General features: G+C 71.0%; 52 protein-coding genes and 1 riboswitch. Of the genes, 21 read left to right on the top strand and 31 right to left on the bottom strand.

Annotated features, from left to right (window positions below):
* Positions 1–177: 177 nt before the first annotated feature.
* From MKK58_RS13470 to MKK58_RS13455, 4 genes are all read left to right on the top strand, one after another.
* On the top strand, positions 178–798 hold the full coding sequence (locus MKK58_RS13470) for a hypothetical protein (RefSeq protein ID WP_243912539.1): 621 nt from the start codon (positions 178–180) through the stop codon (positions 796–798).
* Between the two features lie 134 nt (positions 799–932).
* Positions 933–2,843, top strand: coding sequence for a glycoside hydrolase family 15 protein (locus tag MKK58_RS13465; RefSeq protein WP_243912538.1), 1,911 nt, complete (start codon positions 933–935; stop codon positions 2,841–2,843).
* A gap of 52 nt (positions 2,844–2,895) precedes the next feature.
* Positions 2,896–4,971, top strand: coding sequence for a transketolase (gene tkt / locus MKK58_RS13460; RefSeq protein WP_243912537.1), 2,076 nt, complete (start codon positions 2,896–2,898; stop codon positions 4,969–4,971).
* A gap of 100 nt (positions 4,972–5,071) precedes the next feature.
* Positions 5,072–7,894, top strand: coding sequence for a bifunctional transaldolase/phosoglucose isomerase (locus tag MKK58_RS13455; RefSeq protein ID WP_243912536.1), 2,823 nt, complete (start codon positions 5,072–5,074; stop codon positions 7,892–7,894).
* 69 nt (positions 7,895–7,963) lie between these two features.
* Here MKK58_RS13455 and MKK58_RS13450 read toward each other — a convergent pair whose 3' ends face one another.
* Entirely contained in the window at positions 7,964–8,146 is a 183-nt protein-coding gene (locus tag MKK58_RS13450) for a CsbD family protein (protein ID WP_243912535.1), read from the bottom strand.
* A 328-nt stretch (positions 8,147–8,474) separates the two neighbouring features.
* On the opposite strand from MKK58_RS13450, the gene MKK58_RS13445 reads away from it, so the two are divergent.
* Positions 8,475–9,410, top strand: coding sequence for a helix-turn-helix transcriptional regulator (locus MKK58_RS13445; protein WP_243912534.1), 936 nt, complete (start codon positions 8,475–8,477; stop codon positions 9,408–9,410).
* A 318-nt stretch (positions 9,411–9,728) separates the two neighbouring features.
* On the top strand, positions 9,729–10,316 hold the full coding sequence (locus MKK58_RS13440) for a helix-turn-helix domain-containing protein (protein ID WP_243912533.1): 588 nt from the start codon (positions 9,729–9,731) through the stop codon (positions 10,314–10,316).
* Positions 10,317–10,329: 13 nt separating this feature from the next.
* On the opposite strand, the gene MKK58_RS13435 is transcribed toward MKK58_RS13440, so the two are convergent.
* On the bottom strand, positions 10,330–11,775 hold the full coding sequence (locus tag MKK58_RS13435) for a helix-turn-helix transcriptional regulator (RefSeq protein WP_243912532.1): 1,446 nt from the start codon (positions 11,773–11,775) through the stop codon (positions 10,330–10,332).
* 221 nt (positions 11,776–11,996) lie between these two features.
* Here MKK58_RS13435 and MKK58_RS13430 point away from each other — a divergent pair, with 221 nt between their 5' ends.
* Positions 11,997–13,445, top strand: coding sequence for an acetamidase/formamidase family protein (locus MKK58_RS13430; RefSeq protein ID WP_243912531.1), 1,449 nt, complete (start codon positions 11,997–11,999; stop codon positions 13,443–13,445).
* Positions 13,446–13,477: 32 nt separating this feature from the next.
* Here MKK58_RS13430 and ppx read toward each other — a convergent pair whose 3' ends face one another.
* From ppx to MKK58_RS13410, 4 genes are all read right to left on the bottom strand, one after another.
* Complete coding sequence (gene ppx, locus MKK58_RS13425) at positions 13,478–15,022, bottom strand: exopolyphosphatase (protein WP_243912530.1); 1,545 nt, start codon at positions 15,020–15,022, stop codon at positions 13,478–13,480.
* A 37-nt stretch (positions 15,023–15,059) separates the two neighbouring features.
* Positions 15,060–17,495, bottom strand: a complete 2,436-nt coding sequence (locus tag MKK58_RS13420; RefSeq protein ID WP_243912563.1) for an RNA degradosome polyphosphate kinase — start codon at positions 17,493–17,495, stop codon at positions 15,060–15,062.
* A 92-nt stretch (positions 17,496–17,587) separates the two neighbouring features.
* Positions 17,588–18,322, bottom strand: a complete 735-nt coding sequence (locus MKK58_RS13415; RefSeq protein WP_243912529.1) for a hypothetical protein — start codon at positions 18,320–18,322, stop codon at positions 17,588–17,590.
* Positions 18,323–19,459 carry an AI-2E family transporter gene (locus MKK58_RS13410; protein ID WP_243912528.1) on the bottom strand — a complete coding sequence of 379 codons (1,137 nt, stop codon included), beginning with the start codon at positions 19,457–19,459 and terminating at the stop codon, positions 18,323–18,325.
* Positions 19,460–19,698: 239 nt separating this feature from the next.
* Between MKK58_RS13410 and purM the strand changes: the two genes are divergently transcribed.
* The 4 genes from purM (at position 19,699) to MKK58_RS13390 (ending at position 22,113) form a co-directional block, all read left to right on the top strand.
* On the top strand, positions 19,699–20,766 hold the full coding sequence (gene purM, locus MKK58_RS13405) for a phosphoribosylformylglycinamidine cyclo-ligase (RefSeq protein ID WP_243912527.1): 1,068 nt from the start codon (positions 19,699–19,701) through the stop codon (positions 20,764–20,766).
* On the top strand, positions 20,766–21,422 hold the full coding sequence (gene purN / locus MKK58_RS13400) for a phosphoribosylglycinamide formyltransferase (protein ID WP_243912526.1): 657 nt from the start codon (positions 20,766–20,768) through the stop codon (positions 21,420–21,422). The genes purM and purN overlap by 1 nt, the downstream gene beginning before the upstream one ends.
* Before the next feature lie 131 nt (positions 21,423–21,553).
* On the top strand, positions 21,554–21,817 hold the full coding sequence (locus MKK58_RS13395) for a type II toxin-antitoxin system ParD family antitoxin (RefSeq protein WP_243912525.1): 264 nt from the start codon (positions 21,554–21,556) through the stop codon (positions 21,815–21,817).
* Positions 21,814–22,113 carry a type II toxin-antitoxin system RelE/ParE family toxin gene (locus MKK58_RS13390; RefSeq protein WP_243912524.1) on the top strand — a complete coding sequence of 100 codons (300 nt, stop codon included), beginning with the start codon at positions 21,814–21,816 and terminating at the stop codon, positions 22,111–22,113. Before MKK58_RS13395 ends, MKK58_RS13390 begins: the two co-directional genes overlap by 4 nt.
* A gap of 16 nt (positions 22,114–22,129) precedes the next feature.
* On the opposite strand, the gene MKK58_RS13385 is transcribed toward MKK58_RS13390, so the two are convergent.
* The 4 genes from MKK58_RS13385 to MKK58_RS13370 all read right to left on the bottom strand — a co-directional run bounded on the left by MKK58_RS13385 (position 22,130) and on the right by MKK58_RS13370 (position 28,466).
* Positions 22,130–23,074: an aspartate carbamoyltransferase catalytic subunit gene (locus MKK58_RS13385; RefSeq protein WP_243912523.1), complete on the bottom strand. Its 945-nt coding sequence runs from the start codon at positions 23,072–23,074 to the stop codon at positions 22,130–22,132.
* 73 nt (positions 23,075–23,147) lie between these two features.
* A complete protein-coding gene (locus MKK58_RS13380) occupies positions 23,148–26,132 on the bottom strand; it encodes a response regulator (protein WP_243912522.1) in 2,985 nt (994 codons plus the stop codon).
* A 178-nt stretch (positions 26,133–26,310) separates the two neighbouring features.
* Positions 26,311–27,081 carry a potassium channel family protein gene (locus MKK58_RS13375; RefSeq protein ID WP_243912521.1) on the bottom strand — a complete coding sequence of 257 codons (771 nt, stop codon included), beginning with the start codon at positions 27,079–27,081 and terminating at the stop codon, positions 26,311–26,313.
* Between the two features lie 14 nt (positions 27,082–27,095).
* Positions 27,096–28,466: a pentapeptide repeat-containing protein gene (locus MKK58_RS13370; protein ID WP_243912520.1), complete on the bottom strand. Its 1,371-nt coding sequence runs from the start codon at positions 28,464–28,466 to the stop codon at positions 27,096–27,098.
* A gap of 158 nt (positions 28,467–28,624) precedes the next feature.
* Here MKK58_RS13370 and MKK58_RS13365 point away from each other — a divergent pair, with 158 nt between their 5' ends.
* Positions 28,625–29,677: an endonuclease/exonuclease/phosphatase family protein gene (locus tag MKK58_RS13365; RefSeq protein ID WP_243912519.1), complete on the top strand. Its 1,053-nt coding sequence runs from the start codon at positions 28,625–28,627 to the stop codon at positions 29,675–29,677.
* 6 nt (positions 29,678–29,683) lie between these two features.
* On the opposite strand, the gene MKK58_RS13360 is transcribed toward MKK58_RS13365, so the two are convergent.
* The 3 genes from MKK58_RS13360 to MKK58_RS13350 all read right to left on the bottom strand — a co-directional run bounded on the left by MKK58_RS13360 (position 29,684) and on the right by MKK58_RS13350 (position 31,324).
* A complete protein-coding gene (locus tag MKK58_RS13360; RefSeq protein ID WP_243912518.1) occupies positions 29,684–30,352 on the bottom strand; it encodes a DUF1345 domain-containing protein in 669 nt (222 codons plus the stop codon).
* Positions 30,353–30,419: 67 nt separating this feature from the next.
* Positions 30,420–30,857, bottom strand: coding sequence for a thiol-disulfide oxidoreductase DCC family protein (locus tag MKK58_RS13355; RefSeq protein WP_243912517.1), 438 nt, complete (start codon positions 30,855–30,857; stop codon positions 30,420–30,422).
* Positions 30,857–31,324, bottom strand: a complete 468-nt coding sequence (locus tag MKK58_RS13350) for a MarR family winged helix-turn-helix transcriptional regulator (RefSeq protein WP_243912516.1) — start codon at positions 31,322–31,324, stop codon at positions 30,857–30,859. Before MKK58_RS13350 ends, MKK58_RS13355 begins: the two co-directional genes overlap by 1 nt.
* 228 nt (positions 31,325–31,552) lie before the next feature.
* Here MKK58_RS13350 and MKK58_RS13345 point away from each other — a divergent pair, with 228 nt between their 5' ends.
* The gene (locus MKK58_RS13345; RefSeq protein ID WP_243912515.1) at positions 31,553–31,825 is read left to right on the top strand and encodes a hypothetical protein; all 273 of its coding nucleotides are present in this window, start codon (positions 31,553–31,555) and stop codon (positions 31,823–31,825) included.
* Between the two features lie 156 nt (positions 31,826–31,981).
* Positions 31,982–32,362, top strand: a complete 381-nt coding sequence (locus MKK58_RS13340; protein ID WP_243912514.1) for a hypothetical protein — start codon at positions 31,982–31,984, stop codon at positions 32,360–32,362.
* 111 nt (positions 32,363–32,473) lie between these two features.
* On the opposite strand, the gene eno is transcribed toward MKK58_RS13340, so the two are convergent.
* Positions 32,474–33,763 (bottom strand): phosphopyruvate hydratase, encoded by a 1,290-nt coding sequence (gene eno / locus MKK58_RS13335; RefSeq protein WP_243912513.1) that lies wholly within the window; start codon positions 33,761–33,763, stop codon positions 32,474–32,476.
* Positions 33,764–33,954: 191 nt separating this feature from the next.
* Complete coding sequence (locus tag MKK58_RS13330; RefSeq protein ID WP_056183260.1) at positions 33,955–34,158, bottom strand: hypothetical protein; 204 nt, start codon at positions 34,156–34,158, stop codon at positions 33,955–33,957.
* Positions 34,159–34,296: 138 nt separating this feature from the next.
* Between MKK58_RS13330 and queF the strand changes: the two genes are divergently transcribed.
* On the top strand, positions 34,297–34,758 hold the full coding sequence (queF, locus tag MKK58_RS13325) for a preQ(1) synthase (RefSeq protein ID WP_243912512.1): 462 nt from the start codon (positions 34,297–34,299) through the stop codon (positions 34,756–34,758).
* A 76-nt stretch (positions 34,759–34,834) separates the two neighbouring features.
* On the opposite strand, the gene MKK58_RS13320 is transcribed toward queF, so the two are convergent.
* The 13 genes from MKK58_RS13320 to otsB form a co-directional block, all read right to left on the bottom strand.
* The gene (locus MKK58_RS13320) at positions 34,835–35,170 is read right to left on the bottom strand and encodes a hypothetical protein (RefSeq protein WP_243912511.1); all 336 of its coding nucleotides are present in this window, start codon (positions 35,168–35,170) and stop codon (positions 34,835–34,837) included.
* Between the two features lie 116 nt (positions 35,171–35,286).
* A complete protein-coding gene (kdsA, locus tag MKK58_RS13315) occupies positions 35,287–36,159 on the bottom strand; it encodes a 3-deoxy-8-phosphooctulonate synthase (RefSeq protein WP_243912510.1) in 873 nt (290 codons plus the stop codon).
* A gap of 9 nt (positions 36,160–36,168) precedes the next feature.
* Entirely contained in the window at positions 36,169–36,681 is a 513-nt protein-coding gene (locus tag MKK58_RS13310; protein WP_243912509.1) for a hypothetical protein, read from the bottom strand.
* Positions 36,682–36,713: 32 nt separating this feature from the next.
* Entirely contained in the window at positions 36,714–37,187 is a 474-nt protein-coding gene (locus tag MKK58_RS13305; RefSeq protein WP_243912508.1) for a hypothetical protein, read from the bottom strand.
* A gap of 64 nt (positions 37,188–37,251) precedes the next feature.
* Complete coding sequence (locus MKK58_RS13300; protein ID WP_243912507.1) at positions 37,252–38,547, bottom strand: aminotransferase class I/II-fold pyridoxal phosphate-dependent enzyme; 1,296 nt, start codon at positions 38,545–38,547, stop codon at positions 37,252–37,254.
* Positions 38,548–38,711: 164 nt separating this feature from the next.
* A complete protein-coding gene (locus tag MKK58_RS13295) occupies positions 38,712–39,254 on the bottom strand; it encodes a YMGG-like glycine zipper-containing protein (RefSeq protein ID WP_243912506.1) in 543 nt (180 codons plus the stop codon).
* A gap of 106 nt (positions 39,255–39,360) precedes the next feature.
* Positions 39,361–40,638: a hypothetical protein gene (locus tag MKK58_RS13290; RefSeq protein ID WP_243912505.1), complete on the bottom strand. Its 1,278-nt coding sequence runs from the start codon at positions 40,636–40,638 to the stop codon at positions 39,361–39,363.
* A 17-nt stretch (positions 40,639–40,655) separates the two neighbouring features.
* Positions 40,656–41,930 carry a hypothetical protein gene (locus MKK58_RS13285; protein ID WP_243912504.1) on the bottom strand — a complete coding sequence of 425 codons (1,275 nt, stop codon included), beginning with the start codon at positions 41,928–41,930 and terminating at the stop codon, positions 40,656–40,658.
* The gene (locus tag MKK58_RS13280; RefSeq protein ID WP_243912503.1) at positions 41,927–42,901 is read right to left on the bottom strand and encodes an OmpA family protein; all 975 of its coding nucleotides are present in this window, start codon (positions 42,899–42,901) and stop codon (positions 41,927–41,929) included. Before MKK58_RS13280 ends, MKK58_RS13285 begins: the two co-directional genes overlap by 4 nt.
* A gap of 240 nt (positions 42,902–43,141) precedes the next feature.
* On the bottom strand, positions 43,142–44,683 hold the full coding sequence (locus MKK58_RS13275) for a Do family serine endopeptidase (protein ID WP_243912502.1): 1,542 nt from the start codon (positions 44,681–44,683) through the stop codon (positions 43,142–43,144).
* Between the two features lie 86 nt (positions 44,684–44,769).
* Positions 44,770–45,462 carry a DUF2459 domain-containing protein gene (locus MKK58_RS13270; protein WP_243912501.1) on the bottom strand — a complete coding sequence of 231 codons (693 nt, stop codon included), beginning with the start codon at positions 45,460–45,462 and terminating at the stop codon, positions 44,770–44,772.
* A 41-nt stretch (positions 45,463–45,503) separates the two neighbouring features.
* Positions 45,504–46,526, bottom strand: a complete 1,023-nt coding sequence (locus MKK58_RS13265) for a glucokinase (RefSeq protein WP_243912500.1) — start codon at positions 46,524–46,526, stop codon at positions 45,504–45,506.
* Positions 46,527–46,594: 68 nt separating this feature from the next.
* Positions 46,595–47,350 (bottom strand): trehalose-phosphatase, encoded by a 756-nt coding sequence (gene otsB / locus MKK58_RS13260; RefSeq protein ID WP_243912499.1) that lies wholly within the window; start codon positions 47,348–47,350, stop codon positions 46,595–46,597.
* Between the two features lie 193 nt (positions 47,351–47,543).
* On the opposite strand from otsB, the gene MKK58_RS13255 reads away from it, so the two are divergent.
* A complete protein-coding gene (locus MKK58_RS13255; protein WP_243912498.1) occupies positions 47,544–48,038 on the top strand; it encodes a DUF427 domain-containing protein in 495 nt (164 codons plus the stop codon).
* A 180-nt stretch (positions 48,039–48,218) separates the two neighbouring features.
* Here MKK58_RS13255 and MKK58_RS13250 read toward each other — a convergent pair whose 3' ends face one another.
* Positions 48,219–49,745, bottom strand: coding sequence for a Hint domain-containing protein (locus MKK58_RS13250; RefSeq protein WP_243912497.1), 1,527 nt, complete (start codon positions 49,743–49,745; stop codon positions 48,219–48,221).
* A gap of 410 nt (positions 49,746–50,155) precedes the next feature.
* Here MKK58_RS13250 and MKK58_RS13245 point away from each other — a divergent pair, with 410 nt between their 5' ends.
* The 3 genes from MKK58_RS13245 to MKK58_RS13235 all read left to right on the top strand — a co-directional run bounded on the left by MKK58_RS13245 (position 50,156) and on the right by MKK58_RS13235 (position 52,495).
* Positions 50,156–50,695, top strand: a complete 540-nt coding sequence (locus MKK58_RS13245; RefSeq protein ID WP_243912496.1) for a phage tail protein — start codon at positions 50,156–50,158, stop codon at positions 50,693–50,695.
* A 10-nt stretch (positions 50,696–50,705) separates the two neighbouring features.
* Positions 50,706–51,191, top strand: a complete 486-nt coding sequence (locus MKK58_RS13240; protein WP_243912495.1) for a GNAT family N-acetyltransferase — start codon at positions 50,706–50,708, stop codon at positions 51,189–51,191.
* A 77-nt stretch (positions 51,192–51,268) separates the two neighbouring features.
* Positions 51,269–52,495 (top strand): serine hydrolase domain-containing protein, encoded by a 1,227-nt coding sequence (locus MKK58_RS13235; RefSeq protein WP_243912494.1) that lies wholly within the window; start codon positions 51,269–51,271, stop codon positions 52,493–52,495.
* A 108-nt stretch (positions 52,496–52,603) separates the two neighbouring features.
* On the opposite strand, the gene MKK58_RS13230 is transcribed toward MKK58_RS13235, so the two are convergent.
* Entirely contained in the window at positions 52,604–53,257 is a 654-nt protein-coding gene (locus MKK58_RS13230) for a DUF2147 domain-containing protein (protein ID WP_243912493.1), read from the bottom strand.
* Positions 53,258–53,555: 298 nt separating this feature from the next.
* A complete protein-coding gene (locus MKK58_RS13225) occupies positions 53,556–53,765 on the bottom strand; it encodes a hypothetical protein (protein ID WP_238281913.1) in 210 nt (69 codons plus the stop codon).
* 210 nt (positions 53,766–53,975) lie between these two features.
* On the opposite strand from MKK58_RS13225, the gene MKK58_RS13220 reads away from it, so the two are divergent.
* The gene (locus MKK58_RS13220; RefSeq protein ID WP_243912492.1) at positions 53,976–54,581 is read left to right on the top strand and encodes a phosphatase PAP2 family protein; all 606 of its coding nucleotides are present in this window, start codon (positions 53,976–53,978) and stop codon (positions 54,579–54,581) included.
* A gap of 43 nt (positions 54,582–54,624) precedes the next feature.
* Positions 54,625–55,500, top strand: coding sequence for an SDR family oxidoreductase (locus MKK58_RS13215; protein WP_243912491.1), 876 nt, complete (start codon positions 54,625–54,627; stop codon positions 55,498–55,500).
* Positions 55,501–55,534: 34 nt separating this feature from the next.
* Positions 55,535–55,751, top strand: a riboswitch (cobalamin riboswitch).
* The last annotated feature ends 49 nt before the right edge of the window (positions 55,752–55,800 follow it).

Raw genomic sequence — 55,800 nt, 5'->3', positions numbered from 1 at the left:
GGCGTGCCCGGCGAAACGTTACCGTTGGGAGAGGAAACAGCCCAGGTTCCGCCGCAAACGGCCCGGCTAATGGCGCCGGCGATCGAACCGGTTGCTGGACCGCACAGCGAGGTGCCCCGGATGTCAGGCTGCACGCCCCCCGATCAAGCGGCGTTCGAATCGGGTACCGCGCGTGGCGTGACCCCGCCCCTCCTGCCGACCCTGGCCATGGCGGTGATCCTCGGCGCCGCCTCCTACCTCTGCCACGAGCCGGCCGCCGTGGCGCCGCCGGCCTCGGTGCCGGCGACGGCCCTGGCCGCCGCCCCCGAGGCGACGGCGGAGGCGCCCTTCATCCCGGCGCCCCTCGCCTTCCAGACCCAGTTCCCCCTGGCGGTCGTCGCCCAGGCCGAGCCCGCGATCCAGGCCCGGAAGGCCGTGCCCCGGCCCGCCCGCATCGCTGCCCCGCGCCGGCCCGAGAATCCCCGCGTCGAGAATCCCCGTCTGGCGACCAAGGCGCCGCTCGCCGCCGAGAAGACACCGCAGGTGTTCGAGAAGGCGCTGCCCTTCGCGCCCGAGGCCGAGGTTTCGCAGGCCGCCGCCGAGACGGACGGAGGCTTGCTCCCCGCCGTCGCCCTGCCGGACGTGACGTTGCCCGACGTGGCCCTGCCCTTCGCGCCGACGATCCGCGCGTTAAGCCGGGCGAGCGCCGCCGCCGGCGCGTTCGTCGTCGACAAGAGCGCCGCTGCGGGCGCGTTCGTCGGCGACAAGGGCGTGACCGTTGGCGCGGCCGTCTCCGGCTGGGTCGGACGCCTGCGCTGAGCGCCCCGGCGGGACCGGCGCGCCAGCAAAAGCGGCCCTGAACCCTGGACCCTGCCGGCTTCGAAGACTACGTGGACGCATCAGCGATGCTGCGCGGCCCCGTGACGGTCGACGTCGCGAGGACGAGGACCCGGATGGCCGGACGGATCGAGGATTATGCGCTCGTCGGCGATGGCCGGACCGCTGCGCTGATCGCCCGCGACGGCAGCGTCGACTGGCTCTGCTGGCCCCGCTTCGATTCCGCCGCCTGCTTCGCCGCCCTGCTCGGCACCGAGGACCACGGCTACTGGAAGCTCGGCCCCGCCGAGCCCGCCACCACCACCCGGCAGTACCGCGAGGGCAGCCTCGTCCTGGAGACCCGGCACGAGACCGCCGGCGGCAGCGTGCGGGTGACCGATTACATGCCCGCCAACGACGGCGCCCACCTCGTGCGCATCGTCGAGGGACTCGAGGGCGCCGTGCCCATGCGGATGCGGATGCGCGTGCGCTTCGATTACGGGCTTGCGGTGCCGTGGGTCTCGCACAACGAACTCGGGGATCTCCGCGCGATCTCGGGGCCGCACAAGGTGGTGCTGCGCACCCTAGTGCCGACCCACGGCGAGGACCAGACCACGGTGGCCGAGTTCACCGTGGAGGCCGGCCGGAGCGTGGCCTTCACGTTGAGCTACGGCGCCTCCCACGAGGACGACCCGGCCCCGATCCAGCCGCGCAAGGTGCTGTTCGAGACCGACCGCTACTGGCGCGACTGGTCGAGCCGGGCCGCTTCCGGCACGCCCTGGGACGCGATCCTGAAGCGCTCGCTCCTCACCCTGAAGGCGCTGATCTACCAGCCCACGGGCGGCATCGTCGCCGCCCCCACCACCTCCCTGCCGGAGGATCTCGGCGGCGTGCGTAACTGGGATTACCGGTTCTGCTGGCTGCGCGATTCCACCTTCACCCTCATCGCCCTGATGGATGGCGGCTACCTCGACGAGGCGCGCGCCTGGCGCGACTGGCTGGTGCGCGCGGTCGCGGGCAATCCGGAGCAGGCCCATATCCTCTACGGCATCGCGGGCGAGCGCATGCTGCCCGAGATCGAGCTCGACTGGCTCCCCGGCTACGAGAACTCGAAGCCCGTGCGCATCGGCAACGCGGCGGTGGAGCAGTTCCAGCTCGACGTCTACGGCGAGATCTTCGACGCGCTCTACCAGGCGCGCCAGCGCGGCCTCCAGGGCGACGTCGACGGCTGGCGCGTGGGCGAGGCCCTGCTGCGCCACCTCGAGAAGGTTTGGAGCACGCCCGACGAGGGCATCTGGGAGGTGCGCGGCGGGCGCCGCCACTTCGTGCATTCCAAGGTGATGGCCTGGGTCGCCTTCGACCGGGCCATCCGCTCCTTCGAGGAGGCGGAAGGGCACGAGCAGGACGCGATCCGCGCCACCGGCGTGAACCACCGGCCGAGCCGTGCCCGCGACGTGCCGGTGGCGCGCTGGCGCGAGATCCGCGACCAGATCCACGCCGAGGTCTGCGCCAAGGGCTTCGATCCGGAGCTGAACAGCTTCGTGCAATCCTACGGCTCGAAGCGCCTCGACGCGAGCCTGCTGCTCATCGCCCATATGGGCTTCCTGCCCCAGGACGATTCCCGCGTGGTCGGCACCGTCGACGCCATCGGCCGCACCCTGATGCGGGACGGTTTCGTGCTGCGCTACGACACCGAGAACCAGACCACCGACGGGCTGCCCGGCGACGAGGGCGCCTTCCTGCCCTGCTCGTTCTGGTACGCCGACAACCTCATCGGTCTCGGTCGCTGCGCGGAGGCGCGTGCGCTGATCGAGAGGCTGATCGGCGTCTGCAACGATGTCGGATTGGTGGCGGAAGAGTATGATGTGAAGGCACAGAGGCTCGTGGGCAATTTCCCGCAGGCCTTCAGCCATGTCACGCTGGTGAACACCATTCTCAACTACAGCCGGGCCAAGGGCCCGGCCAAGGAGCGGAGCAGCGGCTCCGCCCAAGCCGAATCCCCGGGTGCGGCCGACACGGTCTCCGCACCCCAACGGCGCGACGCCTGAGCGTTCCGGACGCCCACGGCGAACAAGCCCAGAGATTGAAGGACGACGAGCAATGAGCGGAGCAGACACCAAGCCGAACGCGGCCTTGAGCGAGATCGACAAGCTCAGCATCGACACGCTCCGGACGCTCGCCATCGACGCGGTGCAGAAGGCCAATTCCGGCCATGCCGGCGCCCCGATGGCGCTGGCGCCGGTGGCCTACACCCTGTGGAACCGGTATCTCCGCTACGATCCGGCGCACCCGCACTGGCCGAACCGCGACCGCTTCGTGCTCTCGGCCGGCCATGCCTCGATGCTGCTCTACGGCCTGATCCATCTGGCCGGCGTCACCGAGAAGGACGGCGGAAACGCCCCCGCGCTGACGATCGACGACCTCAAGAACTTCCGCCAGCTCGACAGCCGCACCCCCGGCCACCCCGAGTACCACTTCACCACCGGCGTCGAGACCACCACCGGGCCCCTCGGCCAGGGGGTCGCGAACTCCGTCGGCATGGCGATGGGCGGCCGCTTCCTCGGGGAGCGCCTGAACCGGCCCGACCTGCCGCTGTTCGACTACAACGTCTACGCGATCTGCTCGGACGGCGACCTCATGGAGGGCGTGGCCGCGGAGGCCGCCTCCATCGCCGGGCACCTGCGCCTGTCGAACCTGTGCTGGATCTACGACAACAACACCATCACCATCGAGGGCCACACCGAGCTCGCCTTCTCGGAGGAGGTCGCGGCCCGCTTCCTCGCCTATGGCTGGCAGGTCCTGCGGGTGGCCGACGCCAACGACGTCCACGCGATTTCCTCGGCGCTCGAGACCTTCCTTCAGTCCGGCGACCGCCCGACGCTGATCGTCGTCAACTCGATCATCGGCTTCGGCGCCCCGAAGAAACAGAACACCGCCAAGGCCCACTCGGACCCGCTGGGCGAGGACGAGGTCAAGGGCGCCAAGCGCGCCTATGGCTGGCCCGAGGACGCGCAGTTCCTGGTGCCGGACGGCGTCTACGACAATTTTCGCGATGGCATCGGCCGGCGCGGCGCCGAGCTCTACGCCACCTGGGAAGGCTTCTTCAACGAAGCCAAGGCTTCCGATCCGGAGCATGCCGAGGAACTCGCCGCCTATCTCGAAGGCCGCCTGCCCGAGGGCTGGGACCGTGACATCCCGGTCTTCGAGGCGGATGCCAAGGGCCTCGCCACCCGCGAATCCTCCGGCAAGGTGCTGAACGCCATCGCCCAGCACGTGCCGTTCATGCTCGGCGGCTCGGCCGATCTCGCGCCGTCGAATAAGACCAACCTTACCTTCGAGGGGGCGGGTTCGCTTACCCCCTTCGAGCCGGGCGGGCGCAACATCCATTTCGGCGTGCGCGAGCACGCCATGGGCTCCATCGTGAACGGCCTCGGCCTCGTGGGCCTGCGGGCCTACGGCGCCACCTTCCTGGTCTTCGCCGACTACATGCGCCCGCCGATCCGCCTGGCGGCGCTGATGGAGGTGCCGGTCTTCCACGTCTTCACGCACGATTCGATCGGCGTCGGCGAGGACGGTCCGACCCACCAGCCGGTGGAGCAGCTGCTGACCCTCAGGGCGATCCCCGGCCTCGTCACCTTACGCCCGGCGGACGCCAACGAGGTCGCGGAATCCTACCGGGTGATCCTGGGCCTGAAGAACCAGCCGGCGGTGCTGGCGCTCTCCCGCCAGCCGCTGCCGACCTTCGACCGCACGAAGTACGCCAGCGCTGCCGGCACGGCACGCGGCGCCTACGTGCTGGCCGATTGCGAGGGTACGCCGGAGGTGATCCTCATCGGCACCGGCTCCGAGGTTCAGCTCTGCGTGCACACCTACGAGCTGCTGAAGGCGGACGGGGTGAGGGCGCGCGTGGTCTCGATGCCGTCCTGGGACCTGTTCGAGCGCCAGGACGAGGCCTACCGCAACAGCGTCCTCATCCCGGAGGTGCTGGCGCGCGTGGCCGTCGAGCAGGGCTCGGTCATCGGCTGGGACCGCTACGCGGGTTCGGCGGGCGCCATCATCGGCATGAGCACCTTCGGCTCCTCGGCCCCGATCAAGGACCTGCAGGCGAAGTTCGGCTTCACCCCGGAGAAGGTGCTGGCCGCTGCCCGCGACCAGATCGCACGGCACAAGAAGTAGGGACCGTTTCCCCTCCCCCTCGTGGGGAGGGGCTCACAGCCGGTGATAGATGTCGGCGACGCGGCTTCGGGCCCGGCGCTCGGACGACGAGGAGTTTTCCATGAACCCGCTCAAGGCGCTCTTCCCCGAACAGGGTCAGGCCGTGTGGCTCGACTTCGTCGCCCGGGGCTTCGTCGCGCAAGGCAAGCTCAAGGCCCTGGTGGATGAGGACGGCCTGCGCGGCGTGACCTCGAACCCCTCGATCTTCGAGAAGGCCATCGGCGGCTCGTCCGAGTACGACGACGCCCTGAAATCGGTGATGGACCAGGGCGATGCCCGCGTCATCGACCTCTACGAAGGCTGCGCCATCGCCGACATCCAGGCGGCGGCCGACGTGCTGCGCCCCGTCTACGAGTCGAGCGACGGCGCCGACGGCTACGTCAGCCTGGAGGTCTCGCCCTACCTTGCGCTGAACACCGAAGACACGCTGGACGAGGCCCGCCGCCTCCACAAGATGGTGGCGCGCGACAACCTGATGGTGAAGGTGCCCGCCACCCGCGAAGGCATTCCGGCGATCCAGGCGCTCACGGCGGACGGCATCAGCATCAACGTCACCCTGCTCTTCGCGGTGGACACCTACGAGGCGGTGGCCCGCGCGTTCATCGCCGGCCTGGAGGCCTTCGCCGCCAAGGGCGGGGACGTCTCGAAGGTCGCCAGCGTGGCGAGCTTCTTCATCAGCCGCATCGATGTGGCAGTCGACAAGGCGCTCGACGAGAAGGGCGGCTTCGACGACCTTAAGGGCAAGGTCGCCATCGCCAACGCCAAGCTCGCCTACCAGCGCTTCAAGGCCATCCACGCCGAGCCGCAATGGCAGGCGCTCGCCGCCAAGGGCGCCAAGGCGCAGCGCCTGCTCTGGGCCTCCACGGGCGTGAAGAACAAGGCCTATTCCGACGTGCTCTATGTCGAGGAGCTGATCGGCCCCGACACCGTCAACACCATGCCCCCCGCGACCATGGACGCGTTCCGCGACCACGGCACCCTGAAAGCCGCCATCGAGGACGATGTGGCGGGAGCGGAAGCCGTGATGGCGCGCCTCGCCGAGGCCGGCATCGACATCGCCAAGGTCGGCGACACCCTGGTGGAGGAGGGCGTGCAGCTCTTCATCGACGCCGCCGACAAGCTGCTCGGCGCGGTGGCGGGCAAGCGCATCGACCTGCTCGGGCCGAAGCTGAACGGCCAGACCCTCGTCCTCGACGAGACCCTGAGCACGGCGGCGAAGAAGGCCGTCGAGGCGTGGCGGGCCAGCGGAAAGATCCGCCGGCTCTGGGCCCACGACAACACCGTCTGGAGCGGGGCCGACGAGCAGAACTGGCTCGGCTGGCTGCGCATCGTCGAGGATGAGCTGGAGCGCGTCACCGAGTACGAGGCCTTCGCCGAGGAAGTTCGGGCCGGCGGCTTCACCGACGTCGTCGTGCTCGGCATGGGCGGGTCGAGCCTCGGCCCGGAGGTGCTGGCCGAGACCTACGGCAGCCGCGAGGGGTTTCCGAAGCTACGAATCCTCGATTCCACCGATCCGGATCAGGTCCGTGAGACCGAGGCCGCGATCGCTCTGCCGACCACGCTCTTCATCGTGGCGAGCAAGTCCGGCTCGACCCTCGAGCCCAACGTGTTTCGCGATTACTTCCTCGGCCGGATGAAGGAGACGGTCGGCGCCGACAAGGCCGGCGCCCACTTCGTCGCCGTCACCGATCCGGGCTCGGCCATGGAGGCGGCGGCCAAGGCCGACAACTTCCGTAAGATCTTCTACGGCGTGAAGCAGATCGGCGGGCGCTACTCCGTGCTCTCGGCCTTCGGCCTCGTGCCGGCGGCGGCCTCGGGCATCGACGTGAAGGCCTTCCTCGACACCGCCCGGACCATGGTTCGCTCCTGCGGCCCGGCCGTGCCGCCGGCCCAGAACCCGGGCGTGCTCCTCGGCACCGCTCTGGGCGCCGCCGCGCTGAATGCCGGCCGCGACAAGGTCACGATCATCGCCTCGCCGGGCATCGACACCTTCGGCGCCTGGGCCGAGCAGCTCATCGCCGAATCGACGGGCAAGGAAGGCAAGGGCCTGATCCCCATCGACGGCGAGCCCGTCGACGTGCCCGCCGTCTACGGCCGCGACCGCTTCTTCGTCTACCTGCGCCTCGACGGCCGCGCCGATCCCCACCAGGACGAGGCCGTCCGCAACCTCGAGCGCGAGGGGCATCCGGTGGCGCACATCACCCTCGCCAACGAGGAGCAGCTGCCGCAGGAATTCTTCCGCTTCGAGATCGCCACGGCGGTGGCGGGCGCGATGCTCGGCATCAACCCCTTCGACCAGCCCGACGTCGAGGCGAGCAAGATCGAGACGAAGAAGCTCTTCGACGCGGCCGAGAAGAGCGGCGCCCTGCCGGGCGAGACCCCGATCTTCGCGGATGACGGGATCGCCCTCTACGCGGATGCGGGCAATGCTGGCGCCCTGCCCCAGGCGGCCGAGGGCCTGGATGCGGCGATCGCCGCGCATCTCGCCCGGGCGAAGGACGGCGACTACGTGGCGCTGCTGGCCTATGTCGCACGCAATCCCGGCCACCACGCGATCCTGCAGGAGGCACGGGTGGCCCTGCGCGACAAGCGCCGCCTCGCGACCTGCCTCGAATTCGGACCGCGCTTCCTGCACTCGACGGGCCAGGCCTACAAGGGTGGCCCCGACACCGGCGTCTTCCTGCAGATCACCGCCGACCCCTCGGCGGACCTGGCGATTCCCGGTCGCAGCCTCGGCTTCGGCACGGTGGTGGCGGCCCAGGCCCGGGGCGACTTCGCGGTGCTGGCCGAGCGCAAGCGGCGGGCGCTCCGCGTTCACATCAAGGGCGGCGGGGTCGAGGCCGGCCTGAAGCGCATCGCGGCCGCGATCCGGGCGGCCCTGTAAGGCGCTCCTCAACGAGGCGACGGTGCGCGCTTGTCGCCGTCGCCTCCGAGCCGTTGCGGCCGATGCGCTTTACTTCTTCAGGGCGTCCCGCGCGGCGTCCCTGGCCTCGCCGAGGGCTCCCTGGGCCCGTCCGGCCACAACCTCGGCCCGGCCCTCGACCTGCGCGCGCGTATTGCCCGTGACCTTTCCGATCGCCTCCTTGAGCGAGCCCCTGGTCCGCTTCATCGCACCCTCGACACGGTCCTTGTCCATGTAGGCCTCCTGGGTGGAGCCACGCAGGAGACGTGGCGCGATCACCACTGCAGTTAGCGGTGATCGGATCGGATTCAACGATGGCTGCGTCCGACGAGAAGCGACGGTCCGACCCGCTGATCACGATCGCGTCACGGGGCCCCCTATCGGTGTCCGACGCGTCCCATGACTGGCATCCCTTCGACCTTATATGATGCACATGCGGGTTCGCGTTCGCGCCGGAGCCCGGATCGTTCCGCGAAAGCGAGGACAAGGTCGACGGATGACAGGACAGGCAGGGCTCGATTCGACGATCTGGCGCCCACGGAGTCAGTTCGCCGCCACCATCGTGTCGCTGCGCCAACTCCAGATGTTCAACGATACGGGCGGCGTCGCGGTCAATTTCGATGTTCGGCGCGCGCGCGAACCCGAGATCACTCTCGTCGGCAGCCAGAGTGAGGCGCTGAGTCTGTGGGAGACCCGCTCAAGCAGCGGGTTCATCACGCACCCGAAGTTCAATGCCGATCTCGTCACGATCCGCTTCGTCACGAGCGGGAGCATCGTCTATCGCCATCGCGTCGGCGACATCGTCGGTTCGCCGACGCACGCGACCCTGGTGGGGTTCGAGGATCTGCGCGAGGTCGAGGCGTCGGGCGCGTTCGGTGCCATCAGCGCGACGCTCAGGACCGCGGACCTGGCCACCGCCCACGCGGCGCTGACCGGCGGGGATCCGCTCGTCCTGCCCCGGCTCGCGCCCGTCGCCGAGATCGCCGGCCCCGGGATGCGGGCCCTGCTCTGCACGGTGAGTGAAGTTCGACGTCAGGTCCAGGAAGCGCCCCGCTCCGGTGATTTTCTGGTGCCGCTGATCCAGGAGATCATGGCCTATCAGCTGCTCTCGGTCTGGCCGAGGCAGACGCCTGCCTCTGTCGCAGTCGGGCGGGAGGGGCCGTCTCGGAGCCTCCAGACCGCGTTGGACTTCATCATGGCGAACCTCGGCGTCCCGCTGATGCTGGCGGACATCGCGGCCGCCGCCGGGATCAGCGTCCGCTCTCTTCAGGACCGCTTCCGGCGCGACCTCGGACAGACGCCGGTCCAGTTCATCATCGATCAACGCCTCGAACACGCCCATCGCGACCTGCTCTCGCCCGGCAACGACGCGCTGTCGGTTGCCGCGATCGCGCGGCGCTGGGGCTTCGCGCATCTCAGCGATTTCGGGCAGCGCTACCGCAAACGGTACGGTTGCACGCCATCCGCGACGCGTCATGAGTCCGGGCGCACCCTCTGATCCGGGATGTCGCGTGATCGAAGCGGGACTCCGTCCAGTTCGCGCGGCGCCCGAGGTGGGCACCCTTTGCGCCAGCGCGATGGGATCCCGCCGAAGCCCGAATCCGCCATCCCGAAGCGATCCCGCGGATTCGGCGCAAGTCCGACCCGTCCGCCGAACGAATCAGTCCCCGACGTGGTATCGGCTGGTACCGTAGTGAGATCGATCGGCGCTATCGGATTTGCGCAGAGTATTATGAATATTGCGAAAATTTGACAAAACCTGAATTCCATGAAAGTATTTAATTTAAATCTGACGTTGTATCGGAATAGTTACTTGGTGACGAACCTGCTCATTGCTCTGGACTTTGCGACGGAGGCCGATCGATCATTTCTCTCCCTCGCGGGTGGCCTGACGCTGCCGGCGTCGTTGCACGCTGAATGCCAGGCGATTTCCTCCGCATGGCCCAGCCAGGCGCACCCAATTCCCACCCATCCCATCCCTGTGTCCCCGGACGTCGTGTGTCCGACATCCGCCGTCCCGACGAAACGGGTGGACGGGCCGAACCCGTGCCGGGTTCGCCCTGAGGCGCAGGCGCAGGCGCTCGGCCCCGCGCACCGGAGGCCGACGCCGCCGAACGCCCTGACGGCCTTCGAGGTTGTAACCGCCGTCAATGGCCCTCATCTGCGCGGCGCACGCGCGCTCCTCGGCTGGGCGATGTCGGATCTGGCAGAGGTCAGCGGATTGTCCCTGTCGACGATCCGGCGTCTCGAGCAGAACGTTCAGGCCGTCGGCCTTCGCAGTCGCCGCGTCGCCGTCGAGGCCCTGGAAGACGGTGGTGTCCGTTTCCTGAGGCTCGAGGACGGCACGCTTGCCCTCGCGGAACTGGCCGACCGGTCCGCTGGAGGGGCCGGGACGAGGATCTGATCCGGCCCTCGCTTCAGGTCGCGAACCCGTTCTCCCGGCCCCAGATGATCGCCTCGCCGCGTCGGTGGATGCCGAGCTTGCGGTAGAGAGAGGCGGCGTGGTTGCGCACGGTGTTGGGCGTCAGGCCCAGGCGCTTGGCGATGGCCGCGTCGCCGAGGCCCTGACAGATCAGTCGCAGCACCTCGCCCTCGCGGCGCGTCAGGTCGGGGCTCGGGCCCGTCGGCGCCTCGACGCCGGGATGGCGCAGGTTCCCGAGCTTCTCGATCAGGCTCCGGGTGAACCAGGACGTATCGGCCATCACGGTCTCGATCGCGGCGAACAGCTCGCGCTCCGTGCGCTTGCGGTCGCTGATGTCCTGCAGGACGGCCAGCAGGCAGGCCTCGTCGCCGATGGTGACGCGCTCGGCCGAGACGAGGCAATCCATCTCGACCCCGTCCCGGCTGCGCAGGCACGCTTCGAAGCCCAGCACGCTTCCCTGCGCGGCCAGATCCGCCTCGAAGCGCTCGCGCTGCGCGCGGTCGCTCCACAGGCCGAGGGCATCGAGCCCCTGGTCCGCCAGCGCCTCCTCGGGGTAGCCGAAGACGCGGCCGAAGGCCTGGTTCACCCCGATCACCGAGAAGCCGTCGATCCGGCACAGGATCGTCGGCACCGGCGCGAGGCGGAATGCGGTGGCGAAGCGCTCCTCGCTGTGGCGCAGGGCCGTCTCGGCTTTCTTGCGCAGGTCGAGGTCGGCGAAGGTGAACAGCATGCAGGGCTCGTCGCCCATGTCGATGGGCTGGCCGGCCACGATGACGAACCGGGTGCCGCCGTCGGGCAGGCGCAGGCAGGCCTCCATCTGCGGGATGGTCTCGCCCGCGTTGAGGCGCGCGATGGCGAGGTCGCGGTTGCGCGCCTCGTTGAGCACGTCGATCTCGTAGGCGCTCCGCCCGATCACGGCGTCGCGGGTGTAGCCTGTCATCTCCAGGAAGCCGAGATTCACCTTGACGTGGCGCAGGTCCGAGAGCCGGCAGATCAGGGCGGGCGCCGGGTTGGCGTTGAAGGTCTTCTCGAAGCGCTCCTCGGCCTCGAATTGCGGGGTGACGTCGGAGAGGATCAGCACGAGGCAGTCCGGCGCTCCGGCCGCGTCCGTGATGACGAGGCTGCGGATGCGGTGCATCACGTCGAAGTCCGGGCGGTCCGTCCGGCGCACGTTGACGATGACTTCGTCGAAGCTCTCGCCGCTCAGCACCCGCTCGATGGGCGTGTTCGTGATGACGTGGTGGTTGCGATAGCGCAGCTCGAAGCGGTCGCGGTAGGCCGCGACGGTGCCGCCGAGCTCGGCGAGGTCGGCCGCCCCGTGCATGGCCAGCGCCGCCGCGTTGGCCCAGGTGATCCGCTGATCGGGCTCGATCAGGATCACGCCCTCGGTGAGGCCGGCGATAATCTGGCGGAGCTGGGAACGGTCGACACCCGTCGTCAAAGGCCTAGGCATCCTGCATGCGGGGCGGCGCCCGCGATGGGCGGGCGCCCGGGTGTGGACGGCGCCCCTGACGCGAACGTGGCCGTCCGCAGGGGAACGAACGCGCCTGGGCCCGACTCGTTGCCGACGCCCCACCTTGAATCGGAAGCGTGGCCGCAGCCTTGCATACAAAATTCCTGCGGAAAGCGAAATTCTCGCCGAAATCGAAGGGAGATATCCGAATGTGCCAGGGTGACGATCCGAACTGCGCGCATTTCGCCGCGCATCGTCGCCGCTTCCTCGGCGACCTCGCCCCCGAGCGCCGGGCCTTCCTGAAGAGTGGTTTCGTGGCCTCGGGCGGGGCGGCGGCCCTGATGGCCGGCGGCCTGACCCTGCCGGGGGCGGCCCTGGCGCAGGCGAGCGCCCGCCGGGGCGCGCAGGCGACGGCGCATTACCACCTGCCCGCAACCGCCGAGACGGTGCACTGGGGCTATTTCAGCCGCAGCCTGAAGCCCCAGGTCGAGATCGCCTCCGGCGACTACGTCACCATCGAGACCCTGACCCACCACGCCAACGACGATGCCGAGCGCATGGTCACGGGGGATCCCGGCGCCGAGAGCGTCTTCCTCTGGACCAAGGACCGGAAGGGTGTCGCCCGGCGTGGGGCCGGGCCGGAGGACGCCAAGTTCGGCCCCGGCGGTGGCCTCGGCGTGCACATCTGCACCGGGCCGGTGGCGATCCGGGGCGCCGAGCCCGGCGACGTGCTGGAGGTGCGCATCCTCGACGTGGCGCCCCGCCCCTGCGCCAACCCGGCCTTCAAGGGCCGCACCTTCGGCAGCAACGCCGCCGCCAACTGGGGCTACCACTACAAGGACATGATCACCGGGGACCGGCCCCGCGAGGTGGTGACGATCTACGAGGTCGACGCCACGGGGGCCCGCGACTGGGCGCAGGCGGTCTACAGCTTCCGCTGGCCGGGCGTGACGGACCCCGCCGGGATCGACCACCCCACCATCGACTATCCGGGCCTGCCGGTGGACCACACGCGGACCCAGCGCAACTTCGACGTGCTCAAGGGCTTCCGCGTGCCGATCCGCCCGCATTTCGGCACGATGGGCCTTGCGCCGAAGGAAGCCGAGATGGTGAACTCGATTCCCCCGAGCTACACCGGCGGCAACATCGACAACTGGCGCATCGGCAAGGGCGCGACCCTGTACTACCCCGTGGCGGTGCCGGGCGCCCTGTTCTCGGTGGGCGACCCGCATGCGAGCCAGGGCGATTCCGAACTCTGCGGCACCGCCATCGAGTGCTCGCTCACCGGCACCTTCCAGTTCATCCTGCACAAGAAGGCGGACCTGCCCGGCACCAGCCTGGAGACCCTCGACTTCCCCATGATCGAGACCGCCGACGACTGGGTGCTCTCGGGCTTCAGCTATCCGAACTACCTCGCGGATCTCGGACCCGACGCGCAGAACGCGATCTTCGCCAAGTCCTCCATCGACCTCGCCATGCGCGACGCTTTCCGCAAGATGCGCCAGTTCCTCATGCACGGGCACGGGCTCACCGAGGACGAGGCGATCTCCCTGATGTCCATCGCGGTGGATTTCGGCATCACCCAGGTGGTGGACGGCAACTGGGGCGTCCATGCCATCGTCAAGAAGTCGATCTTCCCGATGCGTCCCGCCTCCTGACCGGAGGCGGCGGACCAAACGCCCGGAGGACCTCAGCCGCCGACGATCCGCCCGTCGAGGCCGAGCAGGCGGCCGAGGCCGCGGACCCGGTTGAGGATGCGGTCGCCCGGCAGGGCCTCCCGGCCGGGGGGGAGCGTCAGCGTCACCCGGCCCTCCGCGACGACCACGGGCAGGCCGCCGAGCGCCCCCTCCATGCCAGCCGAGAGGGGAAAAGCGAGGCGCAGCAGGGCGCCCAGCAGGCGGGCCCGCTCGAACAGGCGGGGGCCCGCGAGGTTGCGCAGCATCGGGCTCGCCCGCTCCGGCGCGATGCCCTCGTGGCGGAAGTAGATGGCGAGCGCCAGGTAGGCACGGCCCGGATGGTCGATGCCCACGAAGGCCGCATGGGTGATGACGTTGACGCTCTGCTCGCCCCGGTAATCCGGGTGCGCCCGCCAGCCGATGTCGGAGAGGAGGCAGGCGGCGTGGCGCAGGCGGCGCTCGTCGGCGGTCTCGGGCTGGTCGAGGCTCGCGATGAAGCGGTCGCTCCAGGCGATGAGGTCGCGGGCATGGCCGGGGGAGCGCGCCCGCAGGCTGTTCAGTTCGGCCGCCGCCGCCAGCAGCGGGTCGGTCAGCCGCGCGTCGCGGTCGAGCTGCTCGTAGAGCAAGCCCTCGCGCACGCCCGAGGCCGACACAGCGAGCTCGCGCGGGCGCCCGATCCGGATGATCTCCTCCAGCACCACGGCCCCGTAGGCGAGGAGCGGACGGCGCGCCTCCGAGACGCTCTCGACGTCCTGCAGCAGGGCGGCGTCGGTGCGCTCCACCACTTCGAGGAAGTTCAACTCGTCGGAGGGCTCGACGCTGTAGCCGTGCATGACGTGGAGCGGGTAGCCCCGGGCCGACTGGTGCAGCCGGGCCAGCGCCCGCCAAGTGCCGCCGACCGCGTAGAAGCTGCGCCCGCGCAGGGTCTCCAGTTGCGGGGCGGCCTTCTTCAGGTTCTCGCGGACGATCTTGAGGGCCTTCTTGACCGAGCCCCCGGAGAGATCCTGGAGCGCCAGGCCGCCCAGCGGCATCGTCACGCCCATGCCGACGGTGGCGCCGCGCACGTCCACGAGTTCGAGGGAGCCGCCGCCGAGGTCGCCCACCACGCCGTCCGGCGCATGGAAGCCCGAAATGACCCCGAGCGCCGAGAGCTCGGCCTCGCGACGTCCGGAGAGCAGCTCGATGCGCTGGCCGCAAGCCGCTTCGGCGGCCGCGAGGAATTCCGGCCCGTTCTGGGCGTCGCGCGCGGCGGCGGTGGCCAGCACGAAGGTCCGCGAGACCCGCATGGTCTCGCACAGCACCCGGAAGCGGGCCAACGCCACGAGGGCCCGGCGCACCGCCTCCTCGTTGAGGCGGCCGGTGGTGAGCACGTTGCGGCCCAAGCCGCACAGCACCTTCTCGTTGTAGAGGGGCGTCGGCGCCCGCGTCAGGCCGTCATAGGCGACGAGCCGCACCGAGTTCGAGCCGATGTCGATGATCGCCACCGGCTCGATGTAGTCGCGGGCCCCGTGCAGGGGATTCCCCTGGACGGGCGCGGGGCGGGCGGGGTCGAGGCCCATGCGGGCTCCTCTGGACAAACTGTCGGGCACGCCGCCGTCAGCCACGCTGCGCGCGTCGGCTCAGGGCGCGCGGGCTCGACTTCTTCGACGACTTGCCGCGCCCGGACAGGCTCGGATTCGTCATGAAATACTTGTGCGCGTTGAACGGCTCCTCCCCCTCGGCCGGTTGGATCCGTTCGCCCGCACCGGACGCCAGTACACGCCAGCTCTGGCGGTTGTCGAGGAGGTTGGCCAGCATGATCTGGTCCAGCACCTGCTGATGCACCGTCGGATTGGTGATCGGCAGCAGCGCCTCGACGCGCCGGTCGAGGTTGCGGCTCATCAGGTCGGCCGAGGAGATGTAGACGGTGGCCTTGGGGTGGGGCAGCCCGACGCCGTTGCCGAAGCAGTAGACGCGTCCGTGCTCCAGGAAGCGTCCGACGATGGACTTGACCCGGATCGTCTCCGACAGCCCCGGGATGCCGGGCCGCAGACAGCAGATGCCGCGCACCACGCAGTCGATCTGCACGCCGGCGGTGCTCGCATCGTAGAGCGCGTCGATGATCTGCGGGTCCACCAGCGAGTTGCACTTGAGCCAGATCGCCGCCGGGCGCCCTGCCCGGGCGTGAGCCACCTCCGCCTCGATGTTCTCGAGGAGGCGCGGCTTCAGGGTGAGCGGCGAGACCGCCATCCGCTCCAGCTCGGCGGGCTCCGCGTAGCCGGTGATGAAGTTGAAGATCCGGCTGACGTCGCGGGCCACCGCCGGGTCGGCGGTGAAGAAGGACAGGTCGGTGTAGATGCGCGCCGTGATCGGGTGGTAGTTGCCGGTGCCGACGTGGCAGTAGGTGACGAGGCGGTCGCCCTCGCGGCGCACCACCATCGACAGCTTGGCGTGGGTCTTGAGCTCGATGAAGCCGAACACCACCTGCGCGCCCGCCTTCTCGAGGTTGCGCGCCCAGCGGATGTTGGCCTCCTCGTCGAAGCGGGCCTTCAGCTCGACGAGGGCGGTGACCGACTTGCCGAGCTCGGCGGCTTCCGCGAGTGCGGCGACGATCGGCGAATTCGAGGACGTGCGGTAGAGCGTCTGCTTGATCGCCACCACGTTGGGGTCGCGGGCGGCCTGCGCGAGGAACTGCACCACCGCGTCGAAGGACTCGTAGGGGTGGTGGACGATGAAGTCCTTCTGCCGGATCGCCGCGAAGACGTCGCCGCCGCTCTCGCGGATGCGCTCGGGGAAGCGCGGGTTGTAGGACTTGAACTTCAGGTCCGGCCGGTCGATGCCGACGATCTGCGAGAGTTCGTTGAGGGCGAGCATGCCCTCCACGAAGATCACCGCGTCGCCGCCGATCTCGAGCTCGTCGGCCACGAAGGCGCGCAAATCCTCGGGCATCCCGGCCTCGACTTCGAGCCGGATGACCACGCCCCGGCGGCGCTGCTTCAGGGCCGTCTCGAAATGCAGGACGAGGTCCTCGGCCTCCTCCTCGATCTCGAGGTCCGAATCGCGGATGACCCGGAAGGCGCCCTGCCCGCGCACGGCGTAGCCGGGAAAGAGCCGGCCGGTGAACAGGACGATGACCTGCTCGATGGCGATGAAGCGGGCGGTGGCGTCGTTCTCCGCGTCGGGCAGGCGCACGAAGCGGTCGAGCACGGCGGGCAGGCGGATGAGCGCGCGCAAGGTCCGGCCGTCGCGGGGGCGCACCAGCATCAGCGCGATGGTGGAGCCGAGATTCGGGATGAACGGGAACGGGTGCGCCGGATCGATGGCGAGCGGCGTCAGAACCGGCAGGACGTGGTTGAGGAAGTAATCCTCCAGCCAGGCCCGGTGCTCCGGCGTCAGGCCGCCGGGTTCCATCAGCTCGATGCCGACCCCGAGGAGTTCGCGGCGCAGTTCGCGCCAGCGCGCCTGCTGGTCGAGGGCGAGGTGCGAGACCTCCGTGCCGACGCGGGCGAGCTGCTCGGCCGGGGTCAGGCCGTCCTGCGAGGGCAGGACGAGGCCGGCGCGGACCTGATCGTGCAGGCCGGCGACCCGCACCATGAAGAACTCGTCGAGGTTATTGGCCGAGATCGAGAGGAAGCGCAGCTGCTCCAGGAGCGGGTGGTTGCCGTTCGAGGCCTCCTCCAGCACCCGGCGGTTGAACTGCAGCCACGACAATTCGCGGTTGACGAAGCGCTCGGGCGAGTGGCGCAGGGCGATGCCCGCCTCCCGTACGGATTCGCGCGCCTCCGCGCCGGGCCCCGCCTCGGTGGGGGCGGGCAGGTCCCCGGGCGGCGGCAGGTCGAGGTCGGCATCGGGGAGGGCATCGGGCACGGCGGCCGGTGGGGGCACTGCCGCACCCACCGCCCGGTCGGATGGCGTGTCGGATGCTTTGGCGGCCACGCCGGCGGAGGCGGTTCGGCGCGCGGCGGGCCGGGCCGGCCGGGGGCGGGCCTGGGTGCCACGCGGGGGGGCGGTCTCCACTGCGGTCGCGTCCAGGTCGATGTCCGCCGGGTCCATATCCGCCAAGTGTGTCTCTCCTATGGGTCGAGGGACCGGCTCCCTAGCATGGGGAGGGCCGGCGTTTTTGACAGTTCGATGACGAAACGCGCTCAGTCGGCGTCCTCATCGTCGCCGTCGTCGTCGCTCGCGTCCGTTCCGAAGCCGAGGCGCTCCAGCACCGCCAGCGCCAAGGGCTTGGTGATGCGCCGGCCCCGGCTGAGGGCGTCGCGGTCGAGCGCCGTGACGACCTCGCGGGCGCGCCCGAGGGAGCGGTCGATCCGCAGGGCCAGGGCCTCGACGATGGCGAGATCCACCACCAGCTGACGGTCCACGAACAGCTTGACGAGGACGGCTCGCAGGAGGGCGTCGTCGGGGGGCAGGATGGTGGCGCCGGGGGCGAGGCGCAGGCGCGAGCGCAGGTCCGCCGTGGTCAGGCCCAGCGCCTCCACCGAGGTGGCCGAGGTGAGGAGCACGGGGCAGGCGCGCTCTCGGGCGAGGTTGAGGAGGTGGAACAGGGCCGCCTCGTCGCGGGGCTCCCGGTGAAGATCCTCGATGACCAGGGCGCCGTTGGCGAGGAAGCGCGGCACGGTAGCGGCGGTGATCTCCGAGGCCTGCGCGGTCCAGGCATGGGAGCGCGTCGCCCAGATCGAGGCGAGGTGGCTCTTGCCGCTGCCCGGCGGCCCGGTGAGGAGGCAGACCGTATCGGGCCAGTTCGGCCAGGCCTCGATGAGGGCGTAGGCGGCCTCGTTGGCCGGCCCCACGAGGAAATCCTCGCGGCCGTAGCGCGGGTCGGCCGGCAGGTCGAAGGCCAGCTGCTTCGGAGGGACGTTCTCGCGGGAGGCCATCTAGCGATCGGACTTTGACAGGACAGACTCGGACAGGACGGACTTGGACAGGACGGACTTGGACAGGAGCACGGGCGAATCCGCGTGGTAGAGCGGAGACTGGAGGTAGCGTTCCAGGGCGAAGCGGACCAGCACGCCGATGGAGGCCGCCACCGGCACGGCGAGCAGCAGCCCGACGAAGCCGAACAGCGAGCCGAAGGCGAGGAGCGCGAACATCAGCCAGACCGGGTGCAGCCCGACCGATTCGCCCACCAGCTTGGGCGAGATGATGTTGCCCTCCAGGAACTGCCCGACCACGAACACCCCGATCGTCAGGCCGATGTGCAGCCAGTCGGAATCCGGCCAGAACTGCGCCAGGGCGACGCCCGCAGAGAGCAGGAACCCGGTCAGCGTGCCGACATACGGGATGAAGGTGAGGAAGCCCGCGATCAGCCCGATCAGCACGCCGAAGTTCAGGCCGACGAAGAACAGCCCCACGGCATAGAAGGTGCCGAGGATGAGGCAGACCAGCGTCTGCCCGCGCACGAAGCCCGTCACCGCGCCGTCGATCTCCCGGCCGAGGCGCCGCACCACGGGCCGGTGGCGCGGCGGCACCCAGCCGTCCACGGCCGCCACCATCCGGTCCCAGTCGACCAGGAGGTAGAATGCCACCACCGGCGTCACCACGAGGAGGGAGGCGATGGAGATGAGGGCCTGGCTGCCCGACCACAGGGACTTCAGGAAGGCCAGGAACCAGGTGCCCCCCTGCCCCACCAGGGTCCCGACCTGGGATTGCAGGTCGGTGAGCACGTCGGCCCCGCCCACCCGCTGCAGCAGCGGCCCCGCCCGGTCCGCCAGGATGCCCTGGAGCCGCGAGACCATGCCGGGCAGGGTCGCGATCAGGGCCGAGATCTGGTTGGCGGCGAGCGGCACCACGAGGAGCAGGGCCACCACGAGGCCGATCACGAACATCGCCAGAATGAGCAGGGAGGCCGTGAGCCGCCCGAGCCCGAGGCGCTCCAGCCGGTCGGCGATCGGGTCGAGGAGGTAGGCCAGGGCCAGGCCCGCCACGAAGGGCAGCAGCACGTCGGCGAGGAGGTAGATCAGCAGGGCGAGGCCCACGAGGGCCACCAGCCCGATCATCGCCCTGCCGCGCATCGGCCGTCCTCGCTCTTCGTCGTCCGGTTCCAAGAGTGGGAACGGGCCTTCCAAGAGTGGGAACGGGACTCGGCACGGTCAAGGCTGCGGGGCCGCGAAACGCCCTCCGGGCCGCGATCCGCCCCGGGTGCCGGCGAGGCCGGGCCGAGGCGTCGACCCGGCCATGCGTCATTCCCGACTCGCCGGAACCGACGCGACCCGTTAGAGCAACGATCGAAGGACGTTGAGACGAGGTGCCGATGACGGGCGAGCCCAAGACCGGAATGACCTACGCGCAGGCGGGCGTCGACATCGATGCCGGTAACGCCATGGTCGAGACGATCAAGCCGCTGGTGCGCGCCACCCGCCGGCCGGGGGCGGATGCCGAGATCGGCGGCTTCGGCGGGCTGTTCGACCTCAAGGCCGCCGGCTTCCGGGACCCGATCCTGGTGGCGGCCAACGACGGCGTCGGCACCAAGGTGAAGATCGCCATCGAGACGAACCGCCACGACACGATCGGCATCGACCTCGTTGCGATGTGCGTCAACGACATCATCGTGCAGGGCGCCGAGCCGCTGTTCTTCCTCGACTACTTCGCCACCGCCAAGCTGGTGCCGGGGGTCGGCGCCGACATTGTGCGCGGCATCGCGGCCGGGTGCCGGCTCGCCGGCTGCGCGCTGATCGGGGGCGAGACCGCCGAGATGCCCGGCCTCTACGACGGCGCCGACTACGATCTCGCCGGCTTCAGCGTGGGCGCGGCCGAGCGCGGCACCCTGCTGCCGCGCGGCAACATCGTGCCCGGCGACGTGGTTCTGGGCCTGCCCTCCTCGGGCGTGCATTCCAACGGCTTCTCGCTGGTGCGCCGCATCGTCGAGAAGAGCGGCCTGTCCTACGACGACCCGGCGCCCTTCGAGCCCGCCCGGACCCTCGGCGAGGCCCTGCTGGAGCCGACCCAGATCTACGTGAAGCCGCTGCTCGCCGCCCTGCGCAGCACGGACGGCATCAAGGCGCTGGCCCACATCACCGGCGGCGGCTTTCCCGACAACCTGCCCCGCGTGCTGCCCGACGGCGTCGGCATCAGCATCGATCTCGACGCGATCATTCCGCCGCCGGTCTTCGGCTGGCTTTCGGAGGTCGGCGGGGTCGCCGAATCGGAAATGCTGCGCACCTTCAACTGCGGCATCGGCATGGTGGTGGTGGTGGCGCCCGAGAGCGTCAGCGCCGTGTCGAAGGCCCTGGATCTCGGCGGCGCCTCCCCGGTCCGCCTCGGCCGGATCACCCCGCGCGGGGCCGATCCCGTGACCTTCGAAGGCCGGCTCGCCTTCTGATGGCGCCCTCGCGGAAGACCCGGGTCGCGATCCTGATCTCGGGGCGCGGCTCGAACATGGCTTCGCTGATCGCGGCGGCGGCAGCCCCCGACTTCCCGGCCGAAATCGTGCTGGTGGCGTCCAACCGCCCCGAGGCCGGGGGTCTCGCCTTCGCGGCCGAGCGGGGCATCGCCACGCTGGCCCTCGACCACAAGGCCTATCCGAGCCGGTCGGCCTTCGACGCGGCGCTCCAGGCCGAACTCACGGCGGCCGGCATCGACCTCGTGGTCCTGGCCGGCTTCATGCGGATCTTCTCCACCGGCTTCGTCGAGGCCTGGGCGGGGCGGATGATCAATATCCACCCGTCCCTGCTGCCGCTGTTCAAGGGCGTGCACACCCACGCGCAGGCGCTGAAGGCCGGGGTGCGCCTGCACGGCTGCACCGTGCACTACGTCGTGCCCGAGCTCGATGCCGGCCCGATCATCGCGCAGGCCGCCGTGCCCGTATTGCCCGGCGACGATCCGGATGCGCTGGCCGCCCGCATCCTGGTGCAGGAGCACCGGCTCTATCCGCAGGCCCTGGCGCTGGTCGCGGGCGGGCGCGTGCGGCTGGAGGGGGAACGGGTGGTGTTTTCGGACGACGTGCCGCCGGCGGACGGGGCGCTGCTCAGCCTGTGAGCCCGGTGCTGCGTCAGGGAGCGAGGCACCGTCGAAATTGCCGCGAACGCCGGATTCGAGCTGCGGCCGACGGAGAGCCTTGATCATCCGCGCTGCGTGGCTGCATGATATGGCCGGAACGAGGAGTCCACATGCCCGGCAGTACGAACCTGGGTGCGAAGCTTGAGCATTACGTGACCGGTCTCGTCGAGAGCGGTCGTTACCCGTCGCGGAGTGACGTGCTGCGGGAGGGCGTACGTCTGATCGAGGAGCGCGAGAAGCGCCTCGCCACTCTCGACGCGGCGATCGTTCGAGGATTGGCTGATGCCGAGGCCGACCGGGTCAAGTCCATTTCGGATGTCGCGGCGCGGCTCACGGGGAAGTATCGGGCTCTGCCGGAATCCGATGAGGCGTGATCGTCCGTATCACCGATGCGGCCGAAGCGGATCTCGAACGGATCGGTGACTTCATCGCTCTGGACAATCCGGATCGGGCGCTGAGCTTCGTCAACGAAATCCTCGACCGGTGTCTTCGCTTAGCGGACGCGCCACGCGGCTTCCCGTTGGTGCCGCGCTACGAACGGTCCGGTGTCCGCCGCCGCCCCTATCGCGATTATCTGATCTTCTACCGTGTCGAGGACGACCACGTCGACGTGCTGCACATCCTTAACGGTGCCCGGGACTACGAGACCATCCTGTTCCCGCCGGAATGAGCCCGGGGCGATCGGCTCACGCGTTCGGCAGGTGCGTCGCGAGCGCCTCCAGCACCGCCATGCGCACGGCGACCCCCATCTCGACCTGCTCGCGGATGAGCGACTGGGCGCCGTCGGCGATCTCGGAGGAGATCTCGACGCCCCGGTTCATCGGGCCCGGGTGCATCACCAGGGCGTCGGGGGCGGCGATCCGCAGCTTGTCGGCGTCGAGGCCGAAATAGCGGAAATACTCCTTCACGGAGGGCACGAAGGAGCCGTTCATGCGCTCGCGCTGCAGGCGCAGCATCATGACGATGTCGCAGCCCTCCAGGCCTTTTCGCATGTCGGTGAAGACCTCGACGCCGAAGCGCTCGATGCCGGTGGGCAGCAGGGTCGAGGGGCCGATGATGCGCACCCGCGCGCCCAGCGCCTGGAGCAGGATGAGGTTCGAGCGGGCCACGCGGCTGTGCAGGACGTCGCCGCAGATCGCCACCCGAAGGCCCTCGATCCGACCCTTGTTGCGCCGGATGGTTAGGGCGTCGAGGAGCGCCTGGGTCGGGTGCTCGTGGGCGCCGTCGCCGGCATTGACCACGGCGCAATCGACCTTGCGGGCGAGGAGATGCACGGCGCCCGCCGCGTGGTGGCGCACCACGATGATGTCGGGCCGCATGGCGTTCAGCGTCGCGGCGGTGTCGATCAGGGTCTCGCCCTTCTTCACCGAGGAGGAGGCCACCGACATGTTCATGACGTCGGCGCCCAGCCGCTTGCCTGCGAGTTCGAAGGAACTTTGCGTGCGCGTGGACGGCTCGAAGAACAGGTTGATCTGGGTGCGGCCGCGCAGGGTGGTGCGCTTCTTCTCGACCTGGCGCGAGAGCGCGACGGCGTCTTCCGCCCGGTCGAGGAGGACCTCGATGTCGGGTCGGGAGAGCCCCTCGATCCCGAGCAGGTGCCGGTGGGGGAAGTGTTGCGGCGCGGCTGTCATGCTGGGTTCAGGGCTATAGGCCCGGTCAGGAAGGCCGGCAAGCGCGCTCGGGGCGCTTACCGGCCCGCCGCCGTCAGGCTCCGGGCGCCACCAGCGGGCGCAGGGATTCGGCGAGATCGTTCAGGCTCAGGCCGCCCTTCTGCAACACCCGGTCGGCGCGCCCGGCCAGGCGCCTGCGGTCGTCGGCGGTGATGTCCTTGGCGGTCAGCACCACGACGGGGATGTCGCGCCACTCCGCCCGCTCGCGCAGCGCCCGCAGGAAGCCGAAGCCGTCCATCTCGGGCATCATCAGGTCGAGGAGGATGAGACAGGGCTTCTTGGCCGCGGTCGCCTCCAGGCCGGCGACGCCGTTCTCGGCCGCGGCCACGCGCCAGCCCTCGCGGGTCAGCATCGCGGACAGGCGCTCGCGGGCATCCGGATCGTCGTCGATGATCAGCACAGGCCCCTCGTGCTCGGAGGGCTTGAACCGCTCCATGGCCGACCTGAGCTGGCTCCACTCGATCGGCTTCTGGAGGTAGTCGGTGGCCCCCAGCGAGAAGGCGAGGTTCTGCTCGTCGAGCACCGTCACCATGATGATCGGGGTCACACCGAGGTCCGGGTCGGCCCGCAGGGTGCGCAGGACCGACCAGCCGTCCATGCGCGGCATGGTCACGTCGAGGAGGATGACGCGGGGTCGGAGTTCGCGGGCCCGCTCGACGCCCTCGCGCCCGTCGCGGGCGGTGGCGACGGTGAAGCCGTCCTTCTCCAGGAAGCGGGCGAGGAGATCGCGGGTGGCCGCGTCGTCGTCGATGATGAGGACGTGGCCGCCGGGGTTCGGCCGGACCTCGCCGCTGGGGTGCGGGGCGTCGTGGTCGTGGTGGCTCCCCTCCGCCGGGTCCGAGGGCACGTAGGTCGCCGGGACCGCCAGGGTGAAGGTGGTGCCGGTCCCCTCCTGGCTCTCCACCTCGATGCGCCCGCCGAGCATCTCGGCGAAGGCACGGGTGATGGCCAGGCCCAGGCCCGTGCCGCCGAAGCGCCGCGTCGTGGAGGCGTCGGCTTGCGTGAAGCGCTGGAACAGCTTGGCCTGCTGCTCGGCGTTCATGCCGATGCCCGTGTCGGTGACCCGGAAGGTGAGCCAGTCGACTCCGTCGCGCGACGCGCGCGAGACCGCCAGCACGATGCGGCCGCCTTCGGTGAACTTGGCCGCGTTGCTGAGGAGATTGATGAGGCACTGGCGCAGCTTGGTCTGGTCGGTCCGCGCCTCTCCGAGCCCGTCGGCCATCTCCAGGGCGAGGGCGTTGCCCTTCTTGTCGACCAGTGTCTCCACGGTGGCGGCGACATCGCGCACGGTCTCGGCGACGGGGAAGACCTCGGCGTAGATCTCCATGCGCTCGGCCTCGATCTTCGAGAGGTCGAGGACGTCGTTGATGAGGCCGAGCAGGTGGCGGGCATTCGCCTCGATCTTGCGCATGTCGACGAGCAGGCTCTCTTCGCCCAGGTCCTCGATCTCCTCCTGCAGCATCTCCGAATAGCCGATCACCGCCGAGAGCGGAGTGCGCAGCTCGTGGCTCATGTTGGCCAGGAACTGGCTCTTCGCGCGGTTGGCCTCCTCGGCCGCTTCCTTGGCGGCCTCCAGGGCGAGTTCGGCCTCCCGGCGGGCGGTGATGTCGGAATGAGTGCCCACCCATTCGCGGATGCTGCCGGTCTCCTCCAGGATCGGGACCGCGCGGGCCGACATGATCCGCCACACGCCGTCCTGGCGCCGGACGCGGTGCTCGATCTCGTAGGGCGACAGGGTCTCCAGGGCCCGAAGCCAGGCCGCGCCGGTGCGGGAGCGGTCCTCCGGGTGGATCGCCTCCAGCCAGCCGGCTCCGGCGGCTTCCTGGGGCGCCTGGCCGGTGAAACGCGTCCATTCCGAGGGGGTCGGCTCCATCGTGCCCTCAGGATTCGTCGTCCAGACGATGGCGGTGGTGGCCTCGGTCAGCGAGCGGAAGCGCTCCTCGCTGTGGCGCATGCGCTCCTCGGAGAGCTTGCGCAGGGTCTCGTCGGAGACCACGAGCCCGACGCCGTCGGCCTGGACCCGGCCCGCCCCGGCGCCGCCGGAGCGCCCGCGCAAGGGATAGAAGCTCATCTGGAAGTGGCGCACCCCGCGCGGGGCGCTCGGCGTCGGCACCGCCACGTCGACGTTGGTGGTCACCAGGCCCTCGTCGCGGGCCGCCCTGAGCTTCGGGATCAGCAGTTCCTGGAGCATGGGCACGTTCGCCCAGATCGGCGCGCCGAGATCGGCCCCGAAGCCGCGCTCGTTCATGGTGGCGAGCGCCCGGTTCATGTGCTGGATCGTCAGGTCGCGATCGAGGAACCCGAGGCCCACGGGAGCATTGGCGAAGACTCCGTCGAGGAGCGCGGCCGTGCGCTGCTCGTCACGCCGGCGCACGAAGGCGAGGCGCCCGAGGAGCCCAACGGCGCCGAGCGCCGAGGCGATCGAGACCAGCGAGAGAACGAGGGAGAGGGCCCGGTCCCAGCGCTCGCTCGCTGCCAGGACGGCGTTGGCATGGGCCTGCACGTCCCGGGCCGCCGCACGCACCGCGTCCATGGTGCTCTTGCCCTCCCCCGTTCGGACGAGCGCCACGGCCGGATCGTAGCCCTGCGCCCGGCGCAGTTCGATCACGCGGGCGGCATAGGTGCGCTTGGCCTCGACGGCGCCGCGCAGGGCGCCGATGTGCCGGGGAGCCTCGGCATCCATGCCGCGGGTCAGGTCGTCGATGGCGCTCAACTGGCCGTCGATGGTGCTCTGGGCGGCGTCGTAGGGTTCGAGATAGACCTCCTCCCCGAGCAGCACGAAGCCGCGCATCCCGGTCTCCAGCTCGACCATGTTGGCGAGCAGGCGGTCGCTCTGGGTGAGGATGTCGTGCTGGCGCGCGCCCTCGGCGCGGCTCGCCTCGCCGGCGAAGTAATTGCCCAGCCCCGCCGCCACCGCGACGCCGATCAGCACCAGCGCCAGGGGCGAACTCGGCAGGCCGGCGAGCAGGCGGGGCTTGCGCCAGCCTCGGGCGGTGGCGGTCGGGGGCGCGCTGGTCATGTGATGCGGTTCACGGGGTTCGACGTCACGGGGCAGTGAAGATTTTGGGCAGGGAGATTTCGCGCGGGGAGATCGTTGGCGGAACAGGTTCCGCTCCGGCCCGTCATGGCGGGCCGCGCGCCCCGACCTTCGCAAACGCGCCGGCCCCGGTTCCGTTCATCGCCGCAGCGGGGCCGCCTCAATCGCTGCCCTCGTCCGGGATGGCGAGGCGGGTGCCGCAGGCCTTGCAGTGGACGGCATCGGCCTCGTGGCGCTGGAGGCCGCAGGCCGGGCAGGGAAACCGCACCTTGGGCGGCCGGAACAGGACCTGGGCGAGGCGCAGGAACAGCGTCACCCCGAAGATCATCACCGCCACCGAGATGAGGCGGCCGGAGGTGCCCGGCAGGGTGATGTCGCCGTAGCCGGTGGTCGTCAGGGAGGTCACGGTGAAGTAGAGCGCGTCGACGGCGTTGCCGATCGCCGGGTTGCTGCCGTGCTGGGTGGCGTAGACGATCCCGGTCATCACGAAGACGAAGACCGCCAGGTTGGTGCCCGCCAGGATCGCGTCCTCGTTGTCGCGGAAGAAAGCGCTGTCGGCGCGCATCCGGTCGAGGAGCTGGTAGGTCCGCAGCAGGCGCAGGGTCCGCAGGATGCGCAGGAAGCCGACCCCCTCCCCGACCACGGGCGCGAGGAACGACACCACCGCGGCGATGTCGGCCCAGGTCGAGAGGTGCCGGAACTCGCCGAACCGGTCCCGGCTGATGGCGAGGCGGGCCAGGAAATCGAGGAGCACGACGAGGCCCAGGGCCACGTCGACCCCCTCGATCCAGGCGTGGCGCGGCAGGAACGAGGTCGCCACGACCCAGACCACCGTGCCGATGTCGAAGACGAGGAGGCCGTAGCGGAAGCGGTGGGCGCGGTCGGTCGAGCCTTCGTAGAGGCCGGAGAGGCGTGCGCTGAGCGGGGGCATGGCGGAGGGTGCGATCAGCGCCGGAGGCGGTTGCCGAGGACGAAGCCGAACAGGCCCATCAGGATGATGCCGGCCGCCCCCTCGATGCCCACCAGCAGGTTGGTGACGCGGCCCACCGGCTTGACGCCGATCTCGGGCGGGTTGGCCGTCATCATGTTGAGGGCGCTGTAGCTCACGAGGTCGAGGGGGTTGTAGGTCGCCCGGCCGTCGCCGCCCTCGGGGATGAGGCCGCCGGTGAGGCCGTAGAGGCCCGCGAACACGAAGATGAGGATGACGAAGGCGCGGGCGATGCGCGACAGGCTCTCGCCGTAGTCGCAGAGCCATTCCACGAAGCGGTCGGCGACCCACTGGTAGCCGTGCCGGGCGAGGTCGGGCCCGGAGCGGGCCTCCCAGGCGGCGCGGGCCTGGGCGCCGGCGTGGAGCCGGCCCATCCGGCGCCCGCGCTTGTAGGCCCAGCTCGCCGCATCCTGGCTGCCGATGCTCTTGAAGTTCTGCTCCAGGGCGAGGTAGCTCGCCTGGGCGGCCGGGTAGTCGCGGGCGACCTCCTCGCCCACCGCGCCGCCGAGCTGGTCCACCCGCATCCGGGTACCGTTGAGCCAAGCCCCGGCGAAGCGCGCGTGGCGCAGGTCGCAGGTGGAGAGGTTGAGGCGCACGAGGCTGGTCTCGGAGAGGTCCGCCTCCGACAGGTTGGCGCCGTCGAGCTTCACGCCCGTGAAGTTGGCACCCCGCAGGCGCGCGCCGCCGAGCTGCGTCTTCTTCAGGCTGGCGCCCTCGAAATCCGCGTAGGTGAGGTTGACGCCCACGAGCTTGACCTCGTCCAGGCGGGCGCCGCGGAAATGCGTGTAGTCGGCGTCCGCCCCGGTGAAGTCGGCGCCCCAGAGATCGGCGCCGTCGAAGTTGGCCCCGTCCAGGAGGGCGCGGCGGAGCTTGGCGAAGCGCATGGCGGCGCCACCGAAATGCGCGTCCTCCAGCATGGCGTCGTCGAAATTGGCCTCGCCGCCGGCGATCCCGGTGAAGCGGGCGCCGCTGAGGTCGGCGCCCGCGAAGCTGGCCTCCTCGACGGTCGCCCCGGCAAAGTGCGCCGAGCGGCCGAGCACGCCCGCCAGGCTCGCCCCCGAGAGGTTGGCGCCCGAGAGGTCGGTATCTTCCAGGTGTGCCTCGGCGAGGTCGGCCCCCGCGAGGGCGAGGCCGGTCTGCTTGGCGTCCCACCAGGGGGGCGCCTCCCCCGCGCCGAGCCGCGCCGCGAGCGCCTCGCGCCCGAGGTTCAGGCCCCCGAGATCCAGGCCCTCGCCCGCCACGAAGGGTGCGCCGGCCTCGAGGCCCACGAGGAAGGCGTCGGCCCGGGCCTGCGCGGTCCCCGTGTCCGCCGGCGTTTCAGGCGCCATGGGGCGATTCCGGCCGCGCGGGGCGGGCACAATCCGGGATGCCGGGCGTTGCGAAGGCCTCGGACTTTTCGCCAGGACTGGACGTTTCACCAGGACTGGACGTTTCACGAAGCTTGGCCACGACGTGCCGGCGACGGCGTGGGGAGCGGAGTGCGGCGATGACGTGGATGGCGATCGGCCTCAAGGCCACCGGGGTGCTCCTCGCGGTGGCGACGCTGCTGCCGTTCGTTCCCAGCAATTCCGGCTTCATCCGCACCTTCGACTTTCCGCGATTGCAGATCGCGGCCCTGATCGTGCCGGTGATCCTGGGCCTCGTCCTGGTCGCCCGCGACGCCGCGGGGCTGACGCTCGCCGCGGCCCTCCTGGCAGCCCTAGCCTACCAGGTGGCGTGCATCTACCCGTTCACGCGGCTGGTCTCGCCGCAGGCGGTCGCGGCCGAGGCGGGGGCCTGCCGCACCGAGGCCGGGGTCTCGATCCTGATCGCCAACGTCCTCGAATCGAACCGCAGCTACGGCCCCATCCTCGACCTCGTCGCCGCGCAGGACCCCGACCTCCTCCTGCTCGTCGAGACCGACGCGGCCTGGGCCGAGGCCCTGGAACCCCTGCGGGCGCGCTATCCCCACGTGGTGGCCCAGCCGCAGGACAACACCTACGGGCTGATGTTCTATTCGAAGCTCCCCCTGACCGACCCGCAGGTGCGCTTCCTCCTGGAGGACGACGTGCCCTCCGTGCGGGCGGGCGTGACCCTGCGCTCGGGGCAGACCTTCACCTTCTTCGGCGTGCATCCGCGCCCGCCCCATCCCGGGCAGAGCAGCGCCCCGCGCGACGCCGAACTCGTGATGGTGGCCCGCGAGGTGGCGGCGGACGGGCGCCCGGCAGTGGTGGCGGGCGACCTCAACGACGTCGCCTGGTCGAAGACCAACGACCTGTTCCAGCGGATCAGCGGGCTCCTCGATCCCCGCATCGGGCGCGGCCTCTACCCGACCTTCAACGCAAAGTGGCCGCTGCTGCGCTGGCCCCTCGACCACGTCTTCTTCAGCGACGACTTCCTCCTCGGCCGGATCGAGCGGCTGCCCCACATCCAGTCGGACCATTTCCCGATCCTGATCAGCCTGTACCGGACGGACCGGGCCCCGCGCCTGCAGGAGGCGCCCGAGGCGACGGCGGAGGATCACCGGGCGGCGCGGGAGGCCGTGGAGGCCGCCCGGTGAGGCGCCTCAATGCTGGGCGACACCCGCCGCCATGTTGATCGCCAGCGCCAGCACGCTGGTGTTGAAGACGTAGGCGTAGATCGTCTGCACCGTGGCGACCCGGCGCATCCTCTTGCTGGTGATGTCTGTGTCTGAGGTCTGCGAGGTCGCCCCGATGGTGACGGAGAAGTAGAAGAAGTCCCAGAAATCCGGGTTCTCGTCGCCGTTGAAGTCGAGGCCGCCGCGCGCGGCATCGCCCTCCGCGCCGTAGTAGAGATGCGCGTAGTGCACCGTGAACACCACCTGCACGAAGAGCCAGGCGCAGATCATGGTGGCGGCGGCGAGCGCCAGGTGGCTGAGGCGATAGGCTTCGCTGCCGTTGCCGCCGAGCACCAGCATGGCCACGGCGCCGAAGCTCGCGGCCGCGGCCAGGATCGCGAAGAGCGAGACCGCCAGCGCGGAATCGTCGAGGCGCGTGGCCTCCGCCCGCAGGGCGTCCTGCGACTGCCGCGCCGCCTTGCCCACGATCAGCCCGCAATAGACCAGCACGCCGAGGCACCAGCCGATGAGGAGCCGCACCGACAGGTCCGCGAAGGGCAGGACCAGGGCGAGGACGAGGGTGAGGCCGACGGAGGCGAGCAGGCGCGGCCTTAACCAGAAGGCCTGGACGGGGAGGGCCCGGAGGGGATTGCGCATGGGAGGTCTCGAAGGAAGCGCCTCGGGACCGGTGGGCCGGGCCACCGTCCCTTGCGCTCCCGCCCCCCTATCCGCAAGCCTTGTCGCAGCGGGCTCCGCCGGCCGGGACGAGGCGGGCGATCCAGGGGCGGAGCGGCAGGAACAGGCGGTAGGCCACCTCGCCGAGCGCCGTCACGCCGGGTAGGCTTGCGAGGCGGGCGAGCCCGCGCCAGCCCGGCAGCACGGCCCACAGGGTCGCGAACCCGGCCGCACCGGAGACGAGGGCGCCGTCCGGGCGCCGCACGTGGAACCGGGCGCGGGCGGCGTCCCGCGTCAGACCCGAGCCGAGTTCGGCCGGCCCCTCGGCTCCGACATCGACCCAGGCGACCCGCTCGGCCCCCGCGGCGCGCCGGTACAGGCGGATCTCCGCGGCGCAGAGGGGACAGGCGCCGTCGTAATAGACGGTGAGGGCGGGATCGGCATGCGTGGTCATCGTCCACAGATAGGGCGCCGGCCGCCGACGCATCACCCCTCCCCCGACCGCTCGGCGGAGAGCGCGCGCGCGGCCCCGCGAAAACCGTCCCGGTCGATCGGGCCGAGCTGCGCGGCACAGTCGGCCTGCGCCGCTTCCCAGAGGGGGTACGCTTCGGCGAGGAGCGCGCGCCCGGCCTGCGTCAGCACGATGCGCCGGATGCGCCGGTCGTCCGCATCCGCCTCGATCGCCAGGAGGCCCCGGCGCTCCAGGGGCTTCAGGTTGGCCGTCACCGTGGTGCGATCCGTCGCCAGGTGCTGCGCCAGGGCGCCGATGGTGGGCGCCGCGTCGCAGACCAGCATCAGCAGCAGCGTGAACTGCCAGTTCGAGAGCCCGGTCGGGCGCAGAGCCGCATCGTAGCGGCGCCCGATGGCGCGCGCCGCCTTCTGGGCCGCGAAGCAGAAGCAGGACTGCTCGACATCGGCCGCGATGGCGGGGGTCAGGCCGGGTCGCGATGCCATCGATGACTCCTGGAAAGGTTGATACCAAGCATATAGGGCCTCCTCCCGTCCCGGGCATCCGGCGGGGACCGAGACACCCGGTCTCCCAAGAGAGTTGATATCAACTCAAGTGTGCGAGCGCACGGCGATGGACGCCAAAAGGTTTATATCAACCTTATCGCCACGAGGCGAGGCGCCCGGTCCACACGAAACCGCCGCCGACCGCTCACCCAAACGAGGAGATCCACCATGACCGTTCGCTCCACGCTCACCGCCACCGCCATCGTCGTCGGCATCACCCTCCTGGCCGCCCCCGCCGGGGCGGGGGAGGCCCGGACCTTCGAAGCCTGGGGTCACAGCTTCACCGTCACGGACGCCCAGGCGGCCCGCCGCACCGACCTCTCGACGGCGCCCCGCTACGCCTACACGTCGGCCCTCGCCGCAGACGCGCCCGCCGCGGGCACCCAGGTCGTTCGCACACTCAACATCTGGGGTGCTCGGATCGAGGCCCCGGCCGATTGAGGCTCGGCCTCCGACACGCAGAACCGCACCTACCATCATCGATGCAATCGATAACGGGTATTGAAAGCATCTGTTTGAATGATGGTGCGGTGCAATACATCTTCCCCTCACGCCGCGGGGCACGGGTCCTCGCGCCGACACTCAGGACATCCGATCATGACCATCCAGACCAGAACCCTCCGCACCCTCGTCCTCGCCACCCTCGCCTCTGCGACCCTGACCGGCACGGTGCTGGCGGACGAGCGCATCGACGTCACGCCGTCGATCTACCGGGAGCAGGCCCGCGTCACCGCCACGGTGCGTCCGGCTTCCGAACTGACCACGACCCCCTCCGTGGTCGCCATCTCCGCGGCGCCCACTGACACCGTGCTGGCGGATGACCGCACCTACGTCACCCCGCCGCTCTACCGGGAGCAGGCCCGCGTCACCGCCACGGTGCGTCCGGCCTCCGAACTGACCACCACCCCGTCCCTGACCCCCCGTGCCGCTCCGACTCGGCGCGTCGTCGCGGAGGCCATCGAGAGGACGGAGCGCTAGGGCGGATCCGTCCGTGAGCGCGGCTTCCCGCCGTCACGGGAATCGCCACAACGAAAACGGCCGCGAATCGCTTCGCGGCCGTTTTCATGGGCTCGGAATGCGCCGTGAGGCTCAGCGGCGGGCGAGCGCCTTGAGGGCGTTGCGGCCGGCATAGAGGGCCTGGGAGCCGAGGCCCTCCTCGATGCGGATGAGCTGGTTGTACTTGGCCAGTCTGTCGGAGCGGGCGAGCGAGCCGGTCTTGATCTGCCCGCAATTGGTGGCGACCGCCAGGTCCGCGATGGTCGAATCCTCGGTCTCGCCGGAGCGGTGGGACATCACGGCCGTGTAGCCGGCGCGCTGGGCCATATCGACGGCGGCAAGCGTCTCGGTGAGCGAGCCGATCTGGTTGACCTTCACCAGAATGGAGTTCGCGGTCTGCTCGGCAATGCCGCGCGACAGGCGCGTCACGTTGGTGACGAAGAGGTCGTCGCCCACGAGCTGGCAGCGATCGCCGACCCGCTCGGTGAGCAGCTTCCAGCCCGCCCAGTCGTCCTCGGACATGCCGTCCTCGATCGACAGGATCGGGTAGCTGTCCACGAGCTTGGCGAGGTAGCTCACCTGGGCCTCGATGTCCCGGGTCTGGCCCTCGCCCTCGTAGTGGTAGGCGCCGTCCTTGAAGAACTCGGTGGCGGCGCAGTCCAGGGCCAGCACCATGTCGGTGCCGGGCTTGAAGCCGGCGGCCTGGATCGATTGCATCACGAAGTCGAGGGCGGCCTCGGCCGAGGGCAGGTTGGGGGCGAAACCGCCCTCGTCGCCCACGTTGGTGTTGTGGCCGGCCTTCTTGAGAGCGCCTTTGAGGGTGTGGAACACCTCGGCGCCCATGCGCACGGCCTCGGCGAGCGAGGACGCGCCCACCGGCATGATCATGAATTCCTGGAAGTCGATCGGGTTGTCGGCATGCGCGCCGCCGTTGATGATGTTCATCATCGGCACCGGCAGCACCCGCCCTTGCGTGCCGCCGATGTAGCGGTAGAGCGGCAGGCCGGCGGTCTCGGCCGCCGCCTTGGCGACCGCGAGCGAGACGCCCAGGATCGCGTTGGCGCCGAGCCGGCTCTTGTTCGGGGTGCCGTCGAGCTCGATCATCGCCTCGTCGATGGCGATCTGGTCCTCGGCATCCATGCCGCCGATGGCGTCGAGGATGTCGGACTGCACGGCGTTGACCGCCTTGCGCACGCCCTTGCCGCCGTAGCGGCCCTTGTCGCCGTCGCGCAGCTCCATCGCCTCGTGGGCACCCGTCGAGGCGCCCGACGGCACGGCCGCGCGGCCGAAGGAGCCGTCCTCCAGCAGCACGTCGACCTCGATGGTCGGGTTGCCCCGGCTGTCGAGGATCTCGCGGGCGGCGATGTTGGTGATCGCGGTCATGCAGGCGCCTTTTCGGACGTTACGGCGGGTCGAGGTCCCGTGCCGAGGGACCGAGAGGCCGCATCCGGAACGGGGTGATTCCGCCGAGGCTTATCCGTCAACGCCTCGCCTCCGGCAAGCGGCCTGCGCAGCCTGCGTGCGCCGGAGGGCGAGATTCCCGCGATCCGGCTCCCTTCCGGGACAGGGCGTGTCTAGCGGTCGCCCGCCCCCGACAGCAGCAGCTCAATCTGGGCCATGCCGTTCTCACGCGCCTTGGCCTCGGTGGGGTGATTGCGGTCGGACCGCTGGATCAGCTTGCCCTTCCGACGGATCGCCCATTGATAGGGGGAGCCCGGGGCCTTGGGCGGCTGGATCTCCAGGGTGTAGGGGTAGGTAGCCGTGTTTTCGTCGCTCATGGTTCCCATATGGCACGCGGACCCCGCGCCTGCCACTCATGGACACCCCTCGAAAACCACTTTGGGTGGCGAAATCGATCGTTTTCCGTCCCGACGCCGCCGGCCGAAACCCCGCCGCCGGCCCCGAAAGTTTCCGTCATGACCCAGCATTCAGGGCCCGAGGGCCTGCAACTCGGGCAGATGAGCCCCCTGCCCGCCTCGCCCGAGGAGGCCCGCCTCGACCGGGTGCCGAACCCGCATCCGGGGACCGACTACCTCGCCCGCTTCACCGTGCCGGAATTCACCTCGCTCTGCCCGGTGACGGGACAGCCGGATTTCGCGATCCTCGTCATCGATTACGTGCCGGACCAGTGGCTCGTCGAATCGAAGTCGCTCAAGCTCTACCTCACGGCCTTCCGAAACCACGGCGCCTTCCACGAGGATTGCACGGTGGGGATCGGCCTGCGCCTGACCGAGCTGCTGGCGCCGCGCTACCTGCGCATCGGCGGGTTCTGGTATCCGCGCGGCGGCATTCCCATCGACGTGTTCTGGCAGACCGGCGAGCCGCCGAAATCCGTCTGGCTGCCCGATCCGGGTGTGCCGCCCTACCGGGCGCGCTGAAGCGGACGTCTCCGAAACGACGAAGGGCGGCCGGCTTGCGCCGACCGCCCCTCACCGAACCGCGAGAATTGAGAACTCAGTAGCCGTAGCCGTAGGCCGGGGCGCCGTAGCCATAGGCCGGACGGGCGTAGCCATCACGGTAGTAGGCGTCGCGGGCCGCACCGGCCGCGATCGCACCGGCGGCGAGGCCGGCGATGCCGAGGCCCACGGCCGCACCGGTGCCGATTCCACCGCCACGGCGACGACCGCCATAGGCATAACCGCGTCCGTAGCCCCGGCCGCCATAGGCGTGGCCGTGGCCGTAGCCGCCATGGCCATAGCCGTGGCCGCGCGGGCCGGCTTCGGCCGAGGTCGCGGCGGCGAGGCCGCCCAGCGAGAGGGTCAGGGCGGAGACGAGGGCGAGCTTGCGCATGATGACCTTCAGCGTTCGAGAACGAATTGGGTATTCCAACGTCAAGCTGCCGTGATCGTTCCCTTCCCGCATCCCTCAGCTCACGCCCGCCGGGTCTCGAACCGGCTCGAAGCGGTTCAGGCCTGTCCGCTCCGCGCCTTCGCGAGCCGGTCGAAAGCCTGCAGTTCGGCGAGCAGCGCGGGCATCGCCTTCAGCGGCACCATGTTGGGTCCGTCGGAGGGGGCATGGTCCGGGTCGGGATGCGTCTCGATGAACAGGCCCGCCACGCCCACTGCAACGGCGGCGCGTGCGAGCACGGCCACGAACTCCCGCTGGCCGCCGGATGTTGCACCCTGGCCCCCCGGCTGTTGCACCGAGTGAGTCGCGTCGAACACCACCGGGGCGCCCTGCGTGACCTGCGCCATGATCGGCAGGCTGCGCATGTCGGAGACGAGGGTGTTGTAGCCGAACGAGGCGCCGCGCTCGGTCACCAGCACGTTGGGGTTGCCCGCCCCCGTCACCTTGGCGGCCACGTGGGCCATGTCCCAGGGCGCGAGGAACTGGCCCTTTTTCACGTTCACCACCCGGCCGGTGGCGGCGGCGGCGAGCAGGAGATCGGTCTGCCGGCAGAGGAAGGCCGGGATCTGCAGCACGTCGATCACCTCGGCCGCGGGCGCGCACTGCGCCGCCTCGTGCACGTCGGTCAGCACGGGCAGGCCGAAGCGCGCCTTGATCTCGGAGAAGATCGGCAGCGCTCCCGCGAGACCGAGGCCCCGCGCGGTGCTGCCGGAGGTCCGGTTCGCCTTGTCGAAGGACGCCTTGAACACGAGGCCGATGCCGAGCCGATCGGTCATCGCCTTCAGGGCGTCGGCGATCTCGACGGCGTGGTCGCGACTCTCGAGCTGGCACGGGCCGGCGATGAGAGCGAAGTGCAGGTGATTCGCGAAGGCGACCGAACCGGCGGTGACGATGGCGGAGGGAGCGGGCTCGGGCGAAGTGGTTCTGGACATGCGGCGGGTCTAGCCCGCCCGGGCGCCCGCGAAAAGGCCGGCGCGGCGGCGAAGCACGGCCCGGGCGCTCGGCACCAGCACGCAGCGCGTGCGCGGACTGGCGAAGGGATCGGCGTCGGGAGCGGTCTCGCAGCGAAGCGCCGCCCGCCCGGCGACACCCTGCTGCGGCTGACCCGCGATCAGGGCGCCCTGGTGCAGGCCGAGGGCGAGGGCCTCGACGGAATCGGGTTTCGCGCCGGTGAGAACCCCAGCCGCGAGGCCGATCAGTTCGTAGTAGCGGCGGCCCGGCTCCCGTTCCAGGGCGGAGAAGACCATCCGGCGCGCCCGGCAATCGAGGCTCATCCGCTCGGCATCGGCGGCGCGAAACACGGCGCGGGCCCCTTCGCGCCCGGCGAGCGAGACGCCGGTGGCGCGGATCATCCGCGCGGTCAGGGCGTCGCAGGCATCGGCCGCCGCGGCGGGCATCGCGGTGCCCAGGGCCAGGGGAAGCAGGAGCGCGGCGCACCGGAGGGAAAGCATCATCGTCCCGATCTATCGCAGAGGACGCCCCTCGCCTATCGCCGCGGGGCGATCGAACCCGTGGCCTCGCCCTGGCAGGCCTCGTGGGCGTGGGAGCGCAGGACCCGGGGCAGGTGCACCGGGTGCGCGCCCGTCTCGTCCTCGAAGGTGCCGGTGAGCGCGTCCGGACCGGCGACACCCTGGAAGTGGATCGGCCCGGCCTCGGTCTCCACCGCGAAGGTGATCGCCTTGGTGGCATCGTCGAGGGTCATGTCGGCGGCCGCGCGGGCCCCGGGATGCTCGGCCCCCTCGTAGGTCAGCGCGTCGCCGTTCGGGGAGCGCCGCAGGATGATGCGCTGGCCGCTGCGGGCGCCGGTCTCCGGCAGGGTGCAGAGGTCGGCATACACGAAAGTGCCGGAGGCCCAGGCGGTGCGCGCCCGGGCCGGGGCCGTCCCGGCCACGAGGATGCAGAGCACGAGGCCGGGCATGACCCGCGCGCCGCCGCGCCGGAACCGTGTCGGGATCACCATCGCCTCACCTCCCGGATGCGTGGTGCATCATCCAGCGCGCATGTTTCCGGATTGCGCCACGGGATCAGGCCGCGTTGCGCGCGCGGACCCCCTGCTCCGCCTCCAGGGATGCAAGAAGGATGCAGAGGGCGATGCCCTCGGCCGCCTTCGTCACGTCGCCGAGGCTGGGGAAGGTCGGCGCGAGGCGCAGGACGCTGTCCTGCGGGTCGCGGCCGTAGGGCGAGGTGGCGCCGGCCGGGGTCAGGGCGATGCCGGCCTCCTTGGCGAGCCGCACCACTTCGGTGGCCGTGCCCGCGCGCGCTTCCACCGTGATGAAGTAGCCGCCTTCCGGACGGGTCCAGCGCGCGGCCCCGGTGCCGGCGAGGTGGCGCTCCAGGGCCTCCTGCACGGCCGCGAACTTCGGCGCGATCAGGGCGCGGTGGGCGTCCATGTGGGCCTGGAGTCCGGCGCCGTCGCGCAGGAAGCGCACGTGGCGCAGCTGGTTGAGCTTGTCGGGGCCGATGGTCTGCTTGGCGGCGCGGGCCAGGAACCAGCGGGTGTTCTCGGGCGATCCGGCAAAGACCGCGAGGCCGGCGCCCGCCAGAGTGATCTTCGAGGTCGATGCGTACAGGAACGGCCGGTCCGGATGGCCGGCCTCGGCGCAGGCGGCCAGGATGTCGCGCACCGGGTGACGATCCGGGGTGAGGTGGTGCACCGCGTAGGCGTTGTCCCAGAACAGGCGAAAATCGGGAGCGCCGGTCTTCATCGCGGCGAGGCGCCGGACGGTCTCGTCGGAGAAGATCTCGCCCGAGGGATTGGCGTATTTCGGCACGCACCACATGCCCTTCACGGCCGGGTTCGCGACGAAGGCCTCGACCACGTCCATGTCGGGCCCCTGCCCCGTCATGGGCACCGGGATCATGCGGATGCCGAACTCCTCGCAGAGGGCGAAGTGGCGGTCGTAGCCCGGCACCGGGCAGAGGAAGACCGGCTCCTCCTCCTTCGACCAGGGCCGCTCGGAGCCCGGTACGCCCTTGAGGAGGGCCCACACGATGGTGTCGTGCATCAGGGCGAGGCTGGAATTGCCGCCCACCACGATCTGGTCGGCCGGCGCGTCGATGAGGTGGGAGAACAGCGCCCGCAGCTCGGGCAGGCCCTGCTGGCCGCCGTAGTTGCGCGCATCCTCGCCGGCCGCGGTCGTATAATCGCCGTTGCCCGGCAGGGCGAGCATGCCGGTGGCGAGGTCGAGCTGCTCGGGCGCCGGCTTGCCGCGGGTCATGTCGAGCTTCAGGCCCCGGGCCTTGAAGGCGTCGTAGGCGGCCTGCGCCTGCGCGCACAGGTCCGCGAGTTCAGCCGTGCTGCGGTCGGCGATCGTCGTCATGGTGGTCCAGGTCCGGGTGGGGCCGCGCGGGCGCGCGAAAAAAAGCGCGCGCACCATGACGCCTCGCGCCGCCCGCGTCACCCCGCGCGAGCGCGGGGCTCGGGGTCACAGGGTTGCGTGGCATGCCAGGCGGCGGAGCCTTCGCCCGTGAGCGACGGGGTTCCTCAGGCCGGCAGCCAGTCGCCGCCCGGCGTGCGGCAGACGAGCTGCTGAGGCAGCTCGGCGCTGCCGGTGCCGTTGATGGTGGCCTGGGTGTCGGTGGCACGGCAGATCCGGTCCGGGATTCCCGTCGCCGCCTGAGCCGGGGCGGGCTGCGGCCGCACGGTGATCGCCCGCTGGGCGCCGTCGGCGCCCTGATAGGCCAGGTATTGCGGCCTGTTCGTCGCGGCGGCCGCGATCTGCGCGTTGCGGATCCGCTGCTTGTCCTGGGCGTCGAGGGCCGTGAGGACGGTGCAGGCGAGGCCGCCGACGCCGGCCCCGATGGCGGCGCCCACGCCGGCCCGGCGCCCGCCGCCCACCGCCGCCCCGAGCAGGGCTCCGACGCCGGCCCCTACCAGGGTCGAGGCGATGCAGCGGCTCACCGCTTCGTCGATCGAGCCCCCGGGGCCCGCCGAGGCGGCACCGCCGCCCCGCGTGCTCGTGCATCCGGCCAGGACCGCGCCGAGGCACAGGGCCGCGCCGATCGTTCGTACCGTCCGTGTCATCATCGTCCATCGCCCCCGGGGCCGTGCGTGCTGGCTGGCGCCGGTCTGGCGCGCGGTCCCGCGGCCCCGGCCCCGGGAGCGCGCGGTCATGGAATGTGCCGGGATGCCGTCAGAACTGGCCGTCCTCGACGCGCTGGATCTCGAAGGTCAGCTCCTCGCGGCGCTGGCCGTTCTCGCCGCTGAAGATCACCTTCGGATCGAGGATGCGGCCCGCGGCAATGCGCCCCTTGAGGTCGAGGGCGATGGTGCGGGCCCCGCCGAAGGGCAGCTTGCCCCGGTCGGCGGGCTCGGCCTGCGGATCGGGGAACCAGACCTGGGCGAAGCGCCCGTCGCCGCGCACCTCGCAGACCTCGCCGGGGGCCTGACCCTTCTCCTGGCCCCGGCACAGCATCTTGCCGGCCAGCGGCGTCGCGGTGGTGCGGCTCAAGGTGGTCTCGACCCAGCTGTTGACGAGATCGCCCTGGGCGGAGGCGGCCAGCCGCACCTGCAGGGGCGTGCGCTGGCCGACATAGTCGATGAAGCCCGCATAGAGGCGCAGGCTGGTCGGCTCCGGGCTCAGCCGGGGCAGACCGTCCGAGCGCACGCCCACCAGCTGGCCCTTGGCGCCGAGGACCAGGGCGCGGGCGAATTCGAGGGGGGCGCTGTCCCTCAGGGCCGCGCCGGCGAGGTAAACCTCCGCCCGGCCGAAATCGATGGCGCTGCGCTCGGCCAGCTCGAAGCCGGCCCGCCGCGCCGCCGGCACATCGCCGGTGCGGCCCTTCTCGGCGACCCCGAAGGGCGTGACCAGGATGATGCGGGGCAGGCCGTGGTTGAGATCGGCGAGGCGCCCGGCGTTCTGGAGCGCCTTCAGGAGGCTGTCCGCCGGAGCGGGCCGGGCGGCGATCTCGGGGGCGCGCTTCTGCACCTGGGCGAGCGCGCGGGCGAGGCCGGCCGCGAAGGCGTCCCGCGCCGCCTTGCGCCGGGCCTCGCTGTCGCTGCCGATGAAGCGGTCGAACATCGAATCACCCGCCTTGGCCCGCTCGCTCTCCTCCGGCGGCAGGTTGGGCGAGCAGCCGAAGAACAGCGGTACGAGTTCGCTGCCGTCGCGCCGCGCGACGAGGAGGGTGAAGCGCTCGCGTGTCCCGAGCCCGCCGGTGCCCGCGTCTCGGGCGTCGGCGGCCTCCACCACCATCCGGGTCCAGCGCTGGTTGGCCTCCGGTTCGGCCGACACGATCGCCTCGTCGAGGATCACGAGGGTCTGGCGCAGGGAGCGGGGCTGGCGCTCCTTGGGGCAGGTCTGTTCCTGGCGGACGACCTCGTAGCTCGCCGCCGCATCGGCGGGTCCGGACGCGAGCGCGGCCGTGGCGAAGCATCCGGCGAGGAGGGCCTTGAGCGGGGAGCGCGGCATTGCAAAAACTCTCCGCGTCAGGCGTGGCCGAGGGCCAGGGGCCGGCTCAGATAGGCGTCCCCGTCGAGGTCGCGCTTCGTGCTGATGTCGCCGCTGCTCAGGTCGTCGTAGGTGAAGGTCGTTTGCAGGCCGCGCCGCCGCGTCTCCGCCACCAGCCGGCCGCGGTAGCCCTGCAGGAGCGCGAGGACGCGCGCGTCGTTCCGGCGGACCTCATCGAACTGGCCGCGATAGCTGCCGTAGTTGCGCAGCCGCTTCATCTGGTCGGCCTCGCGCCGGACGAGCTGCTCGCATTCGCGCCGCGCCTGCTCGATGCGCTGCTGCTTCTGGCGCTCCAGGCCGGTCCGGTAGAAGCGCTGCTGCCGGGCCTTGAGCCGGTCGAGGCGGCGACGCTCCTCGGCGAAGTCCGGCACCGGGTCCTCGGTGAAGAGGACCCAGGCGACCGCGGCCGCGTAAACGGCGAGGTTGCCGATCAGCGCGATGCCGTAGATCGAGACGGGGCTGCCGCCCTCCTCGCCGAGCGCCGCCTGGCGGGCGACCGCCTCGGCAACGAGGTAGGAGCGGCTGAAGACGATGGCCGCCGCCCCAATGGCGAACAGGACGAAGCCGAGGCCGAGCTGGCGATAGCTGTCCGCCCGCAGACGGGCCGTGACGTCGTCGCCGAAGCGCTCGCTCCATTGGCGCAGGATGCGCCCGATTAGATGGCTGGAGAACGCGAACAGGATCGCGATGAGGCAGACCGAGGCGGTGGCCAGGGCCGGCGTCAGGAAGTCGATCTTGAGGAAGGAGGACAGGTTGAGCGGGAATTCCAGCAGCATGATCGCGACCACGCCGCCATACTTGAGGACCGGGTTCCAGGACCCCGCGTCGCGTCCGTGCTCGGACCGCTTGTGATCGTAGGCGGCGTGGAGGCGGTCGATCTCGGCGGTGAGATCGGAGACGGCGCGGCGCTGATAGAAGATTTCACGCTCCGTGCGCAGGTGCCCCTGCTTCGTCTGCTCGACCCGGTCGAGCTCGGCCTCCAGCAGGAAGCCGTGGTTGCCCGAGGCCATCGGGTCCTGCGCGAAGGCCCGGCGCACCTCCGCGAGGGCGCTGCGCCGGGCCGAGGCCACGTGGCGCTGGTACCAGGCCAGCATGGCGGGCGTGAGTAGGGCCGGGGTCTCGGCGCTGGCCCCGTGCGGGGCCGAGAGGGGAAGGACCGGGCGTGGCGCCTCCTCGTCGAGCTGCGCGGCGAGATCCGCCGCGATCGGCCCGTCCACCCGCAGGTCGAGGGACCTGTACTCGTCGAGACTCATCGCTCCAGCCTTTCCACGAGCACACGCTTCTCACGCAGGTCGATGATCACGGGCTCGTCCCGGGTGATCGTCACCACGGTCCTGTCGATCGGAGGGGCCGGGACGGGCGCGGGCGCGATGCGCTCCGGGGCGACCAGGGCCGGGGGGACGGGCGGACCGACCGCCACGAGGTTCTTCGTCTCGATGGTGGGCAGGACGGGGACGGCGTCCGAGGGCGGCGGCGTCACCAGGGTCCGGGCCTCCCGACCCGTGCGCACGGGGGCGGCCTCGACGCGGGGCAGCGCCGCGAAGGCGCGCAGGCACTCCGCGCGCTGGCTCTCGCCGGCGCCCGCGCAGACGCGCGCCTCCTGCTTGGCCAGCCAGACGCCCACGGCCTCCGCCTTGCGGCCGAACAGGAATTCGACCCTGCGGTTGCGCCCCATCGCGGTGTCGGAGGTGTTGGGCACCACCGGGATCGCCTCGCCGAACCCGACGCGCCAGACGCTGGCCTGACGCACGCCCCGGGCGGCCAGCGCCCGCGCGACGCTGTCGGCCCGCTTCACGGAGAGGGCGTAGTTGTAGGCGTCGCTGCCGCGGTCGTCGGTGTGGCCCGCGATGAAGACGGCGGTGTCGGAGGCCTCGCGGCGCAGGGCGGCGGCCACCACGTCGATGACGGCCTGCGCCTCCGCTCGAACCTCGAATGCGTCGGTGTCGAAGAACACCCGCTGCGGGAAGACCACGCGCAGCACGGGGATGTCCGTGCCGAACGTCGCCGGAAGCTCGCCGCGGGAGACGCGCTCCTCGAAGAACCGGGGGCTGGCCGCGAGCGCCTGGTCCGAGAGCCGGCGCAGGCGCTCGGTCCGGTCCCGGTGCTCGATCTGCACCGTCTCCTGCCAGGGGAGCACCACGTCCCGGGCAGCGGCGCCGGTGGGCAGCAGCGCGGCGATGACGGGTACGGGTGGCGCGAGGATCGCGCGAAGCGCGACGCACACCCGAATGACTGTCCCGACAAACGCCACGCCGAACCCCGAACCAACCTCAGGTATGTCAGTAAATCTGAGGTTAATTATTCGTCAATCGACGCCGTTCGCGTTTACGGGGGATTCGCACAGGGGGACGCGCAGTGTTGCGCGTTTGCACAGGGTTAGACGCGCGAATGCCGGCCCACGGGTGCGGGCCGGCATGGCTTTGGACGTTGCGGGGGCAAGAGCGGGCGGGACGCCCGCTCCGGATCAGCCGGCCTTGTTCAGGGCCACCGCGACGAAGCGGGTGATGCCCTTGGCGTTCTTGACCCGCATCAGCACGGCCTTGCGGCCGCTGGTCTCGGCGGAGCGGACGCGCTCGGCGACCTCGGAGGGACGCGAGACGCTGGCGCCCGCCACATCGAGGATGATGTCGCCCTGCTCGATGCCCTTGGCGGCGGCCGGGCCGTCGGGATCGACCTCCATCACCGCAACACCCTCGGAACCGGCGCCGACTTCCGAGGCCGGGGCGAGGCTGAGACCCAGGCGCGGCTGGCCGTCCCTGGCGGAGCCGCGCTCGGTGCCCGCCACCTTGGTGTCGTTGGGCAGGACGCCGAGTTCCACCGTGGCGGTGTCGGACTTGCCGCTGCGCAGGTAGGTCAGCTCGACCTTGGCTCCCGGCTTGATGCCGGCGATCTTCCGGGACAGCTCCTTGGCGTCGTTGATCGGGGTTCCGTTGACCGATTCGATCACGTCGCCCGACTTCAGGCCCGCCTTCGCCGCGGGCGTGCCAGCCTCGGCATGGTCGACCAGGGCGCCCTTGGCCTTGTCGAGGCCGAGGCCGTCGGCGATGTCCTTGGTCACCGGCTGCACCTGCACGCCGAGGTAACCGCGCGCCACCTTGCCGTCGGCCCGGAGCTGGTCGACCACCGCCTGCACGGTCTCGGCGGGGATCGCGAAGGCCAGACCCACGCTGCCGCCCGACGGCGAGGCGATCGCGGTGTTCACGCCCACCACTTCGCCGCCGACGTTGAAGGTCGGGCCGCCGGAATTGCCCTTGTTGATGGGGGCGTCGATCTGCAGGAAGTCGTCGTAGGGGCCGGCGCCGATGTCGCGGCCGCGGGCCGAGACGATGCCGGCGGTCACCGTGCCGCCGAGGCCGAACGGGTTGCCGATGGCCACCACCCAATCACCGACGCGGGGCGCCGTCTTGCTCAGCGAGACGTACGGGAAGGTCCCGCCCTCGGTGATCTTGAGGAGCGCGAGGTCGGTCTTGGGGTCCTTGCCGATGACCTTGGCGTCGAGGGTGCGGTTGTCGTCCAGGGTCACCTGCACGGACTTGGCCTTGTCGACCACGTGGTTGTTGGTGACGACGTAGCCGTCTGCCGAGATGATGAAGCCCGAGCCCATGGCGCCGCGCTGGCCCTGGCGCTTGGGCGCCTGGCCGCCGAAGCCTTGGCCCGGACCACCCTGGCCCTGACCGGGACCGCCCTGGCCGAAGCGCTTGAAGAACTCGCGCAGCTGCGGGGGCACCTGCTGCTGGCCGGGACCGTCGCCGTCGTCGTCTGAATCGGCGCTGTCGTCGAGCTTCACCTTCACGGCGACGACGCCGGGCTTCACCTTGTCGACGACGCTGGCGAAGGAGCCCGGCGGATGGTCGGGGGTCTCGATCGGGTTCTTGGAGAGGGACTGGGCGTAGGCCGGGACGGCCGGCTGGGTCAGGCCGACGCCGGCCGCGCCGGTCGCCACGAGGGCGGCCACGGCGACGGAGGCGAGGGCGTTGCGGCGCGGGCGGGTGGGCTTCGTGGTCATCGGGGTCTCCGGATCGGGGGGCCGCCAGCGGCGGGCCGTGATCCGGTTTGTAGGGGGCCCCGCCTGACCCGCGCGTGGCGCTCAGATTACGGTTTGGACAGGTTCGCCGTCGGCATGGGGCTCAGGCCGGCGCGCCAGCGCAGGTCCCGCAGCAGCCCGGCCGGGTGCGTGTCGAGGACCGGGGTGACGGGCAGGCCGGCGGCGTTCAGGAGGCCCGCCGCCCAATGGTTGCAGACATTGGCGTAGGAGAAGCGCCCCGCGCCCTCGTAGAACAGGCTCGGCCCGTAGAGGCCGGGGCCCCCGGCGACGGGGCGGCCCTCGGCGAGGCGGAAGCTTGCCTCCAGACGGGCGAGCAGGCGGGCCAGCCCGGCGTGCGAGACCCGCACCGGCACGATCTCGGAATGCGGGAAGCTGTCCCGCGCCGGCCGCTCGAGGCCCACCACCTGGACCACGCCCGGCCGGCCCCCCGGGGTGAACAGGGCCGCCAGGGCGAGGCCCGGATCGAACTGCGCGAGCGTCGGCGTCGCCCGGTAGAAGCGGGCTTCGCCCCAGCCGAACTCCAGTGCCGGATAGGCCCGGAACCGCGTGGCGATGTCGGCCAGGGCCGGCCCGGCACCGGTGAGGACGTCCCGCGGCAGGACGAGGCCGGAATGCCAGCCGTGCGAGACGAGGGCGATGGCCACGCCGTCCCCCTCGCGCGCGGGGTAGAGGCCGGCATCGCCCGGCCGCGCCGTCAGCAGGGCAGCGAGGACGAGGTGGCCGACGAGGCTGGCCAGCACGGCGGCGAGCGCGGCCAGGCCCGCGCGGGTGCGGCGGGCGGTCAGGCGGCCCGCCAGACCTGGCCGTGATAGGCGAAGCGGTCGGGCTGGCTCGCCAGGGCGGCGAGGCCCGTCAGGGCCGGGTCGTGCACGGCGATGACGCTGGTGGGGATCGCCTGCATCTGCGCCACGAAGGGCGGCTTGTGCTCGAAGGCCCGGCGGAACGCGCCCTGGCGCAGCACGTCGATGATCCGGGGCGCGATGCCGCCGCCGATATAGACGCCCCCGGTGGCCAGGAAGGTCAGGGCGAGGTCGCCGCAGACGCGCCCGAGGAGCTTGGCGAACAGGTTGAGGGCGGCGGCCGCGTCCGGGTCCGACCCCGAGAGGCCGGCCTCGGTGACGGCGGCGGGGTCGAGATGCGGGCCGTCCGCGCCGGTACGCAGGCGGTGCAGGCCGGCATGGAGCCGGGTCAGGCCGGGTCCTGAGAGCAGGGTCTCGACGGTGACGCGGCCCTCGACCCGCTCCAGATGCGGCCAGAGGGCGAGCTCGGCCGGCGTGGCCGGCCCGAAATCCACGTGGCCGCTCTCGGTGGAGACGATGAGGAGACGCTCGTCCACGGGCAGAAGGGCGGCCGCGCCGAAGCCGGTGCCGGGGCCGAGCACGAGGCGGGCGCCCTGGTCCCCGGCCCGGCCCTCCTCGCGGCGCGGGCCGATGGGCGTCAGCTCGCTCGGGCTGATCGCCGCCGCCCCCGCCGCCACCGGCACGTAATCGTTGACCACGACCGCGCGCGAGAGCCCGAAATCCTGCCCGATCCGGGCGCCCTCGATCACCCAGTGGGCGTTGGTGAGCTGCACGGCCGGCCCGTCGACCCGGGCCGCCACCGCCAGGATCGCCGAGCGCGGCGCCGGGCTCCCCTGCGCCCCGGCCCCCCTGGCGAGGGAGGCCCGGATGGCCGCGCTCGGGTCGGGATGCCCGGCCGTCTCCTCGCGGGAGAGCAGAACCGGCTCGGCGCCGGCCTCGGGCACGATCGCGAAGCGGGCATTGGTGCCGCCGATATCGCCGACGAGGACGGGAAACTCGAACATGCGCGCCACTTCCGTCTGGGGCCCGGCTCAGGGGCGGGCGTGGAGGGGGATCGGGGTGAGGGGGCCGCTCAGGCCGGCGGCAGGGCGTCCGGGTCGATGGCCGCGCCGTCGGCCCAGGCGTAGAGCAGGCGGCGCACGTCCTCCGGGTCGGTGAGGCGGCGCGCCGCGATGGTCTCGGCCCCGCCGATGCGGACGCTGACGCCGCCGAGTTCGTTGACCACCGCGAAGGCCTTCTCGTCGGTGAGGTCGTCGCCGAGGAAGATCGCCCGGCGGCCCGCATAGGGCGGGTTCTCGGCAAGCGCCCGCATGGCATGGCCCTTGGTGGCGGAGGCCGGCACGATCTCGCCCACCGCCTTGCCGAGCTGGAGCCGGTAATCCGCGCCGAGGCCGGCGGCGGCGGCCTTCACGGCGTCCTCGGCCGCGGCGGCGTCGCGCGGGGTGGCGAGGCGCCAGTGCACCGCCACGGAGGCGCCCTTGTCCTCGATCAGGACGTGCTCCAGGGGGGCGACCGCCGCGTGCAGGGCGGGCACCTGGGCGCGCAGCGCCGGGTGGTCCGCGGCGGAGCCGCCGGAGACGACGCCGTCGATCCGCCGCTCGACCCCGTGCAGGCCGGCGACATCGAAGCGGGCTGGGCTCAGGAAGTCGTCGATCACCCCGATGGGCCGCCCCGTGACGATGGCCAGCGCGCCGCCGAGCCGGGCGCGCAGGCGCTTCAGGGCCGGGGCCAGGGCCGGATCGACCCGGACTTGGTCGGGCTTGGGCGCGATCTCCACCAGGGTGCCGTCGAAGTCGAGATAGAGGGCGAAGGCGGTCGGCTCGGTCACGCAGGATGTCCCTTCGTCTGATCCGGGCCTGCGCTAGCATGCCGCGCGCCAGGGGAAAACGTGGCGAGGGAAAACGGGACACGAGAAACACGGGCGGCGGGGAAATCGGGGCCGGGGCAACCCCCTGCCCTATCTGCCCGGGTGTCCGGTCCCGCCGGACCGTTCCGATCCCTCCAGGCAAGGTTCCGACCGCATGTGGCCCACCCCGATCCCGCCCGGCCCGAACGCGGAGAGCGTCTGGGACTATCCGCGCCCGCCCCGGCTGGAGCCGGTGACGACGCGCCTGCGCGTGGTCTTCGGCGGGCGGGTCATCGCCGAGACCCTGGCGGGCTACCGGGTGCTGGAGACCAGCCACCCGCCGACCTATTACCTTCCGCCCGGGGACGTGGCGGCCGGCGTGCTCGGCCCGGCCCGCCGCGCCGGGATCTGCGAATGGAAGGGCCGGGCCGTCCTGTACGACGTCGCGGCGGGCGGCCTGCGGGCGGACGGGGCCGCCTGGTCCTATCCCGACCCGACGCCGGGTTTCGCCCCGATCGCCGGCTACGTCGCCTTCTATGCCGGATCGATGGAGGCCTGCTTCGTCGGCGACGCGCGGGTGATCCCGCAGCCCGGCGGCTTCTACGGCGGCTGGATCACGCCCGGGATCGTCGGCCCGTTCAAGGGTGGGCCGGGCAGCATGGGCTGGTGAGCCGCGGGGGCGCTTCCGGTCCCACGGCTCAGATCAGGGGTCCGTGAGCCGGACCGATGGGGCGGGCTCACCGAAGTTCGGTATCGGGGTTAAACGCCGCAGGGGGATGCGGGTCCGTTCCGACCGGGGGCAGAGCCGGCGCGCGAAGCCGGGCCACCGGTCGGTCCGGTCGTCGGCGGATCAGGCGCAGTGGCGGACTTCCGTCGGATCGACCGCATCGGCCGCCGCGCGCGGTCCGACCCAGCGCGGCGGGGCGGCATGCGTCAGCGTCAGCCGCAGGAACACCGTGCCTCGGCAGCCCGCCCACAGGGAGGCCGGAAGCAGCGCCGCGCCATCGGTCCAGCGCCAGAGCACGGTGCCATCCCCCTCGACCGCGTGGAAGCCCGCGCCGAGCCGCGCATCGTCCAGCGCGATGGCGCGGGCGCCGGTCAGGCCGTCATCGATCGTGAGCGCGGCGAGCGAGACGCCGAGGCGACGCAGATCCGTCATGCCGGCCGCGACCTGGGCGGGCGGGCTGGCCTGCGAGACGAGGGTGACGTCGCGCGCCTCGGCCGGCAGGACGAAGCGGGCGGTGAGCCCTTCCACATCGGCGTGGATCTCCTGCCCGTCAGCCACGAGGTGCAGGTCGGCCCAGGGCGCCTCGACGAGCCGCCAGCCTTCGGCCTCGGCGCGTTCCCGCAGGCGGGCCCGCACGAGATCGACCAATGGACCGCTCGCATGGAAGGGGCGGCAGAAGTCGGCGGTGCCGTGGGCGGCCGGCGCGTCCGGCCCGAGCGTCAGGTCGATGGTGTCGGCCTCGACGAAGAAGCCGCGATTGCTCAGGTCGAGGTAGCTCTCGGCCGGCATGTTCTCGGCCATGAGAATGTCGTGGCTGTCGAGTTCGACGTGCCAGTAGGTGACGCGTTCGACCGGCTCCTGCGTGATCGTGGTGCCGTTGACGAGGGCGTTTGCCGGGATGAGGACCTCGCCCAGGAGGTCCACGCAGAGGGCGTGGGCCGGCGAGACCTGGAGGTCGCGGGCGGGCTTGCCGTCCCCGAAGGCATGGGCCGCGATGCGCACGGGCCAGGCCGTGCAGGGGTCGCTGTAACGGGCGCATTCGACCGTCCTGTGGCCGATCCAGCGGATCAGTCGCTCGGCGCCGGACGCCGTCACGGCGAGGTCACCCACCGCCAGATCCTCGACGGCGACCTCGCCGCGCGCCGTGCGGATGCGCGTGCCGGTGACGTAGCAGGGCACGTTGGAATCCGCCTGATCGAAGGTGGTCGGCTGGGACGCCGTGCCGTTCGACTGATAGATGAAGTTGGTGTTGGAGGCGCTCTGCTTGGAGATGCGGTAGTCGGTTCCGCCGGCCCTGAAGGCGACACCCCGGTTGTCGAGGCCGTAGATGCTCGCCTTTCCACTGGCTGCGGTGCCGCCGTTGCCCTGGCTGTCGTCGAGCCAGAACACGTTGTTGTACGTGCCGGCCGCACCGCCTCCGTTCGCGGTCCCGTCAGCCGTCGCGGGGGTGCCGCCCTGTGTCGTGTTGTTGGACGGAAGCAACCCGGTAATGGTCTGACCGTTGAAGCTGCCGCTGATCCCGGTGATCGGATATCCCTGAAAATTCCCGCTCGCACTGTAGGTATAGAGTACCGTCGTATCGACGGTGAGCGTGATGACGCCCGTGTTTCCGTTCGTGGTGAACTCGTAGGTATAGTTGACAGTAGCCATCGCCCAACCCTCGATTCGACATCATTGAATATGACGTTGCAGGAATCGAAACCGGCGACTCGTGCATTGGTATGAAGCCTAAGCTTTATTCCTTCTCGGCGGAATGCCCGGAATCCACTATCTCGTTCGATGTTGTATTGTCGCAACAATCTTGGGTTGCGCCCGTTCGCGCCAGGAACGTAATCCTGATTGCAAAGGCGTGAAGTCTAGTGACAAGCGAAACGGCTTCTGTCTTGATGCCGTGGGTGCAACCTGAGGATTCGCCTGCGGGTGACATCTGAGCACAGATTGCGTCGATGCCGGGAACGGGGCGGGCGGCATCGCGCTCCCGCGTTCGACCGCGCCGAGACGGCCGGGCGCCGGCAGGATCACGAAGACACAAGATCGAGACAAGAAGACGGGAGGAAGCGATGGATCCGTATCTCGGCGAAATCAGGATGGTGGGCTTCAATTACGCGCCCCAGGGCTGGGCCTTGTGCAACGGCCAGATTCTACAGATCAGCACCAATTCGGCACTCTACGCCCTGCTCGGAACGCAGTTCGGCGGCGACGGCGTGAGAACCTTCGCCCTGCCGGATCTGCGGAGCCGGGTTCCGGTTCACCAGGGCCAGGGCAACGGCCTCCAGCCCTACCCGATGGGACAGTCCGGCGGCGTCGAGAGCGTCACGCTGCAGATTCCGCAGATGCCTGCCCATTCCCATGGCGTGAATGCCGATGCCACGCTCGGTTCCACGAGCGCGCCGTCCGGCGCCAATCTCGCGCAGACCGAGAATCCGGCCGGGGACACGCCCTTCAACAGCTTCACCACGGGCAGTCCGGCGAGCCCGGTTCAGCTGAGCGGCGGCACGATCGCCCTCCAGGGCGGCAGCCAGCCGCACGAGAACCGGCAGCCCTACCAGACGGTGAACTTCATCATCGCGCTCCAGGGCATCTTCCCGCCCCGGCCATGACGCGCAGGCCATGACGCGGGAGCCCGATCGGCGCCCCGAGGCGGAAGCGGACGGCGCGTTCCTGTTCGTCCTCTTCGCTTCCGCCCACGGCCTCCCCCTGGCCGGGCTCGACCCGCCGTTGCGCGACCTGCTCCTGCGCCAGGGCTTCGCGGGGCAGCGCGCGACCTACCGGGCGCGCTATCCCGCCGCCCGCTTCGAAGTGATCGCGCAGGACGGCGCGTCGATCGGCCGGATCGTGACCGACCTGGGCGCCGACGCCGTCACCCTCGTGGACATCGTGCTCCTGCCGGAATGGCGCGGGCGCGGGCTCGGCACCCGGCTGATCGACGAGACCATGGCGGCGGCGCGCCTCGCCGGGCTGCCGCTCCGCCTCGCGGTGAGCGCGGACAATGCGGGTGCGCGCCGCCTCTACGCGCGCCTCGGCTTCGCGACCGTACGGGCAGGCGACCTCCACCACGACCTCGCCTGGACTCCGCCCGGCGCTGGTGATTCGTAGCGGGCGCCGGGCCGGGGTTTGCTCGGGCCCTGCCCGGCGCTATGCCGGGCGCGACGGATCTGGACGGAGCGGAATTCATGCAGGGCGAGACCGCAAGCGAGCCGGGGGCCCTCGGGCTCTGCCCGGATCGCCTGGAGCGCATCGACGGCTGGATGCGGGCCAATGTCGAGGCAGGCAAGGTCGCGGGCCTCTCGGTGATGCTGGCGCGGGGCGGCAAGACCGCGTTCTTCCGCGCGCACGGCCGCGCCGACATGGCCCGCGACAAGCCCTTCGCCCCCGACACCATCGCGCGCATCTACTCGATGACGAAGCCGCTGACCTCGGTGGCGGTGATGATGCTCTACGAGGAGGGCCGCTTCCAGCTCGACGATCCGATCACCCGCTTCCTCCCGGACTTCGCGGATCTCAGGGTCCTCACCGGCGGCAACCGGGCGAAGTTCGACAGCGAGCCGGCGCGGCGCCCGATCACCATCCGCGACCTCCTCACCCACACCTCCGGCCTCACCTACGGCTTCATGGAGGCGACCCTCGTGGACGCCCTCTACCGCCAGAACGGCGTCGATTTCGGCGAGGCCCAGGAGGCGAACCTCGCCGAGGTGGTGGGCCGCCTCGCCCGGCAGCCCCTGCTGGCACAGCCCGGCGCCGAGTGGAACTACTCGGTGGCAACCGACGTGCTGGGGCACCTCGTGGCCGTGGTCTCGGGCCAGGATTTTGCGGATTTTCTGCGCGAACGCGTGATCGCGCCGCTCGGCATGGTCGACACCGACTTCTTCGTGCCCGCCGGCAAGCTCCCGCGCCTGGCCTCCAATTACAGCCTGTTCCGGGACCGCACCCTGAAGCTCTACGACGACGCGGTGGGCAGCCGCTTCGCGAACCCGCCGGCCTGCCCCTCGGGCGGCGGCGGCCTCGTCTCGACGGCCGCTGACTACATGCGCTTCTGCCGCTTCCTGCTCGGGCGCGGCGAACTCGAGGGCACCCGCCTCCTCGGGCGCAAGACCGTCGACCTCATGCTGACGAACCACCTCGACGGGGATCTCGCCGCCATGGGCCAGCCGCGCTTCTCCGAGACCGCCTATACGGGCATCGGCTTCGGGCTGGGGTTCTCGGTGATGCTAGATCCGGCCCGCGCCCAGATCGTCGGCACGCCGGGCGAGGTGGCCTGGGGCGGCCTCGCCAGCACCGCCTTCTGGGTCGACCCGGCCGAGGACCTCGCCGTGGTCCTGCTGACCCAGCTCATCCCCTCCTCGGCCCTGCCCCTGCGGCGCGAACTGCGCGTGCTGACCTATGCGGCTCTCGTCGATTAGGATCTGCCCGCTGGATTGCGGCACCGGAAACGCCGAACGCCGCCGTCCCGGGCGGGACGGCGGCGTTCGGGCTTGAAGTTCCGCGCGCGCGGCGGCGTTAAGCCGGTTCTACTCCTCGACCGGGGCGGCCGGGGCGGCGCCCGGCTTGGCGGCGGGCTTCGGCGCCGGCTTGGTGCCGCCCGTCGCGGCGGCTCCGGCGGCGGGAGCCTTGGGGGCGGGCGCCCACTCGGCATCGGCGCGCGGGCCGCCCGGGCCGTTGGTCGGCCCGGTGAGCTGGCCCGGCACCACGTCGCTCACCCGGTTCCAGGTCTGCGAACCGCACAGGAAGCCGAGCAGGCAGCCGCGCACCGAGAGTTCGCTCGGCTGGTCGGACCACATCGTCACGTCGTAGAACTTGCCCTCGTCGGCGTTGTAGATCTTGCCGCCGTAATGGCCGTCCGGCTGCGGCTTCAGGCCCATGATGAGCTGCAGGCCGAGGGAGGGGCGGGCCTGCTTCTTCGGGTCCGGGTTCTTGAAGTCGACCCGGGGCTGGCCCTTGTCGTTCAGGGGCACCTTCAGCCAGACGACGTAGCCGCACAGGTTGGTGTTCTGCGGGCCGCACTTCTCGGTGCGGATGCGGGCGCGGCCATCCTCGGTGAGCCAGGTGCCGCTGGCATCGTTCGGCGCGGCGGCCAGCGCGAGGCCCGGCAGGAGGGCGGCGGCAAGGCCGGCGAGCGGCGCCAGCCGGCGTGCGGCAGCCACGATGGTCGATCGATTCGTCATGCTTCCCATTCACCCTCTGCGCTCGCCCCGCGGCGATCCGCCCTCGCCCGCGGGGCGGCGAGCGCCCGTCATGCGATCGGCACGCCTTCCGACGCGAAGGTGACGGGATCATGGCCGCCATCCGGCCGAGGCGCGAGATTTCCGGCAGGCCCGGTCCGCAAACGCCCCGCCGCCCTCGCCGATCGGCCCGAACCCGGACCCGCACGCGAAAAGGGCCGGCGCCCGCGGCACCGGCCCTTTCCAGTCATGAAACATCGCCTGACGTGAAACCTTGGCGGTCCCGGACGACGGGTCCGTCTTACTCGGCCGCCGACATCTCGGCGGTGAAGTGACCGCACCAATCCTTGGACGCCACCACCGGCCACAGGCCCGGCGACTTCGGCTCGGGCTGGCTCACGGGCGGGTTGAACCGGCACAGGCCCTCGTCCCCGGCCGCCATGCCGCCGTTGAGCTTGTGATCGTCGAAGAAGCGGCAGCTCTCGCAGGCTGCGTTGGTGGTGCTGGCCATGATGATCTCCGAGGTTCGGACGCCGGGGCGTCCGTGCTGTTCTTAATTAGAACAACTCCAATGAACCGTCAATCGCCCGGTGGCGGATCGGTTCCCGGTCGACCCGCATCGGCCCGGCCGTTCCCCAGCGGTGGGCGGATCCATGGGGCCTCGAACGATCCGCGCGGCGCGGCGTTTACGGCCGTGCTTTTCCCGAGGATGGACCCGTCGATGATCAAGGATGCTGCCGGCCTCGCCCGGCGCCTGGAGGCGGGGGATGTCCGCCTCGGCGTGTCCCTGGCGCGCGCCAAGGACACGCGGCGGGTGCGGGCCCTGGCGGCGGCGAGCGAGGCCGGGGGCTGGCGCTGGCTGCTCGCCCTCTCCGCCGGCACCCTGGCCTGGGGGGCTTTGAGCGGAAACCGCCGCCTGGCGGCGACCGGGCGCCACATGCTCGCGTCCGGAATCCTGGCCGCGGCCACGAAGACCACGGTCAAGCGCATCGTGCACCGGACGCGCCCCAACGTGCTGATGGACGAGGGCCTCTACGAGAAGGGTTGGTTCGGCCCCAATGTCGGGCCCTGGCAATCCTTTCCCTCCGGGCACTCGGCAATGAGCGTCGCGGTCGCGTGCGCGGCCAGTCGCGCCTATCCGGAGATCCGGGGCGTCGCCGCGGCGGCGGCCTTCGGCGTCGTGGCGGCCCAGGTGCTGCGGGGCGCGCACTTCCCCTCCGATGTCACCGCCGGCGCCCTAGTCGGGTTCACGGCCGAGGCGGTGGCGCATTTGGGCGCCGGGTGGAATGGTCGCGCGGCTGGAACGGCGGCGGATTCCCCCGGTTGACGCGGCATTCCCTCCAAGCCGAACCCGTCTCAGGAGACGCCGCGTGCCCCACGATCCCCTGTCGAAGTATCCTCGCCCGCCCTTCGAGGGGCAGCCCCAGAGTTTTCCCGGCAAGACCGGCCGGATGTCCCCGGAGCCGGATCACGGCGAGACGAGCTACCAGGGCTCGGGCAAGCTCGCCGGCCAGGCCGCGCTGATCACCGGCGGCGACAGCGGCATCGGCCGTGCCGTGGCGATCGCGTATGCCCGCGAGGGCGCCGACGTCGCCATCGCCTACCTCCCCGAGGAGCAGCGGGACGCCGAGGCGGTGGGCGCGTGGGTCGAAAAGGCGGGCCGCCGCGCCCTGCTGCTGCCCGGCGACCTCAAGCAGTCCGGCCACGGCCGCGAGGTCGTGGCGCGGACCGTCGAGGCCTTCGGCCGCCTCGACATCCTCGTCAACAACGGCGCCTTCCAGCAGCCCAACCAGGGCCTGGATTCCATCGCGGACGCGGTCTTCGAGGATCACTTCCGCACCAATGTGTTCGGTCCGTTCTACGTGACCAAGGCGGCCCTCCCCCACCTGAAGCCGGGCGCCTCGGTGATCTTCACCTCTTCGGTGAACTCCAAGCACCCGATGCCCTCGCTGATGGCCTACAGCGCCACCAAGGGGGCGCTCAGCAACATGGTGCTGAGCCTGTCGCAGCTGCTGGCCGAAAAGGGCATCCGGGTGAACGGCGTGCTGCCGGGCCCGATCTGGACGCCGTTCATCCCCGCCGGGATGAGCGAGGATTCGGTGAAGTCCTTCGGCAGCCAGGTGCCGTTCGGGCGCCCCGGGCAGCCGGCCGAACTCGCGTCCGCCTACGTGATGCTGGCTTCCGAGGACAGCAGCTACACCTCCGGCGCCCTCATCACGGTGGCGGGCGCCATGCCGGTTCTCTGAGAACGGCGGCCTGTTGACGCCCACCCCCCGCAAAGCCTAGCTTGGCCGGGACGGTTCTTCTTCACGAGGATCAAAAGGGAACGCGGTGCGGGGGCAACCCCAACGCCGCGGCTGCCCCCGCAACTGTAAGCCGCGAGCCCATCATCAACACGTCACTGGGTGAACGGTCCGTGAGGACCCGGAACCTGGGAAGACGATGAGAGGGCGGTGACCCGCGAGCCAGGAGACCTGCCGTCAGTCGTGGTCACACGCGGAACGCATCGGGCGGGGTGTCCTGGTGGGTGTCGGGGCGTTCGCATG

It is taken from the genome of Methylobacterium sp. J-078, assembly GCF_022829285.1.
Classification (GTDB): domain Bacteria; phylum Pseudomonadota; class Alphaproteobacteria; order Rhizobiales; family Beijerinckiaceae; genus Methylobacterium.
The sequence above is the reverse complement of the archived record's forward strand: the minus strand, read 5'-3'. Positions and strand labels throughout refer to the sequence as shown.

Bases quoted from the DNA above. Each gene is read 5' to 3' on its own strand.
- MKK58_RS13375 (WP_243912521.1), bottom strand. From the start codon at position 27,081: ATGCCCCCGCTCAGCGCACGCCTCTCCGGCCTCTACGAAGGCTCGACC.
- MKK58_RS13395 (WP_243912525.1), top strand. From the start codon at position 21,554: ATGCCCGGCAGTACGAACCTGGGTGCGAAGCTTGAGCATTACGTGACC.
- MKK58_RS13355 (WP_243912517.1), bottom strand. From the start codon at position 30,857: ATGCGTCGGCGGCCGGCGCCCTATCTGTGGACGATGACCACGCATGCC.
- MKK58_RS13300 (WP_243912507.1), bottom strand. From the start codon at position 38,547: ATGACGACGATCGCCGACCGCAGCACGGCTGAACTCGCGGACCTGTGC.
- MKK58_RS13310 (WP_243912509.1), bottom strand. From the start codon at position 36,681: ATGATGCTTTCCCTCCGGTGCGCCGCGCTCCTGCTTCCCCTGGCCCTG.
- MKK58_RS13235 (WP_243912494.1), top strand. From the start codon at position 51,269: ATGCAGGGCGAGACCGCAAGCGAGCCGGGGGCCCTCGGGCTCTGCCCG.
- MKK58_RS13350 (WP_243912516.1), bottom strand. From the start codon at position 31,324: ATGGCATCGCGACCCGGCCTGACCCCCGCCATCGCGGCCGATGTCGAG.
- MKK58_RS13250 (WP_243912497.1), bottom strand. From the start codon at position 49,745: ATGGCTACTGTCAACTATACCTACGAGTTCACCACGAACGGAAACACG.
- eno (WP_243912513.1), bottom strand. From the start codon at position 33,763: ATGACCGCGATCACCAACATCGCCGCCCGCGAGATCCTCGACAGCCGG.
- MKK58_RS13420 (WP_243912563.1), bottom strand. From the start codon at position 17,495: ATGGACCCGGCGGACATCGACCTGGACGCGACCGCAGTGGAGACCGCC.
- MKK58_RS13285 (WP_243912504.1), bottom strand. From the start codon at position 41,930: ATGAGTCTCGACGAGTACAGGTCCCTCGACCTGCGGGTGGACGGGCCG.
- MKK58_RS13295 (WP_243912506.1), bottom strand. From the start codon at position 39,254: ATGATGACACGGACGGTACGAACGATCGGCGCGGCCCTGTGCCTCGGC.
- MKK58_RS13330 (WP_056183260.1), bottom strand. From the start codon at position 34,158: ATGAGCGACGAAAACACGGCTACCTACCCCTACACCCTGGAGATCCAG.
- MKK58_RS13380 (WP_243912522.1), bottom strand. From the start codon at position 26,132: ATGACCAGCGCGCCCCCGACCGCCACCGCCCGAGGCTGGCGCAAGCCC.
- MKK58_RS13345 (WP_243912515.1), top strand. From the start codon at position 31,553: ATGACCGTTCGCTCCACGCTCACCGCCACCGCCATCGTCGTCGGCATC.
- MKK58_RS13365 (WP_243912519.1), top strand. From the start codon at position 28,625: ATGACGTGGATGGCGATCGGCCTCAAGGCCACCGGGGTGCTCCTCGCG.
- queF (WP_243912512.1), top strand. From the start codon at position 34,297: ATGACCCAGCATTCAGGGCCCGAGGGCCTGCAACTCGGGCAGATGAGC.
- MKK58_RS13430 (WP_243912531.1), top strand. From the start codon at position 11,997: ATGTGCCAGGGTGACGATCCGAACTGCGCGCATTTCGCCGCGCATCGT.
- MKK58_RS13230 (WP_243912493.1), bottom strand. From the start codon at position 53,257: ATGACGAATCGATCGACCATCGTGGCTGCCGCACGCCGGCTGGCGCCG.
- MKK58_RS13450 (WP_243912535.1), bottom strand. From the start codon at position 8,146: ATGGACAAGGACCGTGTCGAGGGTGCGATGAAGCGGACCAGGGGCTCG.
- MKK58_RS13320 (WP_243912511.1), bottom strand. From the start codon at position 35,170: ATGCGCAAGCTCGCCCTCGTCTCCGCCCTGACCCTCTCGCTGGGCGGC.
- MKK58_RS13305 (WP_243912508.1), bottom strand. From the start codon at position 37,187: ATGGTGATCCCGACACGGTTCCGGCGCGGCGGCGCGCGGGTCATGCCC.
- MKK58_RS13360 (WP_243912518.1), bottom strand. From the start codon at position 30,352: ATGCGCAATCCCCTCCGGGCCCTCCCCGTCCAGGCCTTCTGGTTAAGG.
- MKK58_RS13455 (WP_243912536.1), top strand. From the start codon at position 5,072: ATGAACCCGCTCAAGGCGCTCTTCCCCGAACAGGGTCAGGCCGTGTGG.
- MKK58_RS13465 (WP_243912538.1), top strand. From the start codon at position 933: ATGGCCGGACGGATCGAGGATTATGCGCTCGTCGGCGATGGCCGGACC.
- MKK58_RS13255 (WP_243912498.1), top strand. From the start codon at position 47,544: ATGTGGCCCACCCCGATCCCGCCCGGCCCGAACGCGGAGAGCGTCTGG.
- MKK58_RS13370 (WP_243912520.1), bottom strand. From the start codon at position 28,466: ATGGCGCCTGAAACGCCGGCGGACACGGGGACCGCGCAGGCCCGGGCC.
- MKK58_RS13415 (WP_243912529.1), bottom strand. From the start codon at position 18,322: ATGGCCTCCCGCGAGAACGTCCCTCCGAAGCAGCTGGCCTTCGACCTG.
- tkt (WP_243912537.1), top strand. From the start codon at position 2,896: ATGAGCGGAGCAGACACCAAGCCGAACGCGGCCTTGAGCGAGATCGAC.
- MKK58_RS13410 (WP_243912528.1), bottom strand. From the start codon at position 19,459: ATGCGCGGCAGGGCGATGATCGGGCTGGTGGCCCTCGTGGGCCTCGCC.
- MKK58_RS13245 (WP_243912496.1), top strand. From the start codon at position 50,156: ATGGATCCGTATCTCGGCGAAATCAGGATGGTGGGCTTCAATTACGCG.
- purN (WP_243912526.1), top strand. From the start codon at position 20,766: ATGGCGCCCTCGCGGAAGACCCGGGTCGCGATCCTGATCTCGGGGCGC.
- MKK58_RS13385 (WP_243912523.1), bottom strand. From the start codon at position 23,074: ATGACAGCCGCGCCGCAACACTTCCCCCACCGGCACCTGCTCGGGATC.
- kdsA (WP_243912510.1), bottom strand. From the start codon at position 36,159: ATGTCCAGAACCACTTCGCCCGAGCCCGCTCCCTCCGCCATCGTCACC.
- MKK58_RS13220 (WP_243912492.1), top strand. From the start codon at position 53,976: ATGATCAAGGATGCTGCCGGCCTCGCCCGGCGCCTGGAGGCGGGGGAT.
- MKK58_RS13265 (WP_243912500.1), bottom strand. From the start codon at position 46,526: ATGTTCGAGTTTCCCGTCCTCGTCGGCGATATCGGCGGCACCAATGCC.
- purM (WP_243912527.1), top strand. From the start codon at position 19,699: ATGACGGGCGAGCCCAAGACCGGAATGACCTACGCGCAGGCGGGCGTC.
- MKK58_RS13290 (WP_243912505.1), bottom strand. From the start codon at position 40,638: ATGCCGCGCTCCCCGCTCAAGGCCCTCCTCGCCGGATGCTTCGCCACG.
- MKK58_RS13275 (WP_243912502.1), bottom strand. From the start codon at position 44,683: ATGACCACGAAGCCCACCCGCCCGCGCCGCAACGCCCTCGCCTCCGTC.
- ppx (WP_243912530.1), bottom strand. From the start codon at position 15,022: ATGGGCCTCGACCCCGCCCGCCCCGCGCCCGTCCAGGGGAATCCCCTG.
- MKK58_RS13340 (WP_243912514.1), top strand. From the start codon at position 31,982: ATGACCATCCAGACCAGAACCCTCCGCACCCTCGTCCTCGCCACCCTC.
- MKK58_RS13240 (WP_243912495.1), top strand. From the start codon at position 50,706: ATGACGCGGGAGCCCGATCGGCGCCCCGAGGCGGAAGCGGACGGCGCG.
- MKK58_RS13225 (WP_238281913.1), bottom strand. From the start codon at position 53,765: ATGGCCAGCACCACCAACGCAGCCTGCGAGAGCTGCCGCTTCTTCGAC.